The organism is Riemerella anatipestifer (assembly GCF_009932355.1).
GTDB lineage: Bacteria > Bacteroidota > Bacteroidia > Flavobacteriales > Weeksellaceae > Riemerella > Riemerella anatipestifer_E.
This window is the reverse complement of record NZ_LEKU01000021.1, coordinates 1-49,989: the sequence shown is the minus strand read 5'-3', so window position 1 is coordinate 49,989 and position 49,989 is coordinate 1. Positions and strand designations below refer to the sequence as shown.

General features: G+C 34.9%; 50 protein-coding genes and 1 other RNA gene. 39 read left to right on the top strand and 12 right to left on the bottom strand.

The annotated features are described in order from the left end of the window. Positions 1-379: 379 nt before the first annotated feature. An RNA gene (gene rnpB / locus GXW81_RS08070) (RNase P RNA component class A) lies at positions 380-701 on the bottom strand. Between the two features lie 137 nt (positions 702-838). Here rnpB and GXW81_RS08065 point away from each other — a divergent pair. The 11 genes from GXW81_RS08065 (at position 839) to rpe (ending at position 10,675) form a co-directional block, all read left to right on the top strand. Next, a complete protein-coding gene (locus GXW81_RS08065; protein ID WP_161531903.1) occupies positions 839-1,420 on the top strand; it encodes a DUF4199 domain-containing protein in 582 nt (193 codons plus the stop codon). A 17-nt stretch (positions 1,421-1,437) separates the two neighbouring features. Further along, a complete protein-coding gene (locus tag GXW81_RS08060) occupies positions 1,438-2,388 on the top strand; it encodes a glycosyltransferase family 2 protein (protein WP_161531902.1) in 951 nt (316 codons plus the stop codon). Between the two features lie 11 nt (positions 2,389-2,399). Next, the gene (locus GXW81_RS08055) at positions 2,400-3,104 is read left to right on the top strand and encodes a GIN domain-containing protein (RefSeq protein ID WP_013446873.1); all 705 of its coding nucleotides are present in this window, start codon (positions 2,400-2,402) and stop codon (positions 3,102-3,104) included. 23 nt (positions 3,105-3,127) lie between these two features. Beyond that, the gene (locus GXW81_RS08050) at positions 3,128-4,849 is read left to right on the top strand and encodes a phospho-sugar mutase (protein ID WP_161531901.1); all 1,722 of its coding nucleotides are present in this window, start codon (positions 3,128-3,130) and stop codon (positions 4,847-4,849) included. A 48-nt stretch (positions 4,850-4,897) separates the two neighbouring features. Next, a complete protein-coding gene (locus tag GXW81_RS08045; RefSeq protein WP_161531900.1) occupies positions 4,898-6,151 on the top strand; it encodes a pyridoxal phosphate-dependent aminotransferase in 1,254 nt (417 codons plus the stop codon). 14 nt (positions 6,152-6,165) lie between these two features. Beyond that, the gene (locus GXW81_RS08040; protein WP_161531899.1) at positions 6,166-6,969 is read left to right on the top strand and encodes an SH3 domain-containing protein; all 804 of its coding nucleotides are present in this window, start codon (positions 6,166-6,168) and stop codon (positions 6,967-6,969) included. Positions 6,970-6,979: 10 nt separating this feature from the next. Then, positions 6,980-7,714: a 3-deoxy-manno-octulosonate cytidylyltransferase gene (gene kdsB, locus GXW81_RS08035; RefSeq protein WP_161531898.1), complete on the top strand. Its 735-nt coding sequence runs from the start codon at positions 6,980-6,982 to the stop codon at positions 7,712-7,714. Between the two features lie 17 nt (positions 7,715-7,731). Then, complete coding sequence (locus GXW81_RS08030) at positions 7,732-8,400, top strand: histidine kinase (RefSeq protein ID WP_161531897.1); 669 nt, start codon at positions 7,732-7,734, stop codon at positions 8,398-8,400. Between the two features lie 6 nt (positions 8,401-8,406). Next, positions 8,407-8,973, top strand: a complete 567-nt coding sequence (locus GXW81_RS08025) for a glutathione peroxidase (RefSeq protein WP_161531896.1) — start codon at positions 8,407-8,409, stop codon at positions 8,971-8,973. A gap of 100 nt (positions 8,974-9,073) precedes the next feature. After that, positions 9,074-9,940, top strand: coding sequence for an RNA polymerase sigma factor RpoD/SigA (locus GXW81_RS08020; protein ID WP_004918429.1), 867 nt, complete (start codon positions 9,074-9,076; stop codon positions 9,938-9,940). An 84-nt stretch (positions 9,941-10,024) separates the two neighbouring features. Further along, positions 10,025-10,675: a ribulose-phosphate 3-epimerase gene (rpe, locus tag GXW81_RS08015; protein ID WP_161531895.1), complete on the top strand. Its 651-nt coding sequence runs from the start codon at positions 10,025-10,027 to the stop codon at positions 10,673-10,675. Positions 10,676-10,737: 62 nt separating this feature from the next. On the opposite strand, the gene GXW81_RS08010 is transcribed toward rpe, so the two are convergent. Together GXW81_RS08010 and proS are read right to left on the bottom strand one after the other, a co-directional pair. Continuing rightward, a complete protein-coding gene (locus tag GXW81_RS08010; RefSeq protein WP_161531894.1) occupies positions 10,738-11,811 on the bottom strand; it encodes a DUF937 domain-containing protein in 1,074 nt (357 codons plus the stop codon). 27 nt (positions 11,812-11,838) lie between these two features. Further along, positions 11,839-13,314 (bottom strand): proline--tRNA ligase, encoded by a 1,476-nt coding sequence (gene proS / locus GXW81_RS08005; RefSeq protein ID WP_154137209.1) that lies wholly within the window; start codon positions 13,312-13,314, stop codon positions 11,839-11,841. A 163-nt stretch (positions 13,315-13,477) separates the two neighbouring features. On the opposite strand from proS, the gene GXW81_RS08000 reads away from it, so the two are divergent. From GXW81_RS08000 to murI, 9 genes are all read left to right on the top strand, one after another. After that, positions 13,478-14,521 carry a Vitellogenin II precursor gene (locus GXW81_RS08000; RefSeq protein ID WP_161531893.1) on the top strand — a complete coding sequence of 348 codons (1,044 nt, stop codon included), beginning with the start codon at positions 13,478-13,480 and terminating at the stop codon, positions 14,519-14,521. A gap of 37 nt (positions 14,522-14,558) precedes the next feature. Then, on the top strand, positions 14,559-15,995 hold the full coding sequence (locus GXW81_RS07995; protein ID WP_161531892.1) for an OmpP1/FadL family transporter: 1,437 nt from the start codon (positions 14,559-14,561) through the stop codon (positions 15,993-15,995). Between the two features lie 121 nt (positions 15,996-16,116). Next, positions 16,117-17,448, top strand: coding sequence for an Nramp family divalent metal transporter (locus GXW81_RS07990; RefSeq protein WP_161531904.1), 1,332 nt, complete (start codon positions 16,117-16,119; stop codon positions 17,446-17,448). A gap of 86 nt (positions 17,449-17,534) precedes the next feature. Further along, positions 17,535-18,086 carry a nucleotide exchange factor GrpE gene (locus GXW81_RS07985; protein WP_161531891.1) on the top strand — a complete coding sequence of 184 codons (552 nt, stop codon included), beginning with the start codon at positions 17,535-17,537 and terminating at the stop codon, positions 18,084-18,086. A 50-nt stretch (positions 18,087-18,136) separates the two neighbouring features. Beyond that, the gene (dnaJ, locus tag GXW81_RS07980) at positions 18,137-19,252 is read left to right on the top strand and encodes a molecular chaperone DnaJ (protein ID WP_161531890.1); all 1,116 of its coding nucleotides are present in this window, start codon (positions 18,137-18,139) and stop codon (positions 19,250-19,252) included. A 111-nt stretch (positions 19,253-19,363) separates the two neighbouring features. Continuing rightward, positions 19,364-20,269 carry an ABC transporter ATP-binding protein gene (locus GXW81_RS07975; protein ID WP_161531889.1) on the top strand — a complete coding sequence of 302 codons (906 nt, stop codon included), beginning with the start codon at positions 19,364-19,366 and terminating at the stop codon, positions 20,267-20,269. Positions 20,270-20,275: 6 nt separating this feature from the next. Then, positions 20,276-21,574, top strand: a complete 1,299-nt coding sequence (locus GXW81_RS07970) for an ABC transporter permease (protein WP_161531888.1) — start codon at positions 20,276-20,278, stop codon at positions 21,572-21,574. A gap of 159 nt (positions 21,575-21,733) precedes the next feature. After that, entirely contained in the window at positions 21,734-23,119 is a 1,386-nt protein-coding gene (lpdA, locus tag GXW81_RS07965) for a dihydrolipoyl dehydrogenase (RefSeq protein ID WP_161531887.1), read from the top strand. 211 nt (positions 23,120-23,330) lie between these two features. Continuing rightward, positions 23,331-24,146, top strand: a complete 816-nt coding sequence (gene murI / locus GXW81_RS07960) for a glutamate racemase (protein WP_154137299.1) — start codon at positions 23,331-23,333, stop codon at positions 24,144-24,146. A 40-nt stretch (positions 24,147-24,186) separates the two neighbouring features. On the opposite strand, the gene hemB is transcribed toward murI, so the two are convergent. Continuing rightward, positions 24,187-25,179 (bottom strand): porphobilinogen synthase, encoded by a 993-nt coding sequence (gene hemB, locus GXW81_RS07955; protein ID WP_161531886.1) that lies wholly within the window; start codon positions 25,177-25,179, stop codon positions 24,187-24,189. A gap of 107 nt (positions 25,180-25,286) precedes the next feature. Between hemB and GXW81_RS07950 the strand changes: the two genes are divergently transcribed. From GXW81_RS07950 to GXW81_RS07915, 8 genes are all read left to right on the top strand, one after another. After that, the gene (locus GXW81_RS07950) at positions 25,287-25,640 is read left to right on the top strand and encodes a T9SS type A sorting domain-containing protein (RefSeq protein ID WP_161531885.1); all 354 of its coding nucleotides are present in this window, start codon (positions 25,287-25,289) and stop codon (positions 25,638-25,640) included. A gap of 85 nt (positions 25,641-25,725) precedes the next feature. Next, complete coding sequence (locus tag GXW81_RS07945) at positions 25,726-26,259, top strand: 30S ribosomal protein S16 (protein WP_161531884.1); 534 nt, start codon at positions 25,726-25,728, stop codon at positions 26,257-26,259. 16 nt (positions 26,260-26,275) lie between these two features. Beyond that, entirely contained in the window at positions 26,276-26,800 is a 525-nt protein-coding gene (gene rimM, locus GXW81_RS07940) for a ribosome maturation factor RimM (RefSeq protein ID WP_161531883.1), read from the top strand. Positions 26,801-26,948: 148 nt separating this feature from the next. Further along, positions 26,949-27,581, top strand: coding sequence for a 7-carboxy-7-deazaguanine synthase QueE (locus tag GXW81_RS07935; RefSeq protein ID WP_161531882.1), 633 nt, complete (start codon positions 26,949-26,951; stop codon positions 27,579-27,581). A gap of 7 nt (positions 27,582-27,588) precedes the next feature. Beyond that, the gene (locus tag GXW81_RS07930) at positions 27,589-28,920 is read left to right on the top strand and encodes an exopolysaccharide biosynthesis polyprenyl glycosylphosphotransferase (RefSeq protein ID WP_161531881.1); all 1,332 of its coding nucleotides are present in this window, start codon (positions 27,589-27,591) and stop codon (positions 28,918-28,920) included. Between the two features lie 38 nt (positions 28,921-28,958). Beyond that, on the top strand, positions 28,959-29,720 hold the full coding sequence (locus GXW81_RS07925; RefSeq protein ID WP_013446861.1) for an ABC transporter permease: 762 nt from the start codon (positions 28,959-28,961) through the stop codon (positions 29,718-29,720). Next, entirely contained in the window at positions 29,720-30,496 is a 777-nt protein-coding gene (locus GXW81_RS07920; RefSeq protein ID WP_153929437.1) for an ABC transporter ATP-binding protein, read from the top strand. Before GXW81_RS07925 ends, GXW81_RS07920 begins: the two co-directional genes overlap by 1 nt. A gap of 13 nt (positions 30,497-30,509) precedes the next feature. Continuing rightward, on the top strand, positions 30,510-31,133 hold the full coding sequence (locus GXW81_RS07915; RefSeq protein WP_154137193.1) for an outer membrane beta-barrel protein: 624 nt from the start codon (positions 30,510-30,512) through the stop codon (positions 31,131-31,133). A gap of 47 nt (positions 31,134-31,180) precedes the next feature. Here GXW81_RS07915 and GXW81_RS07910 read toward each other — a convergent pair whose 3' ends face one another. Beyond that, positions 31,181-31,474 (bottom strand): hypothetical protein, encoded by a 294-nt coding sequence (locus GXW81_RS07910; protein ID WP_161531880.1) that lies wholly within the window; start codon positions 31,472-31,474, stop codon positions 31,181-31,183. Between the two features lie 52 nt (positions 31,475-31,526). Further along, complete coding sequence (locus tag GXW81_RS07905) at positions 31,527-32,339, bottom strand: M48 family metallopeptidase (protein WP_161531879.1); 813 nt, start codon at positions 32,337-32,339, stop codon at positions 31,527-31,529. A 280-nt stretch (positions 32,340-32,619) separates the two neighbouring features. On the opposite strand from GXW81_RS07905, the gene GXW81_RS07900 reads away from it, so the two are divergent. Genes GXW81_RS07900 through GXW81_RS07875 form a run of 6 tightly spaced genes read left to right on the top strand, consistent with a single transcriptional unit; the run spans position 32,620 to position 38,287 of the window. Then, positions 32,620-34,377 (top strand): long-chain fatty acid--CoA ligase, encoded by a 1,758-nt coding sequence (locus GXW81_RS07900; protein WP_161531878.1) that lies wholly within the window; start codon positions 32,620-32,622, stop codon positions 34,375-34,377. A 35-nt stretch (positions 34,378-34,412) separates the two neighbouring features. Beyond that, positions 34,413-35,471 carry a diphosphomevalonate/mevalonate 3,5-bisphosphate decarboxylase family protein gene (locus GXW81_RS07895; RefSeq protein ID WP_161531877.1) on the top strand — a complete coding sequence of 353 codons (1,059 nt, stop codon included), beginning with the start codon at positions 34,413-34,415 and terminating at the stop codon, positions 35,469-35,471. Between the two features lie 15 nt (positions 35,472-35,486). Then, positions 35,487-35,864 (top strand): VOC family protein, encoded by a 378-nt coding sequence (locus GXW81_RS07890; RefSeq protein WP_161531876.1) that lies wholly within the window; start codon positions 35,487-35,489, stop codon positions 35,862-35,864. Between the two features lie 33 nt (positions 35,865-35,897). Further along, positions 35,898-37,007: a 5-(carboxyamino)imidazole ribonucleotide synthase gene (locus GXW81_RS07885; protein WP_161531875.1), complete on the top strand. Its 1,110-nt coding sequence runs from the start codon at positions 35,898-35,900 to the stop codon at positions 37,005-37,007. A gap of 28 nt (positions 37,008-37,035) precedes the next feature. Beyond that, the gene (purE, locus tag GXW81_RS07880; RefSeq protein WP_004918743.1) at positions 37,036-37,536 is read left to right on the top strand and encodes a 5-(carboxyamino)imidazole ribonucleotide mutase; all 501 of its coding nucleotides are present in this window, start codon (positions 37,036-37,038) and stop codon (positions 37,534-37,536) included. A gap of 37 nt (positions 37,537-37,573) precedes the next feature. Beyond that, positions 37,574-38,287, top strand: coding sequence for a hypothetical protein (locus GXW81_RS07875; RefSeq protein ID WP_161531874.1), 714 nt, complete (start codon positions 37,574-37,576; stop codon positions 38,285-38,287). 30 nt (positions 38,288-38,317) lie between these two features. Here the strand turns inward: GXW81_RS07875 and GXW81_RS07870 are convergent, their stop codons facing one another. Both GXW81_RS07870 and tyrS read right to left on the bottom strand, forming a co-directional pair. Further along, positions 38,318-38,959 carry an alpha/beta hydrolase gene (locus tag GXW81_RS07870; protein ID WP_161531873.1) on the bottom strand — a complete coding sequence of 214 codons (642 nt, stop codon included), beginning with the start codon at positions 38,957-38,959 and terminating at the stop codon, positions 38,318-38,320. A 7-nt stretch (positions 38,960-38,966) separates the two neighbouring features. After that, positions 38,967-40,259 carry a tyrosine--tRNA ligase gene (gene tyrS, locus GXW81_RS07865; protein WP_161531872.1) on the bottom strand — a complete coding sequence of 431 codons (1,293 nt, stop codon included), beginning with the start codon at positions 40,257-40,259 and terminating at the stop codon, positions 38,967-38,969. 175 nt (positions 40,260-40,434) lie between these two features. Between tyrS and GXW81_RS10355 the strand changes: the two genes are divergently transcribed. The 5 genes from GXW81_RS10355 to GXW81_RS07845 all read left to right on the top strand — a co-directional run bounded on the left by GXW81_RS10355 (position 40,435) and on the right by GXW81_RS07845 (position 45,432). After that, a complete protein-coding gene (locus GXW81_RS10355) occupies positions 40,435-40,722 on the top strand; it encodes a hypothetical protein (protein ID WP_185153018.1) in 288 nt (95 codons plus the stop codon). Then, positions 40,682-40,987 (top strand): DUF5025 domain-containing protein, encoded by a 306-nt coding sequence (locus GXW81_RS07860; protein ID WP_161531871.1) that lies wholly within the window; start codon positions 40,682-40,684, stop codon positions 40,985-40,987. The genes GXW81_RS10355 and GXW81_RS07860 overlap by 41 nt, the downstream gene beginning before the upstream one ends. Positions 40,988-41,018: 31 nt before the next feature. Further along, the gene (locus GXW81_RS07855) at positions 41,019-41,555 is read left to right on the top strand and encodes a DUF5025 domain-containing protein (RefSeq protein ID WP_260393577.1); all 537 of its coding nucleotides are present in this window, start codon (positions 41,019-41,021) and stop codon (positions 41,553-41,555) included. Positions 41,556-41,559: 4 nt separating this feature from the next. After that, complete coding sequence (locus GXW81_RS07850) at positions 41,560-44,607, top strand: T9SS type A sorting domain-containing protein (RefSeq protein WP_161531869.1); 3,048 nt, start codon at positions 41,560-41,562, stop codon at positions 44,605-44,607. 132 nt (positions 44,608-44,739) lie between these two features. After that, entirely contained in the window at positions 44,740-45,432 is a 693-nt protein-coding gene (locus tag GXW81_RS07845) for an SIMPL domain-containing protein (RefSeq protein WP_161531868.1), read from the top strand. 18 nt (positions 45,433-45,450) lie between these two features. Here GXW81_RS07845 and rnhA read toward each other — a convergent pair whose 3' ends face one another. From rnhA to lpxK, 4 genes are all read right to left on the bottom strand, one after another. Further along, positions 45,451-45,930: a ribonuclease HI gene (gene rnhA / locus GXW81_RS07840; RefSeq protein WP_014938160.1), complete on the bottom strand. Its 480-nt coding sequence runs from the start codon at positions 45,928-45,930 to the stop codon at positions 45,451-45,453. Further along, entirely contained in the window at positions 45,931-47,502 is a 1,572-nt protein-coding gene (gene dnaB / locus GXW81_RS07835) for a replicative DNA helicase (protein ID WP_004918470.1), read from the bottom strand. Positions 47,503-47,625: 123 nt separating this feature from the next. Beyond that, on the bottom strand, positions 47,626-48,438 hold the full coding sequence (locus GXW81_RS07830; RefSeq protein WP_161531867.1) for a purine-nucleoside phosphorylase: 813 nt from the start codon (positions 48,436-48,438) through the stop codon (positions 47,626-47,628). Beyond that, positions 48,422-49,447, bottom strand: coding sequence for a tetraacyldisaccharide 4'-kinase (gene lpxK / locus GXW81_RS07825; RefSeq protein ID WP_154137179.1), 1,026 nt, complete (start codon positions 49,445-49,447; stop codon positions 48,422-48,424). The genes GXW81_RS07830 and lpxK overlap by 17 nt, the downstream gene beginning before the upstream one ends. Between the last annotated feature and the right edge of the window lie 542 nt (positions 49,448-49,989).

The following is a 49,989-nucleotide window of genomic DNA, read 5'->3' as shown; positions in this document are numbered from 1 at the left end:
AAAAAAAAAATGGGATAAACCATAAAAATTGATTTATCCCATTTTAATTTCGTTATTTCATAAATTATAACTAAACTAACAATAAGAAATCGTTTTTATGTCAAAATAGATTTAGTTTCTAAAATGAAAATTTTTCTTTTAACCAATGCAACGGCTTCGAACGAGCATAAATACATAAAAGAGTTTTCAGATTATAAAAAGTAATCATTAATTAAATCTATGAAATAACGATTTATTAAAAAAGTTACCTATATAGGTAACTTTCTTTTTTATAAAATAGATTTTTATTTACAATATGACTTAGTGTCAAATAGTATGTAGATGCCAAAATAAATTATAAAAAATCCGCTTTTTTACGAAGGCGGATTTTTGTTTTGAAAAAATAACAAAGGCTATAAGCCGGATTCTGTATTCTAAAACAAGTTTAGAACGCTTGTTATTTATCTACGCTTAATATTGCTATTAAGCTTTAGCTGCTTACCCCTCGGCATTGGACGAGCGACCCTTAGTTGCCGATATACTTAGCATTGCACCGCATAGAGTTTACCTGATTTCACTACAGCCGTACTGTACTTGCTTTCTGTTGCACTAGTCCTCACATCACTGTGGACGGCGGTTAGCCGCTATGCTGCTCTATGGTGTCCGGACTTTCCTCTTTGTTTAGTCGTAAGAAAAAACAAAGCAACAAGCCGCCTTTGTTATTAGGGTGCAAAGATAGAGAAATATTTAGAAGAAGACTTACCTAGTTAAATTAGAAATGCAAGAGAATAAGCGAAAGTTTCTCAAAAATAATCCGTAATTTTACCAGTTCAAAATTGTAATTTAAACTAAGTAATAGATGGGTAAAAGTACAATCAATAACGGATTAGCGATGAGTGGAGCAATCCTATTGGTGTTTTTTGTGGTGTATTTTTTCTTTATGGATGTTAATTATTTTCGCACTACAATGATAGCTAATTCTTTCATTCTGCCTCTTATTTTTGGTGTTGGGGCGTTTATTTCTGTTTATTCTTACAAAAAAGAAAAAGTTAGACTTACCTTTAAGGAAGCTTTTGGAAAAGCATTTGCACCGATGTTTTTGGCGGGATTCTTATCTATTTCCAGTATCTTTGTGTTTATCAGTTATGTTGATAAAGATGTTAAATCGCTTTTAAATCATCAGTATATAGAGAGTTTTAGAGCTTCTTTGGAAGAAGAATATACTAAAGCGAAACAAATAACTAAGCCTAATACGGAAGAAGCAAAGGAACTAGAACAAAAATATGAAGAAGGTAAAAAACGAATTGAAGAGAAAGTAAAGAGAAACGAAGATATGTTTTCTTTATATCATTTTTCTTTGGTATTTGCGGGATATTGTGCTTTCTTTTTGATATTGTCTGTTTTCTTTGGAAGTTTCTTTAGAAGCAAAACGGTTTATTAACTTATTTTTTAGAAAAAATGGATTTATCTATTGTTATACCTCTTCTTAATGAGGAACAATCTTTAGAAGAACTTTATAATAGGATAGAAAATGTCTGCAGTGAGGCTGGTTTATCTTACGAAATTTGGTTTGTGGACGATGGGAGTACCGATAGTTCTTGGGGAACAATAATGTTTCTTAAAAACAGAAATTCTAATATTCAAGGGATTAAATTTTCTAGAAACTATGGAAAATCCCAAGCACTTCATGCGGCTTTTGCAAGGGTGAAGGGAGAAGTGGTAATTACTATGGATGCTGATTTACAAGATTTTCCAGAAGAGATACCGGCTTTATATCATAAAGTGGTTAATGAAGGCTATGATATTGTGAGTGGCTGGAAAAAGAAACGCTACGATAATGTAATGACTAAAAATATTCCGTCTAAACTATTCAATGCGGCGGCGAGAAAGGTTTCGGGGGTATTTCTACACGATTTTAACTGTGGACTTAAAGCGTACCGAAGGCAAGTGGTGAAGTCCATAGATGTATATGGAGATATGCACAGATATATTCCTGTGTTAGCAGCCAATGCAGGTTTTAGAAAAATCACAGAGAAAGAGGTACAACATCAAGCAAGACCTTACGGAAGTTCAAAGTTTGGCACAGAACGATTTATAAGAGGTTTCTTGGATTTGGTAACACTTTGGTTTGTAAGTAGATTTGGAGGCAGACCAATGCATTTCTTTGGAGCGGTAGGCACACTGATGTTTATTATTGGTTTTTTATCGTCTCTTTGGTTGGGTGTGTCTAAACTGATAGATATGTCCAAAGGTGTTTATGGGCATTTAATAGCTGATAATCCTTGGTTTTATATAGCTTTAACGATGATGATAATGGGGACTTTACTGTTTATAGCAGGTTTTTTAGGAGAGCTGATTATCAGAACTAATAGAGAACATAAAAATTATCACATAGAAGAAATTATTTAATTGTGAGTGAGATGAAACATTATATTTATCTTTTGGTATCGGTATTCTTGTGGAGCTCTTGTGGAAAGGTAACTCCAGAAGGAGAAATAAAATCTGAAGATACACCTTTGGAAGTTTTTAATAAACTTGAACTAGAAGGTAAATACAGGTTGTTTTTCACTCAAGGGGAGGAGAACTTTGTTAATGTAGAAACTTATCCTAACCTTATTAGCAATCTGAAAATTAAAGTTGAAGATAGTACACTTAAAATCATTGAGAAAAGACCTACTGGAAATGTAGATTTTTACACAGTAACGGTTTACTCCAAAACACCATTGAAACAGATAAGTATTTCTGACTCTGTGGAAATGAATGTTTCTGGAGATATTAAAACGCCTACTTTGAAAATCAATCTAAAGAATCAGGGGAAATTTATAGGTGCAATAAAGGCTTCTAAAGCAGAAGTGCAAATGACGGAGAAATCAAGAGCTAATTTTTCAGGCGTTACTAAAGAGGCTGTGCTTAAAATCTCGGATACAGCGAGTATTATAGCTCCTTATTGGACGGTAGATTATTTTGATATTCAGTCTAAAAATGGGAACTATGCAGAAATCAATACTAAAGAAGAAATTTCTGGCAAGGTAGAAAATACAGCTAAACTGGTCTATTACGGAAATCCAATAAGAAAGCTCAAAATAGATAAAGACACAAAAGTAGAAAATAAAGAAAAACCTTAATTTTAACATAAAAATATAAAGATATGAATACAGTGGATAAAGCTAAACTTTGGCTTACAGAGGCATTTGATGAAGAAACTAGACAGACTGTAAAACAATTGATAGATACTAACTCACCAGAGCTAGAAGATGCATTTTATAAAAACTTGGAGTTTGGTACAGGTGGAATGCGTGGAATTATGGGAGTAGGAACTAACAGACTTAATAAATATACTTTAGGACAAGCAACGCAAGGGCTTGCTAACTATTTGCATCAGCAGTTCCCTAACCAAGAGATAAAGGTAGCCATAGCGTATGATGTAAGAAATAACTCTAAAGAATTCGGTAAAATAGTAGCAGATGTACTTACGGCTAATGGGATTAAAGTATTGTTGTTTAAGGAGCATCGTCCTACACCAGAGCTTTCGTTTACGGTGAGAGATAAAAAATGTAATGCAGGTATTGTGCTTACCGCTTCACACAATCCACCAGAGTACAATGGGTATAAAGTATATTGGAATGATGGAGCACAGATAGTGCCACCTAATGATGCAGAAATCATCAATGAAGTACTTAATACTAAATATGAAGACATCAACTTTAATGGTAATGATAGTCTTATAGAATGGGTAGGAGAGGAGCAAGATGAAGTTTATATAAGAACGTGTATGGATAACTCTCTTTATCAAGAAGATAAGTTGGGGTATGATAATCTTAATATTGTATTTACTTCTATTCACGGGACTACTTATACTACCATTCCACAGGCTTTAGCAAAGGCTGGTTTTACCAAGGTAGATTTAGTAAAGGAACAAATGATTCCTAGCGGAAACTTCCCTACGGTAGAAAGTCCAAATCCAGAAGAGCCAGCGGCATTAACTATGGCAATGGATTTAGCAAAGGTTACCAATGCAGATATTGTAATAGGTACAGACCCAGACGGAGACCGATTAGGGATAGCGGTAAGAAATCTAGATGGAGAAATGCAACTCCTTAATGGAAATCAGACCAATATGATTCTTACGGATTATATTTTGTCTCAATGGCAAAAGCAAGGTCGTATCACGGGCACAGAGTTTATAGGTTCTACTATCGTAACTTCTGATGTATTTTTTGATTTGGCAAAATCCTATGGAGTTGAATGTAAGGTAGGGCTTACAGGCTTTAAATGGATAGGTAAAATGATAAGAGAAGTAGAAGGTAAGCAGAAATTTATCTGTGGAGGAGAAGAAAGTTTTGGCTTTATGACGGGAGATTTTGTGAGAGATAAAGACTCTTGTGGTTCTATACTATTGGCTTGTGAAATAGCAGCGTGGTGCAAGGCTCAAGGTAAAACGATGTATCAGTATATGATAGAAATCTACCAAAGATTAGGTCTTTACCAAGAGGCTCTTGTAAATGTGGTGAAAAAAGGAAAAGAAGGTGCAGAGCAAATCAAAAAAATGATGACGGATTTTAGAAATAATCCTGTAACCTCGTTGGCAGGTTCTAAAGTGGTTTTAGTTAAGGATTATCAGGAGCAAACCGCTTGGGATTTGAATAAAAACGAGAAACAACCAATGACGGATATTCCTAAGTCTAATGTGCTTATTTACTATACAGAAGATGGTACAAAGGTAGCGATAAGACCTTCAGGAACAGAACCTAAAATTAAATTCTATTTTAGTGCATTAGACAAAATAGAATCAGAGAAAGATTTCAAATCTAAGGTAGAAACTCTTAATGCGAAAATAGAAGTTATCAAAAAAGATTTAGGTCTAGCATAAATTATCAAATAAGGTATAAATAATAACACTACATATACAAGAATTCTTATGAAAGTATCTCGTTTAGCAGCTAATCTAGTAGGCTCAGAAATAGTAAAAATAGGAAACGAAGTTAATGAGCTTAAGGCTAAAGGAGCTCAGATAGCTAATCTTACTATAGGGGATTTAAACGCTAATATTTATCCTATCCCTTCTCTTCTAAAAGAAGAAATACAAAAGGCTTACAGAAATAATTTAACTAATTACCCTCCGGCTAATGGTTTGTTAAGTCTTAGGGAAAGTGTATCTTCGGATTTAAAGAAGCGTTATCAGTTAGATTATTCACCAGAGGAAATATTAGTGGCTGGAGGTTCTCGTCCGCTTATTTATGCGGCATATATGAGTGTTGTAGATGCAGGTGATAAAGTAGTTTATCCTCTTCCTTCTTGGAATAATAACCACTATGCTTATCTTACTTCTGCAGAAAAAGTAGAAATAGAAACTAAAAAAGAAAATAACTTTTTACCTACTGCAGAAGAGCTAAAACCTCATTTGGAAGGAGCAGTATTATTGGCTCTTTGTTCTCCTTCAAACCCTACGGGAACTATGTTTACCGAACAACAACTGAGAGAAATCTGCGAGATGGTAGTTGCTGAAAATAAAAGAAGAGGCGAAAACGAAAAACCGCTCTATTTGATGTACGACCAAATTTACGCTATGTTATTTTTTGGTCATGAGCATTTCAACCCTGTGAGTTTAGTGCCAGAAATGAAAGATTATACCATATTTATAGATGGTTCGTCTAAATGTTTTGCAGCTACAGGAGTAAGAGTGGGTTGGGGCTTTGGTCCTTCGGTAATCATCAATAAGATGAAAGCTTTTTTAACGCATATTGGAGCGTGGGCACCGAAGCCAGAGCAAGAAGCTACAGCTAAATTCTTATCTAAAACAGATGAGGTAGATGCTTATGTAAATGATTTTAAAGGAAGAATACAGCTGAGCTTAAATACATTACATCAAGGTATTCAAGAGCTTAAAAACAAAGGCTTTGCAGTAGATAGTGTAGAGCCTATGGGTGCATTGTATCTTACCATTAAGATGGATTATGTAGGAAAAACCACTCTAGATGGAGAGGTATTGAAGGATACCACTGATGTTGTGTTTTATCTTATCCGAGAGGCAGGTATGGCGTTAGTGCCATTTTCGGCATTTGGTAATTCCAGAGAAACCCCTTGGTTTAGAGCTTCAGTAGGTGGCTGTTCTTTAGAAGATATTAAAAATATGTTACCTGTATTAGAAGGAGCTTTATCAAAGCTTAAATAATATACATTCAAATAATGAAAAGCTTTTCTAGGTTATTCTTACTGGTTTTCTTTAGTATAAGTTCTTTTCTTCTTGCTCAAGAAGGGCAGTGGGTATTTATGTTTGAAGAAAATAGCAACCAAAAAGTTTTGATAGATAAGACCAATGTAAGAGCTGAACCTAACTTACAATCGCTTAAGGTAGATAGTTTAGATATAGGGCAGGTAGTGAAAATTCTCCAAAAGACAGAGCAAGTATTGTCTTTAGGCAAACGTTCTGCAAGTTGGTACAGAATAAATTACACAAAAGAAGGCGAACCCAAATCTGGGCATATCTGGGGAGCTAATTTAAGTTTAGGATACAGGTCTAGAGATGGCTATGATTTTCTTTTTGGAGCCTCTGCTACGGAGAAAGATGAGGTTAAACTAGAGGTTGTGATGCTGAAAGATAAACAAAGTGTACAAAAAGTTTCATTTAATGTAGGGACAGAAAGTTTGACTTCGGTAGCCTTTAAATGGCAAGGAAACAAAGGGTTAGATGGAGTGTCAGATATTCTGTTGGCGAGTGTTTCTGGCGAGGCGTGTGGCATTCCGAGCTATGAGCAGTATATACTATTAAATGGGGATAAAATGGTGGCGTTACCAGTGCTGATGTCCGTTGCTGATGCTGATGTTTTTTATCATTCAGAAGAGTATGTTTTTCCAAAAGATAAGGGCGGAATTAAAGGTAAGATTATCATGAAAACTGAAGAGATGGAAAAAGATGAGAAGGATAAAGAGCACATTAAAAAATCCAAAAAAATCTATCTTTTCAAAGACGGAAATGTTTCTCAATTATAAATAAAAAAGAATGAAACAAAAAATAATTGCTGTAATTCCTGCTCGTTATCAAGCAAGTAGATTTCCTGGCAAGCTAATGGAATTGTTGGGAGATAAAACTGTTATTTCTACAACTTATCAAAATGTGGTGGAAACAGGGCTTTTTGACGAAGTTTTTGTAGCAACGGACTCCGAGGTTATTTTTAATGAAATTAAGGAAAACGGTGGAAAGGCAGTAATGACGGGTGTACACGAAACAGGAAGTGATAGAATAGCCGAAGCCGTAAAAGATATTGAATGTGATATTGTTGTAAATGTGCAAGGTGATGAGCCGTTTCTTAAAAAAGAACCTCTAAAACAATTGATTTCAGTTTTTGATGAAGATAAGGATAAGAGTATTTCTTTGGCTTCGCTTAAAATAAAACTAGAACAGTGGGACGATATAGAAAATCCTAATAATGTAAAAGTAATTACGGATAATAATGGTTTTGCTCTTTATTTCAGTCGCTCCGTTATTCCTTTTCCTAGAGAGAAAACAGATGATTTGCAATATTTTAAACATATAGGCGTTTATGCTTTTAGAAGGGAAGCGTTGCTAGAGTTTTCTAGTTTACCGATGAAGCCTCTCGAAATAGCAGAAAAAATAGAGTGCATCAGGTATTTGGAATATGGCATGAAAATAAAAATGATAGAAACCGATTTCGTTGGTGTTGGCATAGATGTTCCAGAAGATTTAGAAAAGGCGAAGCAGTTGCTTAGACTTTAATATTAAAAAAGAAAATAATGATAAAAAAGATAGCATTAGTTGTATTATTAGCTTTAGCACAGGTTTTTTATACGCAAACAGCTAAAGAAATTATAGACAAAAATATAGAACTGACAGGAGGACTTACCAAATGGAAGTTGCTAAATTCCATAATGTTACAAGGTAAAGTGGTTCTGGGAATACAGGAAGAGTATCCTATTAAAATCTATCAGCAGCGTCCTAACCTTACCAAAACATCTATCATTATCAATAATAAAGAGAGTGTTATAGAGGCTTATGATGGTAAAAAAGGCTATGCAATGAACTATGCTAACAATAAGTTACAGGAATTTGAGAGCTACCAACCTGAAAGTTTTGATACAGATTTTATTGATTTTGAAGCTAAAGGATTCACAGCTGTGATTTTGGGTAAGGATAAAGTAGGGGAAAGATTGTGCTATAAGGTAGAGCTTACTAAAAATGTAAATAAAACTCTGTATTATTTTGATACTGAAAACCATATGCTTCTTAAAGAGGTGAAGAAAGGAGAAACGCTTTTATATTCAGACTTTAAAAAGGTAAATGGGCTTACAATGCCTTTTAGAATAGAGGCTTCTACTCCTAAAAAAGAAGGAGATTATGTGATGTTATTCAATAAAATAGAAGTTAATAAGGCATTTCCTGACAATACCTTTAAAATAAAATAAGATATAATGAAAAAGCTCTTTATATTCATACTTTCCGCACTTGCTTTAGTGCAATGTTCTAGCAAAAAAAATGAGGTACAACTAGACACTTCTAAGTTTCCTAAAAGTATCTACGATTATAAAGTGGAAAGTCTAGATGGTGGAGAAATTAATTTTGCGGATTTCAAAGGCAAAAAAATACTTATTGTAAATACAGCTTCTGAGTGTGGTTTTACACCTCAGTATGAAGCCTTGGAAAAGCTCTATCAAAAATATAAAGATAGGCTAGTGGTAGTAGGCTTCCCTGCTAATAACTTTGGAGGGCAAGAGCCAGGGACTAATACCGAGATTAAAACTTTTTGTCAAGTGAACTATGGAGTAACTTTCCCTATGGCAGCTAAGGTTTCTGTGAAAGGAGAAGATATAGTGCCTATTTTTCAGTTTCTTACTAAAAAGGAATTAAACGGAGTTAAAGATACTACCATACTTTGGAATTTTACCAAATTTCTTCTAGACGAAAACGGGAAAATAATAGAAAGCTATCTAAGTACTACTAAGCCTGATAGCGAAGCGATTACGAAACATTTAAAATAAATAAAAAGAAAAACTGAAAACTTTTTTCATTTTTAGTGTAACCTTTTTAGTGGTATGGTCGTACACTATACCGTAACTCTTTTTTTGAGCAAAAAATATTATGAGACAACTTAAAATTACCAAGCAGGTTACCAATAGGGAAACGGCATCATTAGATAAATATTTGCAGGAAATAGGTAAAGTAGACCTAATTACTGCAGATGAGGAAGTGGAACTGGCACAAAAGATTCGTGCTGGAGATAAGGTAGCTCTAGAAAAGCTTATCAAAGCTAACCTTCGTTTCGTAGTTTCTGTGTCTAAACAATATCAAAATCAAGGCTTATCATTACCAGATTTAATCAACGAAGGTAATTTAGGATTGATGAAAGCTGCTAAGAGGTACGATGAAACGAGAGGTTTCAAATTTATATCCTATGCAGTGTGGTGGATTAGACAGTCTATCTTACAGGCTTTAGCGGAACAGTCTAGAATTGTTCGTTTACCGTTGAATAAGATTGGGTCAATCAATAAAATTAATAAAGCATACGCTCACTTAGAGCAAGAGAATGAAAGACCGCCTTCCCCAGAGGAGTTGGCAGAGGTTCTAGATATGAGTGAGGAGGATATTAAGGAGTCTATGAAAAACAGCGGAAGACACCTTTCTATGGACGCTCCGCTAGTAGAAGGAGAAGACTCTAACCTTTATGATGTTCTTCGTTCAGGGGAATCTCCTAGCCCAGACAAAGAGTTGATGCTAGAATCTTTACAAATAGAGATTGAAAGAGCGTTACAAACACTTACACCTAGAGAAGCAGATTTAGTAAGGCTTTACTTCGGGCTTAATGGCAAACACCCTATGACTTTGGAGGAAATAGGCGAAACTTTTGACCTTACGAGAGAGCGTGTTCGTCAGATTAAAGAAAAGGCTATCAAAAGGTTAAAACACAACTCAAGAAGTAAGATTTTGAAGTCTTATTTAGGAAAATAAAAACTATAAAAGGATAATGCATTGTTAGCGTTATCCTTTTTTTATTATAAATAATTAAATACCAATTAATTTTAAAATTTAGAAATGAAAACAAAACTAATTGCTCCATCTTTACTTTCCGCCGACTTTGGTAATCTCCAAAGAGATATAGAAATGCTTAACCGTAGCCAAGCCGATTGGTTTCATGTAGATGTGATGGATGGTAGGTTTGTGCCTAATATATCTTTCGGTTTCCCTGTAATGAAAACGATAAAGGAACACGCTAAAAAGTTTGTAGATGTGCATCTTATGATTGTAGAGCCAGAGAAATATGTGGAAGAATTTATTGATAACGGAGCCGATTTGGTTTCGGTGCATTACGAGGCGTGTACTCATCTACATCGAACAATTAAACTGATACAAAGTAAGGGAGCTAAAGCAGGAGTGGTGCTTAATCCATCTACACCTGTAAGTGTATTAGAGGATATTATAGGGGAGGTAGATTTAGTATTGTTGATGAGTGTTAATCCTGGGTTTGGTGGACAGAAATTTATAGAAAACACCTACAAAAAAATAAAGCAAACTAAAGATTTAATTTTAGACCAAAATGCTACAGCTTTAATCCAAATAGATGGCGGAGTAAATACAGACAATGCTTCTAAGCTGTTTGAGGCAGGCGCTGATGTTCTTGTTGCAGGAAATGCAATTTTCTCTGCAGAAAATCCAGAAAGCGTAATAGAACTTCTTAAAAGTTAAGGAGTAGTTTTAGTTTAAAATGAAAAGCCGCTTCAATCAATTTTGAAACGGCTTTTTTAGATTTATTTTGAGTTTACAGAATCTATATTTTGCTGAGTGTTAGCATTATTTATAGAGTCTATTTTTTCAACAGGGACTTCTCTAGTAGCTGCCTCTTGGTTACTTTTGTTAATTTGTTTCCAAACAAACCATCCCATAAGTATTAGAAGTATTAGTGGGAGAAGCCATTTCCATACAGAAATTTCTTTAACGTCTTCGCTTGTTTTTTCTTCTACCTTTTCTTTTAAGTTATCCAACTTGTTAGAAGCACTTTCTTTGAAATCAGAAAAACCTTTTTTAATTGAATCCGAAGCTTCAGATAACTTTTCGGAAGCATTGTCTTTAAACTGTGCAAGTTTTTCTTTAGACTCATCTAACTTTTCAGATAAATCTTCTTTCAAGTCTGAAACCTTATCTTTAATTATATCTGAAGTTTCAGATAACTTTTCGGAAGTATTGTCTTTAAACTGTGCAAGTTTTTCTTTAGACTCATCTAACTTTTCAGAAAATCCATCTTTAATGTCCGAAACTTTATCTTGAATATTTTCAGTTAAGGTAGCTTTAGCCTCTTCTGTTTTGTTTTCTAGATTTCCAAGTCCTATAGCACCTAATGAGAAACCTACAGGAACAAGATTAGATATATTAGTTTTCTCTTTATTTAAAAGAGTTTCAAGTCCATTACTGTCTAAATTTTGGTCTTTTGCATATCTTCCTATGGTTGCTAAAGAAGTTAGTGAGGTAAATCCTAAAAGAGCATCGGCAGAAGATTCTTTAATCCCTGCAAAAGAGGAAATTCCAGAAGTGATACTTTTTATTTTATCTCCAAAGACCATCGTTAGTACTTTGCTAAGAAGTTCATTAGCAAAAGAGCTTTCCTGGCTTAGTTTAGATAAAATGCTGGTATCAGCTAATTGTGTAATTTCTTGTAAAAGAGACGATTTGTCGGACTGAGATATAATTCCACCTAATACAATTGGGATAAGTGCATTGGTAGCCTTAGAGACAGCTTCTTCTTTTTCGCCTAATTGAGAGGCAAGTTGGCTGGTAACGCCGTGTCCGAATTGCCCTTTAATAAGTTCTATGATATTGATTGACATAATTTTAAATTTTTAATAGGTTAATAATTAGTAGGCTTTAGCAAAAAGCACTCTTTGTTTAGATGGTTTTCCTGAAATCATAGAAACGCCCTCTTCTTTTTCTCCCTCTAGAGGAATGCAACGGATAGTAGCTTTAGTTTCTTCTTTTATTCTTTCTTCTTCTTCTTCCGTTCCGTCCCAGTGTGCTAAAATAAAGCCTCCTTTGGTTTCTAAAACTTCTTTAAATTCTTCGTAAGAATCAACTTTAGTGATGTTTTCGTCTCTAAATTTAAGAGCCTTGTTATAAATGGCCTTTTGGATTTCTTCTAAAAGTTCTTGGATATAAATTTCTATATTATCTAAAGGTTTAACTTCTTTAGAAAGGGTATCTCTTCTAGCTATTTCTACTGTTTTATTTTCTAAATCTCTTGCTCCTATTGCTATTCTTACAGGGACACCTTTCATCTCATATTCTGCGAACTTCCAACCTGGCTTTTGGGTGTCTCTATTATCATATTTTACAGAAATGCCTAAGGCTTTTAGTTTAGATTGTAGTTCGTAGGCTACTTCATCTATTTGTTTAAGCTGTTCTTCGCCTTTAAATATAGGTACAATAACTACTTGTATAGGTGCTAAAGATGGTGGAAGTACTAGACCGTTGTCATCAGAGTGAGACATGATTAAAGCACCCATAAGCCTTGTTGAAACGCCCCAAGAAGTTGCCCAAGCATACTCTATTTTGCCTTCCTTATTAGTGAATTTAACATCAAATGCTTTAGCAAAGTTTTGACCCAAAAAGTGAGAAGTTCCTGCTTGTAAAGCTTTTCCGTCTTGCATAAGAGCTTCGATACAGTAAGTTTCTTCTGCACCTGCAAATCTTTCACTAGGAGACTTTATTCCTCTTACCACAGGTACAGCCATAAAATTTTCAGCAAAATCAGCATAAATATTTAGCATTTGCTCTGTTTCTGCAATAGCTTCTTCTTTTGTAGCGTGAGCTGTATGTCCTTCTTGCCATAAAAATTCGGCAGTTCTTAGGAAAAGTCTTGTTCTCATCTCCCATCTTACCACATTAGCCCATTGGTTGATGAGGATAGGTAAATCTCTGTAAGATTGTACCCAGTTTTTATAAGTATTCCAAATAATAGCCTCAGAAGTAGGTCTTACAATAAGTTCTTCTTCTAATTTGGCCTCAGGATCCACCATAAGTTTTTGTGGATTTTCGGGGTCTGTTTTTAGACGGTAGTGGGTTACTACAGCACATTCTTTGGCAAAACCTTCTGCATTTTTTTCCTCCGCTTCAAAAAGACTTTTAGGAACAAAAATAGGGAAGTAAGCATTTTCGTGACCAGTTTCTTTAAACTTTTTATCTAGTTCGTCACGCATTTTTTCCCAAATAGCATAGCCATAGGGTTTAATTACCATACAGCCTCTTACACCTGAGTTTTCGGCTAAATCAGCCTTTACTACCAACTCATTATACCATTTGCTATAGTCCTCGCTTCTTGATGTTAATTTTGCCATAAATTTACTTTTAACTTTTATTTTATAATTTTGTAGGTGTATCTAGTTAAATGGTTAAATAACACCTAAGTTATGATTTGTAATTTGAGAGATTTTTTTGGTATAGTTTTAGCTATATCCACCTCAATTCAAGCACAAAGATAAATAAAACCTACATAAGATTATGAAAAAAATAGATTATAATTTCTTAAAAAGAAAATGGGCTGTTAGACTAGCATTAGCCACTTCTGTTAGTTTTTTGTTGACCTCTTGTGGAGCACAAATGGGAGGTTATACAGAGACTGATGGTGTTTATTATGATCCAAGTAAAGATGTAATTCCGGAAGGGGTAGTTGTGAATGACCGTAATAATGTAGGAGATTACTACGACTATAGTAATGATTATAGAGTGGTAGAAAACTCTAGACAATTACAGCAAAATCAAAATAACAAATATCAAGAATGGACGGATACTCCTGTACAATCCGATTCAGATTGGGGTGCCTTTGCAGGAGTTGAAAGACGCTATACTGGCTGGGGTTGGAATACGCCTTTCTGGGGAACAGGCTTTGGCTGGGATCCTTATTGGGGAGGTTTTGGCGGTTGGAATAGCTGGAATATGGGCTTTGGTTGGAGTTCAGGCTGGGGTTGGAATATGGGCTTCGGCATGGGCTGGGGGTCAGGTTGGAACAGATGGGGTTGGGGAAATCCTTATTGGGGTGGAAGGTTTGGTTGGAATCCTTACTGGGGAACAGGTTGGGGCAACCCATATTGGGGTGGCTACGGAGCATGGGGGAATCCTTATTGGGGAGTAGCTCCTCGTCAGTACAATTATAGAAGAAGTGGTGTAGACAGTATTACTAGATATAATAACGGAGGATTCAATAATCCAATTTATAGAAATCCAAATAGCAATAGTAATTCAGGAAGAAACTTTGGCGGATTTAGAGACTCAGGCTTTGGAAGAGGAGATAACAGGATTAACCGTAATAACAGTAATAATGGCTACTCAATGCCTCAAACAAGAACATTGAGAAGATCTGAGCCGAACTATAATTATCAGGACAGAGGAATGACACCTCGTACACAATCTATACCAAGAAACGATGGATTTAGAAACAATTCTGGCTGGGGCGGAGGTTCCAATAGAAGTGGCGGTTTTGGTTCTGGTAGCTCAGGAGGTGGTATGAGATCAGGGGGAGGTTTTAGAACAGGTGGTTTTAGATAGTTTATTTAATTGAATGCTAAAAAATAAAATTAAGATAATGAATAAGAAGATATTTTCAATATTAGGGCTGTCTGTTGGAGCTTTATTTTACTCTCAAGATGTTTCTGTAATTAGGAATACGGTAGATGTTTATTCTGATACACAACCTAATGGTTCTGCAAAATACATGGGTATGGCAGGAGCAATGGGAGCAATGGGAGGAGATGCTTCTTCTATAAATGTTAACCCTGCAGGTATAGCTGTTAATATTGTGGGTGAATTTTCTGGAACGCTTAATGCTTTGGGAAATAAAAATACCTCAACTCTAGCAAATAAATCTTATGATGAAGTTTATAAGAAAACTAATTTAGGACATTTAGGAGGGGTTGTTGTAATGCAAACTAGCAATAATTCTAAATGGAAGTTTATTAACCTAGGGTTTAATTATAGTGCTAAGGATATTGATAGCTATATTAGAACTCCTGAAAATCACACTATAAATGAAGCTATAGATTATACAGATAGTAATGGTAATTCGCAAACGGATTTACTACTTTACGATGGACATGCTTATAATAGAGTAGGGCATACTTCAAAATTATCCTTCGCATTTGGTGGTAATTACGACCATAAGTGGTATGTAGGTGGTGGAGTACACTTCCATTCAGCAAATATAGAGCAAGGAGATTTTTTTAGAATGCAGTCTCAAACGGCAGGTACTAAGGGGCTATACCAAAAACAAGATACTCCTTTTCAAGAATCTTCCGGAGGGGTAGCAATTTCAGCAGGGGTTATAGGTAAAATAGATAAAAACTTTCGTGTAGGTTTAGCATTAGAGTCTCCTACTTGGTGGAATATAGAGAGGGCTTATAACTATTATGGATTTGATAATAATGGAGTTATGGGAACGGCTTTGGGCAATGAGAATAGAAGGTTGAGTACTCCAATGAAAGCTACTCTGAGTGGTGCTTATATAGCTAACAAGAATTTTGTAGTAAATGTGGATTATACTTTAGGTGTTACAAAGCCTCAGTATAATGTACAGGGAGATGCAGAGAAGCAATTAAATGAGTTTTTTAATAAAGTGTATTCTAATACTTCTGAGTTAAGATTGGGTGCGGAATACAGGTTAGATAACTGGAGATTTAGAGGAGGTTATGCATATCAATCTAATCCTTTCTCTACTTCGTCTTTAAGTGTTATTGATCCAACAAGTAATTTATATTCTGATAGAACATTTAGTAATTTATATCTTTCAAATAGACAGACTTTAGGTCTGGGACTAGGGTATAATTTTAAATCTTTCTATGTAGATGCGGCCTATCAGAATGCAAGTTCTAAGTTTGCTAATCCATTTTATGCGGGAGATTACGCTTCTCCAGTGGAGAATAGTGTGTTTAACGAAGGAGATGGTGTAACACAGAAGAGAAGTATTGTTTCTGATGTTAAAACAGTAAGAAATAACTTTGTGTTTACTGTCGGTTGGAGATTTTAAAAAAAGTTACATTTAAATAGAAATAGAGAGGCTACTTATAATTGAGTAGTCTCTCTATTTTTTTTGCTGGATTAGATATTTTTTATAATTTTGTTAGACTTATCTAACTTTTGTTTGAGTGATGAAAAAATACTTCAAAGATAGAATGTGGAAAAAAGAGCGTTCTGGTAATTCTTTGTCAGAATCGTTTTCTAGTATTGAGGTACCTAAAGATGCAGGTTTTTGGAAGAAATTTTTAGCATTTGTAGGTCCAGGGCTTATGGTAGCGGTAGGCTATATGGATCCAGGTAACTGGGCAACAGGCATTGCTGGTGGAGCTAAATTTGGATACATCTTACTATCGGTAGTACTTATTTCTAATCTTTTTGCGATGTTATTACAGCATTTGTCTTTAAAGTTAGGTATCGTTGCCGAAAGAGATTTGGCTCAAGCCTGTAGAGATAGTTATTCTCGACCTGTTAACTTTCTACTTTGGATTTTTGCTGAAATAGCCATAGCGGCTACAGACCTTGCGGAGGTAATAGGGGCTGCCATAGCTCTTAATCTTTTGTTTGGGATACCACTTACCATTGGGATAGCCATTACGGTAGTAGATGTATTTGTTATTTTGATGCTTCAAGCCAAAGGTTTTAGATGGCTAGAAAGTGTCGTGGGTGGTCTGATAGCAATTATCTTCTTTTGTTTTTTATACGAAATAGTGGTAAGTAATCCTGAGTGGTTTCCTATTTTGAAAGGTTTAGTGCCACAGAAAGAAATTGTATTTAATCCAAGTATGCTCTACATAGCAATAGGTATTTTAGGAGCTACTGTAATGCCTCATAACTTGTACTTGCATAGCAGTATTGTACAGACTAGAAACTATTCTAGAGATGATAAGGGGAAGAGGGAAGCTATTAAATTCGCTACTTTGGATAGTAATATTTCTTTGTTGTTAGCATTTTTAATCAATGCAGCTATACTTATTATTTCATCGGCGGCATTTCATCACACAGGCTATCAAGATGTTGCTGACATTACAGACGCTCATCAACTTTTGTCTCCAATTTTAGGAACGAGCCTCGCTAGTATTGTGTTTGCTATAGCTTTGTTGGCTTCTGGGCAAAACTCAACCCTTACAGGCACTTTGGCTGGGCAGATTGTAATGGAGGGTTTTCTCAATATTAAATTAAAACCTTGGTTAAGACGATTGATTACGAGGTTGATAGCAGTAATACCAGCATTGGTAGTGGCTATTATCTATGGAGAAAAAGGAACGGCAGACCTTTTAATATTAAGCCAAGTTATACTTTCCTTACAGTTGAGTTTTGCGGTTGTGCCGTTGGTAATGCTGACTAATAACAAACTTAAGATGGGAGTATTTGCTAACCAAGGTTTTTTGAAGTACGCTGCTATCATCATTAGTTTTATTATTGTTGTCTTGAATATTTATTTAGTTTATACTGAGATAGTCTAACGGATATACTTTTTGTCTGTCAATTTGTCCTAAATCTTAATTTGGCAACATCTTTGACAATACCCAAGCAATAAAACCAATAAAGAATGGAAGAGAACAAAGATTTGCACGAAGAAAAACTTAATGTTTCTGAAGAAAATACAAGTGAAGAAACTCAAAATATAAATACTGACAGCGAAGAAAATCTGACAAAAGAACCTACAACAGAAGAACTTTTGGCAGAGGAGAAAGATCGTTACATTCGTCTATATGCTGAGTTTGAAAACTATAAGAAAAGAACTTCTAAAGAGCGAATGGAGTTTTTTCAATATGCTAATCAGGATATGATGGTGAATATGCTTGCCATTCTAGATGATTTTGAAAGAGCTTTAAAAGAAATAGCAAAAACAGGGAAAGAAGAAGATTTAAAAGGAGTAGAACTTATCTATCAAAAATTCAAAAATAAACTGACAGAAAAAGGATTAAAACCTATAGAAGTAAATGCGGGAGACGACTTTAATGTAGATTTCCACGAAGCTATTACCCAAATACCAGCTCCTACCGAAGATTTAAAAGGTAAAATTGTAGATGTAATAGAGTCTGGATATATGCTGCACGATAGAGTCATTAGATTCACTAAAGTAGTTACAGGACAATAAATCTTACATTATAAATGAAGCTTTCATTTATTATAAAACTAAAATAAATAATGTCAAAAAGAGATTACTACGAGATATTAGGGGTAGAAAAAAACGCAACGGCAGACGCTATTAAAAAAGCCTACCGAAGACAAGCGCTTAAATATCACCCAGATAAAAACCCAGGAGATAAAGAAGCTGAAGAAAAATTTAAAGAAGCAGCAGAAGCCTACGAAGTTCTTAGCGATGAGAATAAGAGAGCTAGATATGATCAATACGGTCATGCGGGAGTAGGCGGTAGCGGAGGTTTTGGTGGTGGAGGCTTCGGTGGTGGTATGAATATGGAAGATATTTTCAGCCAGTTTGGAGATATCTTTGGTGGTCATTTTGGAGGTTTCGGTGGCGGAGCTAGGAGACAAGAGGCTAGAGGTACTAACCTTAGAGTTCGTATCAAGCTAAGCCTAGAAGAGATGATGAATGGGACTCAGAAAACCATCAAAATCAAAAAAATGAAACTTGCCCCAGGGGTAACTTCTAAGATCTGCCCTACTTGTAACGGTAACGGTGTCCAAATGAAAGTGATGAACACAATGTTTGGACAGATGCAAACGCAAACCACTTGTGGGGCGTGTAATGGTATCGGTAAGGTAGCAGATAAAATACCAGCAGGAGCCAATGCTCAAGGGCTTATTAAGGCTGATGAGGAAGTGAGTATCAACATTCCAGCTGGAGCTAGAGATGGCATACAACTAAGTGTAAGAGGTAAAGGTAATGACGCTCCTTTCGGTGGAACACCAGGTGATTTGCTTGTAGTGGTAGAGGAAGAGGAAGATGCAAACATCAAAAGAGAAGGAGATAACCTTCACCAAGAGTTATATATTTCTTTTGCAGAAGCAGCGTTGGGTACTTCTAAAGAAATCCCAGTAGTAGGTGGCAAGGTTAAAATAAAGGTAGATGCAGGAACACAATCAGGTAAGATTTTACGACTTGCAGGTAAAGGGCTTCCTAGCATAGACAGCTATGGTAGGGGAGATATGTTTGTACACATCAATGTATGGACGCCGCAAAACCTTACAAAGGAACAAAAAGAATTTTTTGAAAAACAACTGAACAGTGGCGAAATGAAAGCCGAACCTTCAGGGAAAGAAAAAACATTCTTTGATAAAGTAAGAGATTTGTTTAACTAAAATTATAATAATGATAAAAAGAGACTTTTAAAGGTCTCTTTTTTTATGAGCGATTAGGATAATTGTAACAAAAACGCTTTTCTTTGTACTAACTAAAATAAAAATATAAAAATGCTTAGAGCAGAACATATTACAAAAACCTATGATGCAGGCAGAAAAGTAGCTTTGTCTGACTTTAGTATAGAAGTTCCTACAGGGAGCATCTACGGGCTGTTAGGACCTAACGGAGCAGGTAAGACTTCTTTTATTAGAATCATCAATCAGATTACTCAAGCGGATAGTGGTAAAGTTTTTATAGATAACGAAATTTTAAGTCCTCACCATATTAAGGCGATTGGTTATATGCCAGAAGAGAGAGGTCTTTATAAAAATATGACGGTGGGAGACCAAATTCTCTATTTTGGAGAGCTTAAAGGTATGTCTAAAAATGAGGCGCTTACTCAAGCTAAATATTGGTTTGAACGCCTAAATATAGACCAATGGTGGAAAAAGAAACTCTCCGAACTTTCCAAAGGTATGGCACAGAAAATACAGTTTGTGGTAACGGTACTGCACCGCCCTAAACTACTTATTTTAGATGAGCCTTTCTCTGGGTTTGACCCTGTAAATGCTAATCTCATTAAAGACCAAATCATCAATCTTAAAAATAATGGGACAACCATTATCCTCTCTACGCACAGAATGGAAAGCGTGGAAGAAATGTGCGATTATGTAGCGTTGGTTAATCATTCAAAAAAAATCTTAGACGGAAAAGTATTTGAGGTAAGAGAGCGTTTTAAACAAAATGTTTACGAAGTTGTACTCGCTCACTCTAATTCTGAATTGTTGGAAAATTTTAAGTCTGAATTTTCGCCTTCTGATTGGCAAGAAAAAGATGGACTTGTTAGTTTTAATTTAAAATATCAAGGCGAACAAAACCAATTGTTGTCAAAACTAATGCCGCTAGGAAGCATTAGAAGTTTTAATGAGAAAATACCTAGTATGAACGAAGTGTTCATTACTGCTGTACAAAACTAATATCGTATGAAAAATATTATTATCATAACCAAAAGAGAATTTCTTACTCAGGTTAAAAAGAAATCTTTTATTGTACTCACTTTGCTGGCTCCGATTTTAATGATAGCTTTCGGGGCTGTTATAGGATTGATGTTTAAAGCTAACGAAACGGAATATCAGTTTTCTGTCATAGATAAAAGTGGCGTGTTTGAAAACCGAATGAAAGCTCCACAAGATGTTTCCCTTGTGTATGCATCTCCTAACACCGAGGCATCTTTGAAGGAAGGGTTGAAGACTTCTGAAGCTATTGATGGAGTGTTGATTATTCCTCCTATGCAAGGGGAAGATTATGAAGCTTTACAGAATCAAGCTCAGCTATTGGTAAATAAGAAAATAGGTTTTGATGTAAGGAAAGCCTTGGCATCTTCTATGTCGGAAGTTATTAAGAAAGAAAAAATAAAAGCACTTGGAATTACCGAAACTCAAGTGAACGACTTAGATAAATCTTTTGAACTTAAAACTACCAATGTTTTAGATAATCATCAGCAGGACGATAGCCTTGCGTTTGGTGTAAAATCTGGGTTGAGTATGTTATTGATGTACGCTACTTTTACATTTATTTTGATTTATGGTGTAAGAGTGATGCGTAGTGTTTTGGAAGAAAAAAATAACCGTGTGGTAGAAATTATTATTTCTTCAGTTAAACCATTTGATTTAATGATGGGTAAAATCTTAGGGGTTACTTTAGTAGCACTTACCCAGTTTGTTATATGGATAGGTATGGCGGTAACAGCAGCAGTATTTTTTAATCAAAGTTTTAGCCCAATGTCTACCGGAAACACTTTGGAACAAATGGAAAATATACAGGAGGTAGTGGCTCATATATCTCATACTTTGTTGGAGCTTAATTATGGGCTTATTATTGGGGTATTTCTTGTATTTTTCCTTTTAGGTTATATTTTTTATAGTTCTATCTATGCTGCTATTGGTTCGGCGGTAGATAACGATACCGAAACCCAACAGTTTACAGTCTTTGTAAGTGTTCCGTTAATGTTTGGGCTTTATGGTAGTATTTCTATTATGAATAATCCTGATGGTCCTATGGGCTTTTGGCTTTCTATGATTCCGTTAACTTCTCCTGTAGCTATGATTGCAAGGATACCGTTCGGAGTGCCTATTTGGGAGTTGGTATTGTCGGTTGCGTTATTATTTATCACTACACTTTTGATGGTTTTTATTGCTGCAAAAATATACCGTGTAGGCATACTAATGCATGGTAATAAAGCAACTCTAAAAGAACTTTGGAAGTGGATTAGACATTCGTAAGTATTGGGAGTAATTATTATAAAAAGCTGAGAGAATATTTTTTCTTTCGGCTTTTTTGTTGAGTTAATATTTGAAATGAATAAAGGTGTGTGGGAGAGTGTTTTTTTAGAAATTTTAATATCAATAATTTTTTGTAAATTCGCACTAAATTTTTAATCAATGAATTACGATATTATAGTTATAGGGAGTGGTCCTGGTGGTTATGTAACAGCCATTAGAGCAGCACAGTTAGGTTTCAAAACAGCTATTGTAGAAAAAGAAAACTTAGGAGGTATCTGCCTTAACTGGGGTTGTATTCCTACAAAAGCATTATTGAAATCGGCACAAGTGTTTAAGTATATCAACCATGCAGAAGATTTTGGTCTTAATAAAGTGGAAGCTAGTTTTGAATTTCCTAATGTAATTCAGAGAAGTCGTGGGGTGGCGAGTAAGATGAGCAAAGGGATTGAGTTCCTTATGAAAAAGAACAAGATAGATGTTATCTTCGGTACGGCTAAAGTTCAAAAAGGTAAAAAAGTTTTAGTGGAAAAAGATGGCGCTACAAAAGAATATTCTGCTGAGCACATCATCTTGGCAACAGGAGCTCGTTCTAGAGAGTTGCCAAACCTTCCTCAAGATGGTAAAAAAGTAATAGGGTATAGACAAGCACTTTCTTTACCAGAGCAGCCTAAATCTATGATAGTAGTAGGTTCTGGAGCTATAGGAGTAGAGTTTGCTTATTTCTACGCTACTATGGGGACTAAAGTAACTATTGTAGAATTTATGCCAAATATTGTACCTGTGGAGGACGAGGAGGTTTCTAAACATTTAGAAAAATCTCTTAAGAAAGCGGGTATAGAGGTAATGACTAACGCTTCTGTAGAATCTGTGGATACTTCTGGTAACGGCGTTAAAGCTAATGTAAAAACAGCTAAAGGTAATGTAACATTAGAGGCTGATGTAGTGCTTTCAGCAGTTGGTATTACGGCCAATATTGAAAATATAGGACTAGAAGAAGTTGGAATTAAAACAGATAAAGGTAGAGTTTTAGTAAATGAATGGTATCAAACTTCAGTGCCAGGTTATTATGCGATAGGAGATATTATTCCTACTCAAGCTTTGGCTCATGTGGCTTCTGCGGAAGGAATCACTTGTGTGGAAAAAATCAAAGGGCTACATACAGAAGCTATAGACTATGGTAATATTCCAGGGTGTACATATTGCCTTCCTGAAATAGCATCAGTGGGTCTTACCGAAAAACAAGCCAAAGAAAAAGGCTATGATATTAAGGTTGGGAAATTCCCATTCTCTGCTAGTGGAAAAGCGACTGCAAACGGAGATACAGATGGCTTTGTAAAGGTAATTTTTGATGCTAAATATGGTGAGTGGTTAGGTTGCCATATGATAGGTAATGGCGTTACCGAAATGATAGCAGAGGCAGTAGTTGCTAGAAAATTAGAAACTACAGGGCATGAGATTTTGAAATCTGTTCACCCACACCCTACATTGTCAGAAGCAGTTATGGAAGCTGTAGCTGCAGCTTATGGCGAGGTAATACATATTTAATTTAGAATTTACCTTGTTTTTAAATATAAAACTCCTAGATTTTATGTCTAGGAGTTTTTATTTTTAATAAAGTATGAGATACTATTGGCTGATTTTATGACCTTAAATATTTATTTTTAGGATTTTATTATTAACAATAGTTTAGGTTCAACTTTAAAAATCCTTATTTTTGCAATCTAAAGAATTAGCATTGAAACATACGAATCATTTAATGTTGGTAGATAACCTCTCTCCTCAGCAACCTATAGGTGTGTTTGATTCTGGTGTGGGAGGGCTTACTGTAGCCAAAGAAATCAAAAGGCAAATGCCTCACGAAAATATCATTTATTTTGGGGATACCAAACATTTACCTTATGGAGATAAATCTAAAGAGGCCATCGTTAGATTTTCAGAAAAAATAGCTGAGTTTTTACTGGAGCAAAACTGTAAAGCTATTGTGATTGCTTGCAATTCTGCTACGGCTAATGCATTGAAAGAGGTTAAAGAATTGGTAGGGGATAGAGCTATTGTTTTTGATGTGGTTAATCCTGTTGCGGAGAAAATAGCTTATGAAATTCACACCAATGTAGGCGTTATTGCAACTAAAGCTACTGTAAATGCAGGTATTTACAAGAAAAGTATCAGACGCTTTAATAAATTTATCAAGGTGGATGAACTAGCCACACCACTTTTAGTTCCAGCGATAGAAGAAGGTTTTAAAAATCACCCTATCACTCATTCTATTTTGTATCATTATTTGAGTAATAGTAAATTAAAAAACATTGAAACACTGATTTTAGGGTGTACACACTATCCACTATTATTAGAGGAAATTAAGCAATATTATGGCAGTAGAGTAAGAGTGATTGATTCGCCTAGTATTGTAGCAAATTACATTAAAATATCTTTAGAAAAACATCATTTACTTAATTCTGAACAGAAAACAACAGAAATGAAGTTTTACCTTTCTGATTTAACCAAAAATTTTGAAAAAATATCTAAAAAGTTTTTTGGGAAGAGTATAGATTTAGAACTTAAAGTACTTTAAATAAAATAGCGACCTTTGAGATTGAGGTCGCTATTTTGTTTTATTTTTGTAGAAGCATTGCTGCTTCTTTTGCTGCATAGGTGAAAATCATATCAGCCCCAGCTCTCTTAAAGCAAGTTAGGCTTTCGATTAAGACTTTGTCATTATCTAGCCAGCCATTTTGCGAAGCGGCTTTTAGCATAGCATACTCTCCACTCACTTGGTACACGGCAATAGGAATATCTATTAGCTCTCTAACTTTAGAAACAATATCTAAGTAAGGCATACCTGGTTTTATCATAATAATATCAGCTCCTTCCTCTACATCTTTAATTACCTCATTTATAGCTTCTCTAGTGTTATGAAAATCCATTTGATAAGTTTTTTTATCTTTAGGAATGTTTGCGGTTTCCTTCGGAGCACTATCCAACGCACTTCTGAAAGGTCCATAGAAAGAACTTGCATATTTAGCTGCATAAGACAAAATACCTACATTATGAAACCCGTTTTCCTCTAGTCCTTCTCTTATAGCCATTACTCTGCCGTCCATCATATCACTTGGTGCTACAATATCCGCTCCAGCTTCAGCTTGAGAAATAGACATCTTAACCAAAGCTTCCACCGTAGCATCATTATCCACTTCACCATTAGTTACAATACCATCGTGTCCGTAGATAGAATAAGGGTCTAAAGCTACATCAGGCATCACTACCATTTCTGGAACTGCTTCCTTAATAGCTCGTATAGTGTTTTGCATCAATCCATTAGGATTCCATGCTTCTGTTCCTACATTATCTTTGAGGTGGTCTGAAACCTTCATATAGATATTAACCGCTTTCACACCCAAAGCGAACAGCTCTTTGCATTCTTCCACCGTTAAATCTATACTTCTACGATAGATACCAGGCATAGAAGGGATAGCCTCTTGTTTCTTTTCTCCTTCCATCACAAACATAGGCATTACAAAATCAGATGCTGAAAGATGGCTCTCTCTTACAAGGCTTCTTAGGCTGTCATTTCGTCTTAATCTTCTATTTCTTGAATATATAATCATTTTTGGAATTGTATTTGTTGTGCAAATTTAACAAGACTTTAGCAGAATTAAATCTTGTAAGCTGATTTTATTTTAGATATATTTGTAAATATTTTTAAATCAATACTATGAAACAATTTTTATTCTCTATATTTTTATCAATTGCATTTTTTGGATTACCCTCCACGCTGAAGGCTCAGAATGTAAGAGATTATATCAATAATCAACAAAAATCTGATGATGCTCTTGTGGTAGCTTACCCTAACCCAGCTAAGGATTTCATTGTATTAAAAACTAAAAATCCATTAACTAGGGTTAAAAGTGTTACTTTTTATTCTATAGTTGGAGCTCAGGTAATGGAGGTTTTTCCTAATTCAAATTATGTTGAAATTAGATTAGACAAGCTTATATATGGTAAGTATCTTATAAAATATACTTTAAGTGATAATACTCAACAGGTTACACAAATTATAAAACAGTAAATTTTGTGTTGGCTAATTCAAAAAAAAATATTACTTTTGCCAACTAATTATTAACAGGGACGAGTTCCCATAAAATCAATATTTTATGTCAGTAAAAATTAGATTACAAAGACACGGTAAAAAAGGAAAACCGTTTTACCACATCGTGGTTGCAGATTCTAGAGCAAAGAGAGATGGTAGATTCATCCAAAAACTAGGAACTTACAACCCAATTACTAACCCAGCTACTATTGATTTAGATGTAAATGCAGCGGTAGATTGGTTAAACAAAGGGGCTCAGCCTACAGATACTGCTAGAGCTATCCTATCTTACAAAGGAGCTCTTTACAAGAAACACTTACTTGGAGGAGTTGCTAAAGGTGCTTTTGATGAAGCTGAAGCAGAGAAAAGATTCAATGCTTGGTTAGAAGAAAAAGAAGCTAAAGTACAAGGTAAAAAAGAAAACTTAGCTAAATCTAAAGAAGAAGCTAAGAAAGCTGCACTAGAAGCTGAGCAAAAAGTAAGCGAGGCTAGACTAAATGCTAGAAAAGAAGCTGAAGCTACTGTAGAACCAGCAGAAGAAGTTGCTGAAGAAAGTACAGGAGCTCCTGCAGCTGAAGAAAACGAAGCAGAAGCTTAAGAATTAAAATTTAATCATGCGAAAGGAGGATTGCTATTTTCTTGGAAAAATCACTCGTAAGCATGGTCTTTCGGGAAATGTTATCTTAAAATTAGATACAGACCAACCCGAATTTTACAACAAATTGGAATCAATATTCGTTGAAATCAACGGATTATTGGTTCCTTTTTTTATAGAAAAACAACAGTGGCAAAAATCAGACTCTAAAATCATTACTTTTAAAAATGTGTCTGATGCTATGATAGAACAAGCGTTAGGCAAAAATGTGTTTTTACCACTTTCTACTTTACCTCCATTGAAGGGCAATCAGTTTTATTACCACGAAGTAATAGGTTTTGATGTTTTTGATGAGGCTGAGAACTTTTGTGGTTCAATCAAAGAGATTAACGACCAAACCGCACAACATTATTTTATCCTTAATAATAAAGGTAAAGAGGTTATTATTCCTATTATCAAAGATTGGATTCTGAAAGTTAATAGAGATGAAAAAGTAATTTCCATGCAATTACCAGAAGGACTTTTAGAAGTATTTGAGGTATAAGTCTTCTATTATTATTACGATATTATTGCGTTTTTCCTTAATATTTCCTAGTGGCTTAAGTTAAAATCACTACTTTTGTAGCAGATTTGTGTTTATAATCTTTTATGTAGGTTTTTACAACTTACGTGTTCAAAAGAATAGGTTTTTAATGATGACTAATACTGAAAAAGAATTACTAAAGTTAGGAAAGCTACTCCCTGTAATGGAGCATTTCTACACGATACAAGGCGAAGGTGCACATACGGGTAAAGCGGCATATTTTATTCGTTTAGGAGGTTGTGATGTTGGTTGTCATTGGTGTGATGTTAAAGAAAGTTGGGATCCTAACTTGCACCCTTTAATGGACGCAGAAGAAGTAGCCCAAATAGCAGCAAACCATTCTAAAACTATTGTTTTGACGGGTGGAGAGCCACTTATGTGGAATTTAGAAATACTTACAAAAAAATTAAAAGACTTAGGGTGTACTATACATATAGAAACTTCTGGTGCTTATGAAATGACTGGGCATATAGACTGGGTTTGCCTTTCTCCTAAGAAAACAGGTTTGCCTAGAGAAAGTATATATGCAAAGGCAAATGAGTTAAAAGTAATTATTTTCAATAATCACGATTTTAAGTTTGCTGAAGAGCAAGCCTCTAAAGTATCTCAAAATTGTAAATTTTATCTCCAAAGCGAATGGAGTAAAAGAGATGAAATGTATCCTAAAATAACCGATTATATTTTAGAAAATCCTAAATGGCAGGCTTCAGTGCAAACACACAAATATCTTAATATCCCATAGTATACGAATGCAGAATATCCGCTATTCTAGATATTTGAAATTTTTATTTATAGGAGCAGATATTTTTGCTATACTTAGTTGTTTTTATATACTTTTCCCTAACAAAGAAGGAGAATGGCTGTGGAGAACTGAAAGCCTTATTTTCTTGTCTATTGTTTGCGTGTTTTGGGGGCTATTGAGTGGCTACACTCGTTTGTATCATGTTCCTCGTACACTTACTTATACACTTCATTTAGAGAGAATTTTAAAACATGCTCTGTTTTTCTTTTTAGGAATATGGATGTTGGAACTACTGTCTACAAAAGTAAATTTCAGTCAAAATGAATTAACTTTTTGGGGGTATTTCTTGATTATGATATTATCATTTAAGTCGTTTACTTTCTTTCTTCTTAAATATTACAGAAGTTTAGGTAAAAATCACAGAAATGTGATGTTTTTTTCAGCTGATAATCTTTCTACTATTTTAAAACAAACTCTTCTAGAGCGTAAGGATTATGGCTATAAAGTATATAGTTTTAATGGAAATATCACCGAGCAAGAGCTTACTCTTTTTTGGAAAACCAATGGTATAGATACATTATTTTTATCTTCAGAAAATGAAGCAAACCAAATAAAAGAAATTCTAAAATTGGCGGAAATACATAAAGTTAATGTAAACTTAGTGCCCAACACCTTTAACCAAAGTTTTTTTAACTACCATCTACAATATTTTGGAATATCGCCTGTGCTTATTCCAGAAAGATATCCGCTAAGTTTTGTTAGTAATCAAATAATTAAAAGGTTATTTGATATTTTGTTTTCAATTTTAGTATTGGTGTTTGTAGGTATTTGGCTTTTCCCTATTATCTCATTTTTTATTTGGTTAGAAAGCGGCAGCCCTATCTTATTTATACAAAAAAGATATGGTTATCGGGGGAAAATCTTCCAATGTTTTAAATTCAGAACAATGGTTGATGACCGTCAATCTTGTGAGAAACGAGTTACAAAAGTGGGACGGTTTCTTAGAAAAACCAGCCTTGATGAGATGCCTCAATTTATAAATGTTCTGTTTGGAGATATGTCTGTGGTAGGACCACGTCCTCATATGCTTTCTGTAGATGATTTTTATAAATCTCAAATAGAGCAATATAGTACACGAACTTTAGTAAAACCTGGAATAACAGGGTTAGCTCAAGTGAATGGTTTGAGAGGTGATGGTGGAGGAAATCTAGATGAAAAGATGAAAAAAAGGCTACTAGCCGATGTTTTTTATATTAAAAATTGGAGCATAAGTTTAGATATTGTAATTATATTAAAAACCATTTTTTTGATTATCAGAGGAGACGAAAATGCTCAGTAGTTACTGAAAATCTAAATTAAAAATATTAACTTCGCAAAATGTTAAAGTTGTCAAAAAGAATGCTTACCTCTGTGGGAGAATATGTTTTGTTACTAGGAAAAGTAATAAAACGCCCACAGAAGCATAATATTTTTTTTAAACTCTTGATGAGAGAGATTAACGATTTAGGCGTTAACTCCTTTGGTTTGGTATTATTTACTTCCATATTTGTGGGAGCCGTAGTCGCAATACAGATGTATAATAACTTTAAGGCGTCTACCATTCCCATTCCACTGTACTTCATAGGTTATGCTACTAAGGTGGTGCTTATTTTAGAGTTTTCGCCTACTATTATTAGCCTTATTTTGGCAGGTAAAGTAGGGTCTTATATAGCGTCTAGTATAGGAACGATGAGAGTAACGGAGCAGATAGATGCTTTAGATATTATGGGTGTTAATTCCCCTAACTTTTTGATTCTTCCAAAGATAGTAGCCAATGTTATTTTTAATCCGTTACTCATAGCCATTAGTATTGTTTTCGGTATTTATGGAGGTTATTTAGCCGGAGTTGCCACAGGTAATTGGACAGAAGCCGACTATATTACAGGTATACAAAGATATATCCCAGACTATTTTATATGGTATGCCTTTTTTAAAACGGTGGTGTTTGCGTTTCTTATTGCTACAATTCCAGCTTATTTTGGTTATAATGTAAAGGGAGGCTCTTTAGAAGTAGGTAGAGCTAGTACCCAAGCGGTAGTTTGGACTATGGTGGCAATTATTATTGCCGAACTTGTATCAACCCAATTATTTTTAAGCTAATGATTGAAGTTAAAGATTTAAGAAAAAGTTTTAATGATGTAGAGGTTCTCAAAGGGATTACTACTACTTTTGAAACAGGAAAAATAAACCTTGTCATTGGTCAATCGGGTTCTGGTAAAACAGTGTTTTTGAAGTGTTTACTCAATGTTTTTGATCCTTCTTCCGGAGATATTTTATTTGATGGAAGGAATCTAAGCATTATGGGACGAACGGAAAAACAAGAAATTCGTTCTGAGATAGGTACTGTATTTCAAGGGAGTGCTTTATTTGACTCTATGACGGTAGAAGAAAATATATCTTTTCCTTTGGATATGTTTACTAATCTTACTTATACCGAAAAAAGAAAAAGAGTAAAAGAAGTAATTGGAAGGGTTCATTTAGAAAATGCTAACACTAAATTTCCTTCCGAAATATCAGGCGGAATGCAAAAACGAGTGGCAATCGCTAGAGCAATTGTAAACAATCCAAAATATCTCTTTTGTGACGAACCGAACTCCGGTTTAGACCCTAACACAGCCATTGTAATAGATGAGCTTATAAAAGAAATTACAGAGGAATATAATACGACGACGATTATTAACACTCACGATATGAACTCCGTACTTACCATAGGTGAGAAAATAGTTTATTTAAGAAAAGGTGTTAAAGAGTGGGAAGGAAACAAAGACCTTATTGTTAAGGCAGAAAATGAACATTTGATAGACTTTGTCTATTCTTCAGCTTTGTTTAAGCAAGTAAGGGAAACAATGTTAAGAAATAATCAAACTAATTTATAAAAAATAAAACATTATGAAAAAAGTATTCGTAGGTTTAGCTATTGCAGCTTCATCTTTGATGATGGGGCAAGTGAGTTTTGGGGTAAGAGCTAACGCATTACTTAACGCTAGTTCTCCAAGCTGGTCAGATTTAAAGGATAACATTTCTGAATCATTAAATACTAAAGGTAATAACATTACAGGTTTTAATATTGGTTTATCTGCTAAAATTAATTTACCTATTACTTCATTATTTTTAATGCCAGAGGTTTACTATACACAATTTGGTAGCAAAACATCTTTAGGAGATTTAGAATTAAAAGCTAAAAGTGATAGACTAGATGTTCCTGTTCTAGTAGGTTATAACATTTTGGGCGAAAAACTAAGCTTATTTACAGGACCTGTAGCTTCTTATAACTTAACTTCAGAGCAAACCTTTAAAGATTTTAAAGAAAATATTTCTAAAACCTTTACAGTAGGCTATCAGATAGGTGCTAATGTAAGAGTATCAGATTTTGTTTTCAATGCTCGTTACGAAGGAGCTTTCTCTAAAGACCAAAGAGATTTTATAAGAACAGTATCTAGTAGTACAGATGAAGTGGTAAGATACGACAACCGTCCTAGCTTCTTTATCGTAGGTTTAGGTTATCAGTTTTAATACACGCTTTTTATTTTTTTAATAAGAAACAAAAAAATACTCAGAGATTAACTCTGAGTATTTTTGTTATAAGTATTTTGTTGTGCTGCTAATTCTGCAGCTTGTCTTTCTATTTCAATTTTCTCTTTTTGTAGTCGTTCAAATTCTTTTCTTTTAGCTGCTTCTCTCACTGCACTACCTTTGCTAATGTATCCTATAGCTCCACCAATAATGAGACCGATACCGATACCACCCATAACTCCTATAAGATGAGAAAGTTCTATTTTAAAGTCAGTTGTGAAATAAAATAAAAGAGCAGCAATAGCTAAAAGTATAATTCCTACAGTTGTTAAACTTTTCATAATCAAAGTGAATTTATTTACTTCCCAAAGATAAGAAAATTAACTCGAATAACTATATTTTACCTCCTGCAGCTTTATAGTATTCTAACGCTTTAGGTAAATGTAGCTGTATATCAGCTCTTCTGTGTTCAGGATTTGGGTGGGTAGATAGAAACTCTGGCTGTCTAGATGCACTTCCTCCAGATGCAGACTCCATTCTTTGCCAAAAAGGTTGGGCCTCTCTAGGGTCATAACCAGCCATAGCCATAATGTATAAGCCCATCTCGTCAGCTTCTAATTCCTGTTTTCTTCCATAAGCAAGCTGTGCTGCTTGAGAGCCTAGAGGATAAGCTACTGAGAATACTTGTCTTAAAGCTTGATTTTTTATGCTAGCTCCAGCTACCATGCCTAGCCCTTGTGCTACCATTGCTGACGATATTCTTTCGTTACCATGTCCAGCTAATGCATGAGCAACCTCGTGCCCCATAACTACTGCTACCCCTGTTTCGTTTTTACATACAGGCATTATTCCAGTGTAGAAAGCTACCTTTCCACCAGGCATACACCAAGCATTTAGTTGTTGATCGTCAAGTAGATTAAACTCCCACTGATACGATGCTAAGTCTCCCTCTCTTCCGATTGAGCGATAATAATTCTCTGCAGCATTTTTAATTCTTAATCCCACATTTTTTACTTGTCTGGCCTCTGTAGTTCCTGATATAACTTTGGCTTTTGATAATGTAGATTGGTATTGTTCTAACGACATGCTAGCCAGTTGACTATTATCCATAAATTGGAAAGATTTTCTTCCTGTAAGAGGATTGGTAGCACATGCTACTAATCCTAAAGTTAAGACACTCGCTCCTAATAAAGTTTTAATTTTCATAGGTGTTGTTTTGATAAATTATTGTAGTGCAAAGTAAACAATTATTATTCCAAAATTGAGGATAAATTGATGCTTTGTTTAATCTAATATTTAAAATAAAATCATTGTAAATTTAAACTATTGATTGACAAGTGTATAGTTGTGATGTTCTTAATCCTATTTTTTTAAGTATGATGAGTTTGTTACATCAATAAATCAATATTTGCAAGATTTATTTTTCGAAAAAAATGCCTACCTTTAGGCACTTATTTTGAATATACAATTTTAAACTTAATTTTAAATGAATTTAGCTGCATTTGTAAGTGTTAATGCTGAGAAATATCTCTCTAAACCTGCTATTGGTTTTAAGAAATATGATGAATGGAAATCGCTTAGTTGGACTATGTTTAAAAGAACCATCTTTAAAACCGCTAATGCCCTTAAAGAGAAAGAGGTGAAAGAAGGTTCTAAAGTTGCTATTTATTCCGATAATTCAGCAGAGTGGATTATCTTCGATTTGGCGGTTTTATCCTTAGGTGCCATAAGTGTGCCCATCTATAGTACCAACGGAAAGCAGCAAGTACAATATTGCTTACAAGATTCTGAAGCCTCAGTAGTGCTAGTTGGGAATCAAGAGCAGTATGATATTTGTTCTGAGATAATGAACGAAGTGTCTTCTTTGAAATTTATCGTGGCAGCAAAAAAACACATAGTATTAAGACATACTAATAGTATTCATTTAGAAAATTTAACTCAAAAAGGAAGCGAAGATTTTGAAGTTTGCTCAAGAGATAAAAGTGACCTCTCTACAATACTTTACACTTCAGGTACTTCAGGTACACCTAAAGGAGTAATGCTTACTCACGGAAACTTAATAGATTGTTTTCATGCTCACACTGATTTTTTTAAATTCAAAAATTTTGAAAATGAGACTTCTTTAGCTTTTTTACCACTGAGCCACATTTTTGAAAGAAGTTGGACTTTATATTGTTTAAGCAGAGGAGCTAAAGTTTCTTTTTTAGAAAATACAAAACTAATAGCTCACGCCCTAGAAGAAGTAAAACCAACAATGATGTGTGCTGTGCCTAGGTTTTATCAGAAAATTTATGGGGCTCTCAGAGAAATGGTGGAGAAAGGCTCTCCTACTAAAAAGAAAATTTTTGACTGGGCACTCAATACAGGCACGCAATGTAGTGAGTACAGACGACAAGGGAAATCCGTACCATTTGGATTGGAACTTAAAAATAAAATAGCTAATAAACTGGTATTTAGTAAAATAAAACAAAAGTTAGGTGGTAATCTTTGGTTTATGCCTTGCGGTGGTGCTTCTATATCTCCTGATATTCTTAAATTTTTTGATGCTATGGGAGTCCATATTACCGTGGGCTACGGTCTTACTGAAACTACAGCTACTTTAACCTGTTTCCCTGCGTACAATTACGAGTACGAAACTGCAGGTATCCCGATAGGTGACACACAAATAAAAATAGGTGAAAACAACGAAATTTTAGTTAAAGGTAGTGGTGTGATGAAAGGATACTATAACCTTCCAGAAGAAACAGCCAAAGCCTTTACTGAGGACGGTTGGTTCCGAACAGGAGATGCTGGAATTATAGAGAATGGTACTTTAAAAATTACCGACCGTATCAAAGATTTAATGAAAACTTCCAATGGTAAATATATTACACCACAGGTCATAGAAAATATATTAACCAACAGCAACTATATACAACAAGCTATGGTAGTGGCAGAAGGCAGACCTTTTGTAACGGCAGTTATAGTTCCTAACTTTGAAGCATTGAAAGAGAAGGTAAAAGCCATGAAGTTGTCTATGACTGATTGGAATGAAATTGTCTCTTCTGAAAAAATAACTCAGTTTTATCATGATATATTACATGATATTCAGAAAGAATTATCTGCATTTGAGAGAGTTAAAAAATTTGTATTACTTCCTAGTGAGTTTGAAATTCATACAGGAGAGATTACTCCAACGCTTAAAGTTAAAAGAAATGTAGTAATGTCTAAATACAGTAACTTAATAGAGCAGTTGTATGCTTAATTTTTAAAGTATTTTAACTTTAATAATTAAATTTTATGTTAGAACAATTTTTAGGAACGCCAAATTTTGAGGCTAAAAATATACAAGTTTCCGAGACTTGTCCGTCCAATATTGCTTTGATAAAATATTGGGGAAAGTATGCACAACAAATACCTGCTAACCCTAGCATCAGTTTTACACTGAATAATGCTAAAACAACTACCAATATCGTTTTTAATGCTAATGAACCTTTTGGAGTAAAGACTTACTTGGCAGGAAAGGAAGAAACTCAATTTTCATCTAAAATAGAAAAATATTTTAAAACTATTGAGCCTTATCTCCCTTGGATTCTTAGCGGAAGCTACGAAATTAGAACTGAAAACACTTTTCCTCATAGTTCAGGAATCGCCAGTTCGGCATCGGGGTTTGGAGCGATAGCCAAATGTCTAATGAAGATAGATGAGGCTTTTTCTAAGGAAACTACAACCCACGATTTTAGGTTGAAAAAAGCCAGTTTTTTAGCTAGATTAGGAAGCGGAAGTGCTTGTAGAAGTTTGTACAATGGTTTAGTGGTTTGGGGCGAAATACCAGAAGTGGAGGGCAGCTCTGACTTATTTGCTGTACCCTATCCTACGGAAGAAGTTGCTGAAGTGTTCAGAAAGTTTAACGATTGGGTATTACTTATTCACGAAGGACAAAAAAGCGTATCCTCTACCGTAGGGCACGGGCTGATGAACACCAATCCTTATGCTGAAAGACGCTTTCAGGAAGCTAGAGAGAATTTTATTCCTCTGAAAGAGATTTTAAAGTTTGGAGATTTAGAAAAATTCATTACCTTAGTAGAGCACGAAGCCCTTACATTACACGCTATGATGATGATGAGTGAGCCTGCATTTATCCTTATGAAAACAGGTACTTTAGAGGTTATCAATAAAATTTGGGAATTTAGAAAATCAACAGGATTGCCGTTATTCTTTACCCTAGACGCTGGTGCTAATGTGCATTTGCTTTTCCCTGAAAATCAAGAGACCGAAAAAATAACTGCTTTTATTGAAAAAGAATTATTACCTCATACCCAAAATGGAAAAGTAGTAAAAGACAGTATAGATTTTTAAATATTTAAAAATTAAATGAAACTTCATCACATTGCCATTATTTGCTCTGATTATTCGGTTTCAAAATCTTTTTATACCGAAGTTTTAGGGTTAAATATTCTACGAGAAGTGTACAGAGAAGAAAGAAGCTCTTACAAACTAGATTTAGGCATTGGTAGTGATTATGTTATTGAACTTTTTTCATTCCCTAATCCTCCTAAAAGACTTACCAGACCAGAAGCGTGTGGATTAAGACATTTGGCTTTTTCTGTGGACTCTGTGGAGGAGCAAAGAGAAAAATTACTAAAATTAAATATCAGTTGTGAAGCTATTCGGGTAGATGAATGGACGAATAAAAAGTTCTTTTTCACACAAGACCCAGATGGGCTTCCAATAGAATTCTACGAAAAGTAAAATATCCAAATAAATTATAATAAAAGTAATAAAATGAAAATAGGAATTTTGGGAGGCGGGCAGCTAGGAAGAATGTTGATACAAGAAGCTCTGAAATATGATGACGATTTTTATACCCTAGACCCTAGCCTTGAATGTTCTTGTGCGTCTATTTCAAATCTTACACAAGGGGATTTTAATGATTACGAAGCCGTATTCAATTTTGGTAAAGATAAAGATATTGTTACCATAGAGATAGAACATATCAATACAGAGGCGTTAGAACAATTGGAGCAGCAAGGCGTTAAAGTTGTTCCCAGCTCTAGCATTATTAAAATTATACAACATAAAACGCTTCAAAAATTATTTTACCAAAAATATCAAATTCCAACACCTGATTTTCAAATCATTCAGAATGCTTTGGAAGTGGATTTTCCATTTCCTTTTGTTCAGAAATTGGACAAAGGAGGTTACGATGGTAAAGGAGTACAAGTCATTAAAAATGAGAACGATTTAATTAAACTTTGGGACGCACCTTCTGTTTTAGAAAAATTGGTAGATATTGATAAAGAGCTTTCAGTCATCGTTGCTAAAAACGAAAACGGAGAAATAAAAACTTTCCCAGTAACGGAAATGGTGGCAGACCCTAAGCTCAACCTTTTAGATTTTAACATCTGTCCTGCTTTTATATCAGAAGATACTCAATTACAAATAGATGCTATTGTTTCTAAGTTTATATCTGCCGCCGACTCTGCTGGACTTTTTGCCATAGAATTATTCTTAGATAAAGAAGGGAAAGTATGGGTAAATGAAACCGCTCCTCGTCTGCATAATAGCGGGCATCAAACTCAAGAAGGGAATTACAACTCACAGTTTGAACAATTTTACAGAGTAATAAAAAACTTACCACTCGCTGAAGTTACCACTAGAGGATTTTCGGGTATGCTGAATTTAGTAGGGGAAGAAAATGCTTCTGGAGCAGTAGTTTATAAGGGTTTGGAGGAAGTGCTAAAACGCCCCAACGCCTATGTTCATCTTTATGGAAAAAAGGAAACGAAACCTGGTAGAAAAATGGGGCACATCAATGTCTTATCCGATAATAGAGAACAGTTGATACAAGAATTGACAGAAATTAAAGCATTAGTGAAAGTAAGCGCTAAATAAATCTAATTTTATATAAAAAGAATAAAGAATGGTAGGAATTATTATGGGCAGCCAAAGCGATTTGCCAATAATGCAACAAGCAGCAGATTTTTTACAATCTATGGCGATACCGTATGAGCTTACGGTGGTGTCTGCACACAGAACTCCAGAAAGAATGTTTGATTATGCTAAAACTGCTAAAGAAAGAGGTCTTAAAGTTATTATAGCGGGAGCTGGTGGAGCGGCTCACCTCCCTGGTATGGTAGCGAGTTGTACCACACTCCCTGTAATTGGAGTGCCTATACTCAGCAGTAATTCTATTGATGGCTGGGATTCGGTGCTATCTATATTACAAATGCCTTCGGGAATACCTGTAGCAACGGTAGCTCTTAACGGAGCCACTAATGCTGGAATATTAGCTGCCAAAATTTTAGGTTCGGCGGATGAGAGTATTTCTAATTCATTAGAAAACTATCAAGAAAGTTTAAAAAATAAAGTATTGGATAGTATAGAGTATATTAAAACTCAACACCCTAATCAATTTGATTAAAAAAAGCCAACTCATCTTTATCTATAAAAAAGCATATATGAAGACTGTATTTAAACTCATAATATTCTTTTTTGTTTTACAATCTTGTGATAACAAAACGGTCTTAAATGAAGAAAAACATAAGACTCAAGAGACAAAAATAAATACAGATAAAGCTAATAAAAAGAGTGAGCTTTATACAGACACTTTTGAGTTTGAATATTATAATGACAATGGAGATTATACATGGTTATCTGCAAAAAAAGGTCATGTTAAATATGATTTCGTAAATGACAATAACACTCAAAGAAATCTATTGAGAGGAGATATGTGTGAAATTACATGGGAAAAAGACACTATATATATTGCTGGTGAAGGGGAAACACCAAAAATTGAGAATTGGTTAGTTTCTATTAAGAAAATTAAAGATGGGAATGTTTCTAAATTCAGAAAAGATTATAAAAAAGAATTGAAGTATTATTATTCTGAAGAAGGTTATACACAAAGTGCTTTAGATGACTTATATCTTTCTGTAGAATACTATATCGCAAATACAAAAAACGAACTGATAAAATTAGCTATACAAAATAAAGAGCAATTAGAATATTCTATTGAAAGCAGAACAGAAAACAATAGAGATTATCAAGTTTTGGGTATTGGATATACTTTCGAACATAAGTTTAACATAATACAATGGCTATATATTGATATTGAAACACAAAAAATCTATGAATATGATATAGCTAATGATAAATTAGTTGAATTTAAATAGGTTTCTATTTAAAAATAAAAAAGGAAACGCCTAAGGTGTTCCCATAAATTTCATTAAATCTATATAATTTTTTTGATTGATGCCGTGTCCACTCATATACTCTCTAAAGGTAAAGTAAGCTCCCAAATCATAGAGTAAATCGGCAGCCTTTCTTCCCCATTCCAAAGGAATAATAACGTCATCTGTACCGTGCGAAATAAAAAACCTAAGGTGTTCTATTTCCTTTTTTGATTTTGTATAACCTTCCAATAATTTTAGTTCAGGGTAACAACTCATACAAGCCACTTTACTAAATAATGAAGGAAATCTAAATGCCAAAGCATAGCTTAACATACCGCCCTGACTAAACCCACATAAATGTACTTTAGAACTAATGCCGTAACGCTGTTTTAAAGCCTGTATATTGGTATAGAGGTCTTCCGTTGCCACTTTTGCCTGTTCTACATCTATAAGATTATTTTCGTCCATAAGGTTAATATCAAACCAAGCATATCCCTGATAAGGTGTAGATTTAGGAGCTCTAAAACTCACGATAAGCCAATCTTCTGGCAGATTAGGCACGAATGAAAACAAATCCTCCTCATTACTACCATATCCGTGCAGAAGAACTAGCATTGGAGTTTCAGAAGTGATATTCTGAGGCTCTCTAACTAAGTGGTACAAATCCATCATTTAAAAATTAAATGGCTTTTACTATGAAATAACTCTTTTTGCCCTTTTGTAAAAGAATAAACTTATCATCTATAAAATCCTTTTCAGATAAGCAAAACTCCTCATTTACTTTGGATTTATTGACAGAAATGGCATTTCCTTTTAGTTCTCTTTTAGCTTCTCCTTTTGATTTTAAAAACCCTGAATCCGCTAATAAATCGGTAATATTCATTCCAACAAGTTCCTTTCTAGATAATTCCTGTTGAGGCACACCATCAAAAATATCTAAAAATGTGGCCTCATCTAGTGCCACCAAATCCTCTGCTGTAGAACGACCAAAGAGAATTTCGGAAGCCTTAACCGCTTTTTGATACTCTGCTTCTCCGTGTACCCAAGTGGTTACTTCTTGTGCCAGTTTCTTTTGTAGTTTTCTTTCGTGAGGAGCTTCTCTATGCTCGTTTATAAGGGCTTCTATTTCTTCTTTATTAAGGAAAGTATAGAATTTAATAAAGCGTTCCGCATCTTCATCAGTTGCATTAAGCCAAAACTGATAAAAACGATATGGAGAAGTCTTTTTAGCATCTAACCAAATATTTTCACCAGCTTCACTCTTTCCGAATTTGGTACCATCACCCTTTGTAATTAGCGGAACTGTAAGTGCATAAGCCTCTCCTTGTGCTTTTCTTCTAATGAGTTCAGTACCCGTAGTGATATTTCCCCACTGGTCCGAACCTCCCATCTGAAGTTTAACACCTTGATTTTGGTAAAGATGAAGAAAATCATACCCTTGTAGAAGTTGATAAGTAAACTCCGTAAAGCTCATACCTTCAACACCTGCATCACCAGAAAATCTTTTCTTTACAGAATCTTTTGCCATCATATAATTTACGGTGATGTGCTTTCCGATATCTCTAGCAAATTCAAGGAAAGAGATAGATTTCATCCAATCGTAATTATTTACGAGTTCTGCTTTGTTAGGGCTATCACTTTCAAAATCTAATAAACGAGAAAGCTGACCTTTGATACATTCTTCATAATGCTTTAATGTAGCTTCATCTAAAAGATTTCTTTCTGCAGACTTTCCAGAAGGGTCTCCAATCATTCCCGTAGCACCACCTACTAGTGCGATAGGCTTGTGCCCATGTTGCTGAAAATGAGCCAATATTTTAATAGGAATTAAACTTCCGATATGCAGTGAGTCGGCTGTAGGGTCAAAACCGATATAAGCCTTCGTCATTTCTTTGTTTAGTAAATCTTCTGTGCCAGGCATCATATCGTGGACTAAACCACGCCATTTAAGTTCTTCTATAAAAGGGTTCATAGCTGTATTTTTCGCAAATATAATGATTTTTAGGTTTATGGTTTTAGGAGATAAAAGAGCAATTAACCTCTATTTACTATAATATCCTTTTAATCTATCTTCCTAAAAATCAGCTTTAATTATTTGGTGATTACAGATTTTTTTTTAATTTCACATAACCTAAATACATCATAATATGAAAACAATTTTAAAATTTTCAGTTTTGTCAGTAAGCCTATTACTTACTACATGTAAAGACCGGACAACGGATGAATCTCAAGACAAACTTCCTCCTATTACTCAAAACGGAGCCAATACCGCAGGGTGTTTAGTAAACGGAAAGGTACTAATCCCTAGAAATGGAGTTTCTGCAATCCTTACTGTTTACGGATTAACCATTAGCATGAGTAATTATACTCCTGGGTATTATATAGATTTGTATAATGTTGAAGAAAAAAGACGTGTATATATATGTACAGAGTAAAAATAAAACAGGAAACTTTACTATAAACCAATCGAATGGTGATGGTACAGGGAGAGCTCAAACTCTCTCCCAAATGTTCTATGAAATAGATAATAAAAAATATCTTTCATCTGATAATTCAGGTTTAATTACCATAACTAAATACGATTATCCGATAGTTTCAGGTACCTTTTCAGCAACGCTTTACAATGAAGACAATCCCTCGGAAAAAATCCAAATTACCGATGGAAGATTTGATATCAATGCTAAAACCTTAAATAAATAAAACTATGAAAACAATTTTAAAATTTTCAGTTTTGTCAGTAGGTTTATTACTTACTACATGTAAAGACCGGACAACGGAGGAATCTCAAGACAAACTTCCTCCTATTACTCAAAACGGAGCCAATACCGCAGGATGTTTAGTAAACGGAAAGGTACTAATCCCTAGAAATGGAACACGAAATTTGGGAGGGCCTTCTGCTTATGGTTTATCTATCTCAAGGCTTTATGGAAGCTTTAGATTAGATATTAAAAATTATAAAAATGGAGGATTTGTACATATGTATATCAGAAAGTTAGATGATAATAAAGTTATTTACAATATAGAACAATCGGATGGAGAACCTTTTGAGCCACATTCAAATAGTTCAGAATCACAATTATATGTTGCTTATAATAATAATATATATATATCTTCTACCAATTCAGGTACTATCAATATAACTAAAAGTTCGTACCCTATTATTTCTGGAACTTTTTCCGCATCCCTTTATAATAAGGATAATCCTTCAGAAAAAATAAATATAACTGATGGAAGATTTGATATTAATGTAGCAACTCTAAATAAATAAAACTATGAAAACAATTTTAAAATTTTCAGCACTTTTTCTTAGTATAATGCTGTATGCTCAAGAAAAAACTTATACACAAAAGATGGATAGTCTTATGATGTATGTAGACAAAAGCCAAATGACTACACCTATTCTCTATGACCGAGTATTTTCTTTTTCAAATCTAAATGCATCGGTACCAAGTAGCATTTCTTATGATTATTTTCTCCAGTCGTGGAGTGATATGTACCGTGCCAGTTACCAACCTAATTTTATTTCTCCCGAACATCTACAAGAATACGCTAGACGCAGTCTGCAAGATAATCAAGTGCAGATAGGGGTAATTAATCTAAAATATAATTACATTGATTTTGGTACAGATGAAGATCCAAACTTGGTTTTTGAAGATGGTTATTTTAGAAATGTGCCAGGCAAAAATCCATTTAAGGAAGCTCAAATCAGTTTAGTAAGCCCTTTAGTTTCAGAAATTACAAGCACCCAGGTAAACTATGTATTCACAAGCAGTACCATAGCACAAGACCCTACACTATCTCCCATTGAAAGTATAGAACTAAACTTGGGCGATGGAGTGATACGAAATTTAAACCTCAACTCACAACTTACCGTAGCCCAATCACAAAATTTTATAGTAAATTATACCTCTGGAGGTAACAAAAATATTTCTTTCAAATTAAAATTTGCGGACGGAACCAGCAAAACATTTCGTAAAAGTATAGAGGTAAAACTTGAAGATAAGCTCATTACAACCAATACTAATAATGGACTTTATTCTGATAAAGAGGATTTTACAGGGAGCAGAGGTATCACGCAAACCACACCATTTAGAGGTTATAATGAGTCTGTTGCTAAATCAGGAGTATTAGAGTACACCACTTATTACAATAGAGTATCTAACCCAGGATTTAACGGTGAAAAATTCTCTGTAAAACCCAAACTTAGAAAACCTGTAATTATCTTAGATGGGTACGACCCTGGTGATGGTAGAAAAACTCATCCTGAAAGTAAAGATTGGAGGAAAGACAAATCTAGTCTTTATGAATTAATGGCATTCGACACTGATAATATTCCAAATAATGGAAATGAAAAAAATTTGGTTACTGAACTTCAAAACAAAGGCTTTGATGTTACTTTGGTCAATTTTCCTAATGGAGCAGATTTTATAGAACGAAATGCAATGGCAGTGGTAGAACTACTTAAAAGAGAAAATGATAAACTAAAACAAAACGGGAGTTCAGAAAAAATTATACTAATAGGTCCCAGTATGGGAGGGCTTATTTCTAGATATGCTTTAGCCTATATGGAGAAAAATAATATTCCCCACAATACACGGCTATGGGTAAGTTTTGATAGTCCTCATCATGGAGCCAATATTCCACTTTCGGCACAAGCCAATTTACTCTTTTTTGGAACCATTGGAGGCTCTGAACAAGCAGCTAATAAATTTAAAGAAAACTTCTTCTCTCCAGCTGCACGGCAGATGCTTATTGAGCAACTTGATGGCTATCCTAATCCTACCTATCTTTCAAGTAATTCAGGAAGAAACAATAATCATCCGTTTCGTAAACAATTTCTACAAAATCTAACTAACAATGGTGTGTCAGGTTCCAATGGATTTCCTATACAGACGAGAAATATAGCTATTGCCAACGGAGCTACCACGGGGCAAAAGACGAATTCGGAAGGGCAGACACTATTAGAAATGGCAGGATTTGGTCCATTGAGATTGAAAGCAGTAGTTTTGGTTGATAATGCCCTACCTGCACCCAATAATACTGCACTTAATTTTGAAGGAAGATTTACAAAAACGGTGAAGTGTCGCATTCCATTGACAAGAATGACTTTTACCTGCGGTATCAATATAATTGATAAAAAAGTTTATACAAATAATCCTAATCCTAGAGGTTCTATGGATGTGGTGCAAGGAGGAACTTTTGGAACATTTGATATATTTCAACAAGAGTTCGACCAACCTTTAAGAGAGGGAGGTCTAAAAGATGTACAATGGAGACAAAATAGACATAACCATGCGTTTATACCTACTGTGAGCTCTTTAGCCTTCAAAAATCCGAATTTTGATTGGAATGCAGATATCAATAGAAATTTACTATGCAATCGGGAAATCCCTTTTGATGCCTATTTTATTGCAAAAACAAATGAGGAGCATGTATTCGTATCAAATGAATTAGTAGATTGGCTTATGAAAGAAATAGAAGGAAATTACCAAGCTCCTAATCTTGATTTATCTAAGATTGCATTATCTACTACACAAAAAATACTTTGTTTAGACGAGACAGCACAAATATCCATAAATACTACAGACCCGTGTAGCCTTCCTAGTAGATTTATATGGAGTACATCTCCAAATTTGCAGATTGTTGGTAACAATGCAGACAATACAGTGCAAGTTAAAGGAGTCCAAAATGGATTGGGATATGTATATGTAAATTTCGCCAGTGGACAAAAAATATCTCAAAAAATCTGGGTAGGTAAACCTCAATTACGTATAAAACCAGAGGAAGGAAGCACAAACTATGTAATCCAGCGTATAGAATCTTTAAACAAAGAAGCTACCTTAGAAGACCAAGGCTTAACCCCAGCAGATGTTACTTGGACAAGAAAAGACACAGGAGCCATAAGAACAGGCTATACTTACTTTGCAAATGGACGTGGGTACAACTGGCGTTTAGATTTAGAAGTAAACGCTAAAAATAAATGTGGCAGTAGCACTTATGCTACCACTATAACTCCACCCGCTCCTGGTATGTGCGAGTACACCTACACAGTGTCAAAAGTTCAAAATGACGACTATACCATTGCCAGAATAATGGAGCCAGTATGTCCGAAACAATCTCCTGAAGATAACAATCTAATCCAGAGTCAAAGCACTTCCAGCGAAACCTATCACATTACAGTAGTAAACAGCTTAGGGAATACCGTAATTCAAAAAACAGGTAAAGATTTCAGCCTTTCTAACCTCCCTACAGGAAGCTATTTTGTAAAAATCATAAAAGATGGGCAGATGCTTGTTGGGCAAACACTTATTAAAAAATAAATCTTAAAAGAGGCGGTTTCAAAAATATTGAGAACAGCCTCTTTTTTTATTACATTGAATTAAATTATGAATTGAGAGATTTTATGAAAACCCTCGGCATATTATTTGATACGGAGGAGCTAAAACAAAATTATGAAACATTTATTTTTAACCCTTATGCTATTTTGTGGACAGTTTATTTTTGGGCAGAAGAACTTTTTAGACCAGCCTTATTTAGAAACTTCGGGCAAAGCAGATACATTGGTAATACCTGATAAAATAACCATTAACATCAACCTCAATGAAGCTGATACTAAAAACAAAATATCGGTAGAAGAACAAGAAAAAAGAATGGAAAGTGCCCTTAAAAAACTAGGCATCAACACCGAGAAAGATTTATCTCTTAATGGTTTATCTAGTGGGTTTAAAACTTATTTTCTAAAAGGTCAAAACATTATTAAACAAAAGAACTACTCTCTTATCGTTCGTAATGCGGTTACGGCGGGTAAAGTCTTGATGGCACTAGAAGAGCAAGGTATTTCTAATGTGAACATCTCTAAACTAGAATATACCAAAGAAGAAGAACTTTTGTTAGCCCTGAAAAGTAAAGCCGTTTTAAAATCTAAGCTCACTGCAGAACGAATGGTGAAAACTTTAAATCAAAAATTAGGTAAAGCTATCTTTATTTCCGATGAAAATAATGCCTATCCTCAAGTAACTCCTATGATGATGCGTTCTGCAAAGACAGTGGAAAGCTATGATGCTAGTTCAGAAGCTCCTATTGATATAGAGTTTAATAAAATCAAATACGAAACTTTTGTTAATGTTAAGTTTCAGCTAGATTAAATTATAAAGGATAAAATACTAAAACAATGAGTCAAGGGTTGCGTTTTCTTCGTAGCCCTTGTCTATTTCTAGTGTAGGAGCATTTGCAGCGGCTACGGCTAGCCTATCGCAACGTTCATTATCGGGGTGTCCGTTATGCCCTTTAATCCAATGGAAAGTTGGGTTGTGCATTCTCATCAAAGGGACTAACCTTTGCCACAAATCAGGATTTTTAACTTTATTAAATCCTTTTTTTATCCAACCATACAGCCACTTTTGGTTAATGGCATCGGCGACATACTTGCTATCGGTGTAGATATGAACTTCGTTTTCGTTGTTTTTGAGTTTTTCTAATGCCACAATAACCGCCAATAGTTCCATACGGTTATTAGTCGTTTTTCTAAACCCTTGCGAAAATGCTTTCTCATAGTTCAGTCCAGAAACTCGCATAATAATTCCATAGCCACCTTTGCCTGGATTTCCGCTACAGGCTCCGTCTGTGTAGATGTCAATCTTCATTTAGAATGGCATATCATCATAATCGTCAATCTCATTCATAGAAGACCCAGAAATATTATCTGGAATATCAAATGCAGCACTAGGTTGTATGGTGGTTTTGATGCTTTCAAATCCGCTAGGATTATTATCCATTTGTCCAAAATTAGAACTTTCGTAACCTCCGTATAAATCTAAATCCGCAAACTTGGCAATTTCCTTAAAGAAAGAAAGCCTTACTTCGCCCGTGGCACCATTACGGTGTTTTGCTAAAATAATCTCGGCTTGGTTGGTGGTACTGGTTTGTGCTCCTTCCTCATCGTTATCCCAAAAATCTATCTTGTAATATTCTGGACGGAAGATAAAGGATACAATATCCGCATCTTGCTCTATCGCACCAGATTCCCTTAAATCAGAAAGTTGAGGGCGTTTGTTAGGGCGAGTTTCCACCGTTCTAGAAAGCTGTGATAAAGCAATAATAGGCACATTAAGTTCCTTTGCGATGGCTTTTAATGAACGAGATATGGTAGAAATTTCTTGCTCCCTTGTACCACCCTTTCCAGAGTTTGCAGTCATCAGCTGTAAATAATCCACCATAATGATTCTCACGCCGTGTTGCATTACAAGTCTTCGGCACTTTGCTCTAAAGTCAAAAATGGAGAGAGCAGGTGTCTCATCTATATAAAGTGGAGCGTTTTCTAAAGCAGCAACATTGTTAAAGAGGCGTTGCCATTCTTCATCACTCATTTGACCTTTTCTTAATTTTTCAGAGGAAATCCCTGTCTCGGAAGAAATCATTCTGGTAATAAGCTGCACTGATGCCATCTCTAATGAAAATACAGCAATAGGAATTTGATGTTCCACTGCAATATTTCTAGCCATAGAAAGGATAAACGCCGTTTTACCCATACCAGGACGAGCTGCTATGATAATCAAATCTGAGTTTTGCCAACCTCCTGTTTCCTTATCAAGTTGGGTAAATCCCGAAGGAATACCCGAAAGCCCTTCTTTATCTTTAAGAGATTTAATTTTTTCAATGGCTTCGCTTACTAAAGAACTAGCGGTATCAAAGCCTTTTTTTATCGTTCCGTTGGTAATTTCAAAGAAAGATTGTTCGGCACGGTCTAAAAGCTCAAATACATCTGTGGATTCTTTGTAAGAATTGTCTATCACATTCGCAGATACGTTGATAAGCGACCTCAAAATGTATTTTTCTAGGATAACTCTCGCGTGGTATTCTATATGGGCAGAAGAACTGATGCCTGTGGTTAAATCTATGATATAAGCGTCCCCACCAGCCAAATTAAGTTTTTCTTGCTTCTTTAACTCTTGGATTACCGTTAAAATGTCTATCGGTGTATTGTCGCCAAATAACTTAATGATGATGCGGTAAATCTCCTGATGTCTAGGGTCGTAAAATACTTCAGGCGTGAGTAAATCGTAAGTATTATCAAGAGCTTTTTTATCAATAAGAAAAGCCCCTATAACCAGTCTTTCTAAATCTACTGCATTGGGTGGCATTTTGCCTTGAGAAATAGAGAGTTCCTTCGCAAAATTACCGTTGACTAAAGATGATAATGTTTCCTTCTGTGCCATAGGGCAAAGATAGTGGTTTTATGTTTTATGAAGCTACAATGTTAAAAACTTGTTATTATCTTTTTATCAATAAAAAAAGAGACTGCAACAAGTACAGTCTCTTAGCTAATCATTTATATTTTTTTAGTAATTCTTTACCAATCCTTTTACGATTGTAATCACATTAGGCATAGCCTTGTTAGCTGCTTCTAAAACTTCCTCGTGAGAAACATTGAACGCAATTTCTGGTCCGCCTAAGTCGGTAATGATAGAAATACCAAATACATCCATACCTTGATGTTTTGCTACAATAACTTCAGGCACGGTACTCATACCCACAGCATCACCACCAATAGCACGGATTAACCCGTATTCAGCAGGTGTTTCAAAGGTAGGTCCTTGTAGAGCTACATAAACCCCTTGGTGTACCGTGATGTTATTCTCTTTTGCTACTTCTTCAGCAATGCTTAACATTTTTCTGTTATAAGGCTCACTCATATCCACGAAACGAGGTCCTAATTCATCTATATTTTTGCCCCTTAATGGGTGTTCTGGCATCATATTGATGTGGTCGTTAATCAGCATCACATCAGCCACTTTAAAGTTAGGATTTACCCCACCCGAAGCATTAGAAACGATTAGATTTTTAATTCCTAATAAGTGGAATACACGGAAAGGGAAAGTTACCGTCTCAATAGAATGTCCCTCGTAGTAGTGGAATCTCCCGCTCATCATAAGCACTTTCTTACCTTCTAGCATACCGTAGATTAAGCTACCTCCGTGCCCAACTACTGTAGTTTGAGGGAAATTAGGAATGTCAGCATAATCCAAAGTGTGGATTGCCTCTACTTCGTCTTTTAATTTACCTAATCCAGAGCCTAGCACGATAGCAAAGTCTGGTGTATCTCCAATAATGTTCTTAATGAACGCTGCTGTTTCTTTAAATTTTTCTAACATAATTCAGTATTATTTTGTTAAACTCCTCTAGCTTATCCATTTCTACATTGATAGGCCAGTAATATAATTTATCACTTAGATATTCAAAAGTTTTTAGCCTTACAAAATCTTTTTCTGTGGTAAGTATCATTTTATAATCTCCCATTTTTTTATACTCGGAGATTATTTTTTGCACATCAGCATCTGTAAAGCTGTGGTGGTCTTTAAATTTAAGGTGCTTTACTCTCTTAGCAAATCTATTCAGATGTTCTAGGAAAGGCGTTGGATTGGCAATTCCTGTAATCACCAATATATCGTAATAAGCCAAATTATTATCTGGTAAAGATTGTGTTTTGGAGAACACCGTTTCATCATAATTGATGGTGGAGAAAAATACCTTTTGGTAATGTTTAGGGCTTATTCTAGAAATATAGTATTGTTTTTTCTCCTCCGTAATATTGGCAGGACATTTAGAAACTACAATGATATGAGCCCTTTTCATTCCGTTTCGGCTCTCCCTTAAATTCCCTGCAGGAAGAATAAAGTCTTTAAAGTAAGGGTCGTTGTAGTCGGTCATTAAGATGTTAAGCCCTGCATTGATTCGGCGGTGCTGAAATGCATCATCTAGCACTAGCACATCTAAATCCATATCGGAAATAAGTTTTTTAGCACCGAAAACTCTATCCTCACTTACCCCAATTACAAAACGATTCTTAAAGCGTTCAAAAAGTTGCATAGCTTCATCGCCTACCGTTTTATAATTACTATTGTAATTCACAACTCCATAGCCTTTGGTAGTACGTCCATAGCCTCTAGAAAGCACTCCCGTACGATGACTTTTTGAAAGGAGTTCTGCAATATGCATTACCATTGGAGATTTCCCGCTACCACCTACGGAGAGGTTACCTACATTGATAATAGATGTATTAAATTTCGTAGAAGGCAACAATCCCCAATCATACATTTTGTTTCTTACAGAAGTCCCTAGATGATAGATTAAGGAAAAAGGATAGAGATACCATCTTTTCATATAGTCCACTTACAAATTTCCGTAGGCAAAAGTACGCTTTTTTTACGAGGAAAGAAAGAAAGCCCATTAGAAACAAAAAAGAAAATTAGTTTTGTTTTTTATAGAGTGGTGGATATAAATTATGCCCTATTTATTACTTTTTTTCCAAAAACTTGCATACTTCCACAAAAGATGATATGTTTGCCCTCAGTTTATGAGACACTATACCAATTACATACAAAAAAGTGTAAAAAAGCACTCCAATTATTTGGTAGTTCCAAATAATTTCGTAAACACACACACACACACACACACACACACACACACACACACAGTATAGTTTCGTGGGTATGCGTCCGACTATCTAGAAAATTCTTTAGATTCTTATCGTTAATTATAAATAATGTTCCGCCAACATTCGTTGGAGGCATTTCGTGTTTAGCACACTTTAAGTTTTGTTTTCATAAACCGCTAGAAGTCTCCTTATTTCATAAGTTTAATTTGTTGTTTTTGTTAGGAGCTTCTAGCTTACAGGAAGGATATTATGTCCTTTCTGCCTTAGC

Bases quoted from the DNA above. Each gene is read 5' to 3' on its own strand.
- lpxK (WP_154137179.1), bottom strand. From the start codon at position 49,447: ATGAAAAGATGGTATCTCTATCCTTTTTCCTTAATCTATCATCTAGGG.
- GXW81_RS07970 (WP_161531888.1), top strand. From the start codon at position 20,276: ATGAAAAATATTATTATCATAACCAAAAGAGAATTTCTTACTCAGGTT.
- GXW81_RS07870 (WP_161531873.1), bottom strand. From the start codon at position 38,959: ATGATGGATTTGTACCACTTAGTTAGAGAGCCTCAGAATATCACTTCT.
- GXW81_RS08030 (WP_161531897.1), top strand. From the start codon at position 7,732: ATGATAAAAAAGATAGCATTAGTTGTATTATTAGCTTTAGCACAGGTT.
- GXW81_RS07920 (WP_153929437.1), top strand. From the start codon at position 29,720: ATGATTGAAGTTAAAGATTTAAGAAAAAGTTTTAATGATGTAGAGGTT.
- purE (WP_004918743.1), top strand. From the start codon at position 37,036: ATGGTAGGAATTATTATGGGCAGCCAAAGCGATTTGCCAATAATGCAA.
- GXW81_RS07930 (WP_161531881.1), top strand. From the start codon at position 27,589: ATGCAGAATATCCGCTATTCTAGATATTTGAAATTTTTATTTATAGGA.
- rnhA (WP_014938160.1), bottom strand. From the start codon at position 45,930: ATGAAGATTGACATCTACACAGACGGAGCCTGTAGCGGAAATCCAGGC.
- GXW81_RS07995 (WP_161531892.1), top strand. From the start codon at position 14,559: ATGAATAAGAAGATATTTTCAATATTAGGGCTGTCTGTTGGAGCTTTA.
- rimM (WP_161531883.1), top strand. From the start codon at position 26,276: ATGCGAAAGGAGGATTGCTATTTTCTTGGAAAAATCACTCGTAAGCAT.
- GXW81_RS08055 (WP_013446873.1), top strand. From the start codon at position 2,400: ATGAAACATTATATTTATCTTTTGGTATCGGTATTCTTGTGGAGCTCT.
- tyrS (WP_161531872.1), bottom strand. From the start codon at position 40,259: ATGAACCCTTTTATAGAAGAACTTAAATGGCGTGGTTTAGTCCACGAT.
- GXW81_RS07875 (WP_161531874.1), top strand. From the start codon at position 37,574: ATGAAGACTGTATTTAAACTCATAATATTCTTTTTTGTTTTACAATCT.
- GXW81_RS07990 (WP_161531904.1), top strand. From the start codon at position 16,117: ATGAAAAAATACTTCAAAGATAGAATGTGGAAAAAAGAGCGTTCTGGT.
- GXW81_RS07885 (WP_161531875.1), top strand. From the start codon at position 35,898: ATGAAAATAGGAATTTTGGGAGGCGGGCAGCTAGGAAGAATGTTGATA.
- GXW81_RS07975 (WP_161531889.1), top strand. From the start codon at position 19,364: ATGCTTAGAGCAGAACATATTACAAAAACCTATGATGCAGGCAGAAAA.
- GXW81_RS07895 (WP_161531877.1), top strand. From the start codon at position 34,413: ATGTTAGAACAATTTTTAGGAACGCCAAATTTTGAGGCTAAAAATATA.
- GXW81_RS08025 (WP_161531896.1), top strand. From the start codon at position 8,407: ATGAAAAAGCTCTTTATATTCATACTTTCCGCACTTGCTTTAGTGCAA.
- GXW81_RS07850 (WP_161531869.1), top strand. From the start codon at position 41,560: ATGAAAACAATTTTAAAATTTTCAGCACTTTTTCTTAGTATAATGCTG.
- GXW81_RS07845 (WP_161531868.1), top strand. From the start codon at position 44,740: ATGAAACATTTATTTTTAACCCTTATGCTATTTTGTGGACAGTTTATT.
- lpdA (WP_161531887.1), top strand. From the start codon at position 21,734: ATGAATTACGATATTATAGTTATAGGGAGTGGTCCTGGTGGTTATGTA.
- dnaB (WP_004918470.1), bottom strand. From the start codon at position 47,502: ATGGCACAGAAGGAAACATTATCATCTTTAGTCAACGGTAATTTTGCG.
- GXW81_RS07925 (WP_013446861.1), top strand. From the start codon at position 28,959: ATGTTAAAGTTGTCAAAAAGAATGCTTACCTCTGTGGGAGAATATGTT.
- GXW81_RS08000 (WP_161531893.1), top strand. From the start codon at position 13,478: ATGAAAAAAATAGATTATAATTTCTTAAAAAGAAAATGGGCTGTTAGA.
- GXW81_RS10355 (WP_185153018.1), top strand. From the start codon at position 40,435: ATGAAAACAATTTTAAAATTTTCAGTTTTGTCAGTAAGCCTATTACTT.
- murI (WP_154137299.1), top strand. From the start codon at position 23,331: ATGTTGGTAGATAACCTCTCTCCTCAGCAACCTATAGGTGTGTTTGAT.
- GXW81_RS08040 (WP_161531899.1), top strand. From the start codon at position 6,166: ATGAAAAGCTTTTCTAGGTTATTCTTACTGGTTTTCTTTAGTATAAGT.
- GXW81_RS07950 (WP_161531885.1), top strand. From the start codon at position 25,287: ATGAAACAATTTTTATTCTCTATATTTTTATCAATTGCATTTTTTGGA.
- GXW81_RS07905 (WP_161531879.1), bottom strand. From the start codon at position 32,339: ATGAAAATTAAAACTTTATTAGGAGCGAGTGTCTTAACTTTAGGATTA.
- GXW81_RS07945 (WP_161531884.1), top strand. From the start codon at position 25,726: ATGTCAGTAAAAATTAGATTACAAAGACACGGTAAAAAAGGAAAACCG.
- kdsB (WP_161531898.1), top strand. From the start codon at position 6,980: ATGAAACAAAAAATAATTGCTGTAATTCCTGCTCGTTATCAAGCAAGT.
- GXW81_RS07935 (WP_161531882.1), top strand. From the start codon at position 26,949: ATGATGACTAATACTGAAAAAGAATTACTAAAGTTAGGAAAGCTACTC.
- hemB (WP_161531886.1), bottom strand. From the start codon at position 25,179: ATGATTATATATTCAAGAAATAGAAGATTAAGACGAAATGACAGCCTA.
- GXW81_RS07890 (WP_161531876.1), top strand. From the start codon at position 35,487: ATGAAACTTCATCACATTGCCATTATTTGCTCTGATTATTCGGTTTCA.
- GXW81_RS07910 (WP_161531880.1), bottom strand. From the start codon at position 31,474: ATGAAAAGTTTAACAACTGTAGGAATTATACTTTTAGCTATTGCTGCT.
- GXW81_RS07860 (WP_161531871.1), top strand. From the start codon at position 40,682: ATGTTGAAGAAAAAAGACGTGTATATATATGTACAGAGTAAAAATAAA.
- GXW81_RS08010 (WP_161531894.1), bottom strand. From the start codon at position 11,811: ATGTCAATCAATATCATAGAACTTATTAAAGGGCAATTCGGACACGGC.
- GXW81_RS07915 (WP_154137193.1), top strand. From the start codon at position 30,510: ATGAAAAAAGTATTCGTAGGTTTAGCTATTGCAGCTTCATCTTTGATG.
- GXW81_RS08060 (WP_161531902.1), top strand. From the start codon at position 1,438: ATGGATTTATCTATTGTTATACCTCTTCTTAATGAGGAACAATCTTTA.
- GXW81_RS08050 (WP_161531901.1), top strand. From the start codon at position 3,128: ATGAATACAGTGGATAAAGCTAAACTTTGGCTTACAGAGGCATTTGAT.
- rpe (WP_161531895.1), top strand. From the start codon at position 10,025: ATGAAAACAAAACTAATTGCTCCATCTTTACTTTCCGCCGACTTTGGT.
- GXW81_RS07830 (WP_161531867.1), bottom strand. From the start codon at position 48,438: ATGTTAGAAAAATTTAAAGAAACAGCAGCGTTCATTAAGAACATTATT.
- GXW81_RS07900 (WP_161531878.1), top strand. From the start codon at position 32,620: ATGAATTTAGCTGCATTTGTAAGTGTTAATGCTGAGAAATATCTCTCT.
- GXW81_RS08045 (WP_161531900.1), top strand. From the start codon at position 4,898: ATGAAAGTATCTCGTTTAGCAGCTAATCTAGTAGGCTCAGAAATAGTA.
- GXW81_RS08020 (WP_004918429.1), top strand. From the start codon at position 9,074: ATGAGACAACTTAAAATTACCAAGCAGGTTACCAATAGGGAAACGGCA.
- GXW81_RS07985 (WP_161531891.1), top strand. From the start codon at position 17,535: ATGGAAGAGAACAAAGATTTGCACGAAGAAAAACTTAATGTTTCTGAA.
- GXW81_RS08065 (WP_161531903.1), top strand. From the start codon at position 839: ATGGGTAAAAGTACAATCAATAACGGATTAGCGATGAGTGGAGCAATC.
- proS (WP_154137209.1), bottom strand. From the start codon at position 13,314: ATGGCAAAATTAACATCAAGAAGCGAGGACTATAGCAAATGGTATAAT.
- dnaJ (WP_161531890.1), top strand. From the start codon at position 18,137: ATGTCAAAAAGAGATTACTACGAGATATTAGGGGTAGAAAAAAACGCA.